Consider the following 55,661-nt stretch of genomic DNA (forward strand, 5'->3'; position numbering starts at 1 on the left):
GTAGGAGCAGCCTTGTGCTGCGAAGAGGTCGGTAACAGCAGCGCAGATTCACTGTGAAGTCACCGGCCTCTTCGCAGCACAAGGCTGCTCCTACCTGGATCGCGCAGGGCTAGAACAACGCTTATAGGCCTGGGTTACTCGGCCTTGAGGGTTTTCACACCTTCAGCGGTACCGAGGAGCAGCAAGTCCGCCGGGCGTGCCGCGAACAGGCCGTTGGTCACCACGCCGACGATCGCATTGATCTGCGCTTCGAGCTCGACCGGGTTGGTGATCTGCAGGTTGTACACGTCCAGGATCACGTTACCGTTGTCGGTCAGCACACCCTCGCGGTACACCGGGTCACCGCCCAGCTTGACCAGCTGGCGCGCCACGTGGCTGCGGGCCATCGGGATCACTTCGACGGGCAGCGGGAAGGCGCCCAGCACCGGTACCAGCTTGCTGGCATCGGCGATGCAGATGAAGGTCTTGGCCACGGCCGCGACGATCTTCTCGCGGGTCAGGGCCGCGCCACCGCCCTTGATCAGGTTCAGGTGCGCGTCGCTCTCGTCAGCACCGTCCACATAGAACTCCAGCTCGCTGACGCTGTTCAGCTCGTAGACCGGGATGCCATGACCTTTCAGACGCTGGGCGGTAGCCTCGGAGCTGGCGACTGCGCCATCGAAGGCGGTCTTGTGCTGAGCCAGGGCGTCGATGAAGAAGTTGGCGGTCGAACCGGTACCGACGCCGACGACGCTCTTTTCATCCAGCTTGGGCAGAATGAAGTCGACAGCGGCCTGGGCGACGGCCTGTTTGAGTTGGTCCTGGGTCATGCGGGCTCCGAGAGGGGCGGGGAGGTTTTCAAAGGGGCTGGGTTTCAAAGGGGCTTAGTATAGCGGCTTGCGCGGCTTTGCTGTGGTCGCCCGACGTAGCGCTGGGGTAGACTCGCAGCCCTTGTCCCGCGGCCAGTGATGCTTTCCCGATGCTCGAACAGTACGTCAAGAAGATCCTCACCTCGCGCGTCTATGACGTCGCCGTCGAAACGCCGCTGCAGAGCGCCGGGCAGCTGAGCAAACGCCTCGGCAACCAGATCTTGCTCAAGCGCGAAGACCTGCAGCCGGTGTTCTCGTTCAAGATTCGCGGGGCGTACAACAAGCTGGCGCAACTGACCCCAGAAGAGCTGGCCCGCGGCGTGGTCACCGCCTCGGCCGGCAACCATGCCCAGGGCCTGGCCCTGGCGGCGCGTGAGCTGGGGATCAAGGCAACCATCGTGATGCCCAAGACCACCCCGGAGATCAAGATCGAAGGCGTGCGTTCGCGGGGCGGCAAGGTGGTATTGCACGGCGACACCTTCCCCGAGGCGCTGGCCTACTCGCTCAAGCTGGTCGATGAGAAGGGCTTCGTCTACATCCACCCCTACGACGACCCGCACACCATCGCCGGGCAAGGCACGGTGGCCATGGAGATCCTGCGTCAGCATCCGGGCCGGCTGGACGCGATTTTCGTGCCGGTCGGCGGCGGCGGCCTGATCGCCGGCATCGCGGCCTACGTGAAATACCTGCGCCCGGAAATCAAAGTCATCGGCGTCGAGCCGGACGACTCCAACTGCCTGCAGGCCGCCATGGCCGCGGGTGAGCGCGTGGTGTTGCCGCAGGTCGGGCTGTTCGCCGACGGTGTGGCGGTGGCGCAGATTGGCCAGCACACCTTCGACATCTGTCGCCTGCACGTGGATGAAGTGATCACTGTCAGTACCGACGAGATCTGTGCAGCCATCAAGGATATCTACGACGATACCCGCTCGATCACCGAACCTGCTGGCGCGCTGGGGGTTGCCGGCATCAAGAAGTATGTCGAGCTGTATGGCGTGACCGGCCAGACCCTGGTCGCCATCGATTCGGGTGCCAACGTCAACTTCGATCGCCTGCGCCATGTGGCCGAGCGTGCCGAACTGGGTGAAAAACGCGAAGCCATCATCGCCGTCACCATCCCCGAGCGCCCGGGCAGCTTCAAGGCGTTCTGCGAGGCGATCGGCAAGCGCCAGATCACCGAATTCAACTACCGCAAGCACACCTCCGACGAGGCGCACATCTTCGTCGGCGTGCAGACCCACCCAGAGAACGACCCGCGTGCGGTGTTGGTGCAGCAACTGACCGAGCAGGGCTTCCCGGTTACCGACCTGACCGACAACGAACTGGCCAAGCTGCACATTCGTCACATGGTGGGTGGCCATTCGGCCGGCGCCAGTGATGAGATCGTGCTGCGCTTCGAGTTCCCCGAGCGGCCGGGTGCGTTGTTCAACTTCCTCAACAAGCTGGGCGGGCGCTGGAATATTTCGATGTTCCACTACCGCAACCACGGCGCCGCCGATGGGCGCGTGGTGGCGGGCTTGCAGGTACCGGAAGACGAGCGCCACCTGGTGCCAGCGGCGCTGGCCAAGATCGGTTACCCGTACTGGGACGAGACCGATAACCCGGCTTACCGGTTGTTTTTGGGTTGAGCGACTAAGCTTGGCTCATCGCGCATGGATATGAAGACATGGAACACCTGACGATGCTCAAGGCCTTGCACATCACCGCCACTGCGCTGCTGCTTCTGGGCGCGCTGGGCTTGGTGATCTGGACAGTTCGCGCCCGCCGGCTGGGCGATGCCGAGGCCTACGGCAAATTGCTGCGCCGGCCGCTGGTGTTCGTCTGGTTGGTCATGGGCGTGTGCCTGGTGAGCATGCCGGTCACTGGCTGGTGGCTGGTGCACCTGGTCGGCTGGCCACTGGGGCAGACCTGGGTGCTGGCATCCAGCGTCATCTATACGCTGGGTGCGTTTGCCGTGTGGTGGCTGCTGGTGCGCTTGAACCGGCTGCGCAAGGCGCAGGTGGTAGGGCTGCGCCTTACCTTGGCCTTGGCGGTGTTCAGCGGGGTTTGCTTCCTGTCCATTGCCGGCCTGATGGGTGCCAAGCCAGTCTGACGGCCTTGTGCTGTCCATGCCGGCCTCTTCGCGGGGCAAGCCCGCTCCCACAGGACTGCACAGCCCTCGGGCCTGATGCAATCCCTGTGGGAGCGGGTTTACCCGCGAAAGGGCCGGCACAGGACAACCTCAATCCCTCAGCGAAATCACCGGCCACCCACGCTGCTCGGCTTCCGCCCGCAGGTTCGGATCGGGGTCCACCGCCACCGCATGCGTCACCTGCTGCAGCAACGGCAGGTCATTCATCGAATCGCTGTAGAAATAGCTGTCTTCAAGGTCGTAGCCGTTTTCCAGCATCCAGCGCTGCAACCTCGTCACTTTCCCTTCACGGAAACACGCTATATCGGTACTACGCCCGGTGTAGCGGCCAGCTTCGGTCTCGCATTCGGTCGCCAGCAGGGTACGCACGCCCAAACGGCGGGCGATTGGCGCGGTCACGAAACGGTTGGTGGCGGTGATGATCACCAGTTTGTCGCCCGCCTCGCGGTGCTGCTGCAGCAACGCCAGGGCCTTGGGCAGGATGATCGGCTCGATGCAGTCCCGCATGAAATCGCGGTGCCACGCGTCGAGCTGGGCCATAGGCGTTGCCGCCAGAATCTCCATGGAAAAGGCCAGGTAGGCCTGCAAGTCCAGGGTGCCGTTCAGGTAGTGCTGGTAGAAGGCATCGTTGCGTTGTTTGTAGGCGACCGGGTCGAGGATGCCGCGCTCGCACAGATAGTCACCCCAGGCATGGTCGCTGTCGCCACCGAGGAGGGTATTGTCCAGGTCGAATAAAGCCAGGCGCATCGCGTTCACTCGCATCAGCTACAAGGTAGGCCCGCAGAATACGGAGTTTTCACCTCGCTGCACATAAGCTTGGCGGGCGCGTTGCTGCGCTCGCAGGCTTTGTGGAACAATGCGGTGACATGCGTTTGCGAGGTTGCTGCCGTGATCGACCCGGATGGTTTTCGCCCCAATGTCGGGATCATTCTCACGAATGATGCCGGGCAGGTGCTATGGGCTCGACGGATCAACCAGGATGCCTGGCAATTTCCCCAGGGTGGCATCAACCCTGACGAGACGCCGGAAGATGCCCTGTACCGCGAGCTGAACGAAGAAGTTGGCCTTGAACGCGACGATGTGGAAATTCTTGCCTGCACGCGTGGCTGGTTGCGTTATCGTTTACCCCAGCGTCTGGTGCGTACGCACAGCCAGCCGCTGTGCATTGGCCAGAAGCAGAAGTGGTTCCTGCTGCGTCTGGTAAGCAACGAACAAAGGGTGCGGATGGACCTGACGGGCAAGCCGGAGTTCGACGGCTGGCGCTGGGTCAGCTATTGGTACCCGCTGGGCCAGGTTGTGACATTCAAGCGCGAGGTCTACCGTCGCGCCCTGAAAGAGCTAGCACCGCGTCTTCTGACGCGCGACTGACGACGGAGTTCGACCCCGAGCCATGCTCAATACGCTGCGCAAGATCGTCCAGGAAGTGAACTCCGCCAAAGATCTCAAGACGGCGTTGGGGATCATTGTCTTGCGCGTCAAGGAGGCCATGGGCAGCCAGGTCTGCTCCGTCTACCTGCTTGACCCGGAAACCAACCGCTTCGTGCTGATGGCCACCGAGGGCCTGAACAAGCGTTCGATCGGCAAGGTCAGCATGGCCCCCAACGAGGGCCTGGTCGGCCTGGTCGGTACCCGGGAAGAGCCGCTGAACCTGGAAAACGCCGCCGATCACCCGCGTTATCGCTACTTTGCCGAAACCGGTGAAGAAAAGTTCGCCTCCTTCCTGGGTGCGCCGATCATTCACCACCGTCGGGTGGTCGGGGTGCTGGTCATCCAGCAGAAGGAACGCCGCCAGTTCGATGAGGGCGAAGAAGCCTTCCTGGTCACCATGAGTGCCCAGCTCGCCGGGGTTATCGCCCACGCCGAGGCGACCGGCTCGATTCGTGGCCTGGGCCGCCAGGGCAAGGGCATTCAGGAGGCTCGCTTCGTCGGCGTGCCGGGCTCGCCAGGCGCCGCCGTTGGTCGCGCAGTGGTGATGTTGCCGCCGGCCGACCTCGAAGTGGTGCCGGACAAGACTGTCGAAGACATCGACGCCGAACTCAAACTGTTCCAGAACGCCCTTGAAGGCGTGCGCGCCGACATGCGCAAGCTGTCGGCCAAGCTGGCCACCCAGCTGCGGCCCGAAGAGCGCGCGTTGTTTGACGTGTACCTGATGATGCTCGAAGACGCCGCTTTGGGCGGCGAGGTGACCGAGGTCATCAAGACCGGCCAGTGGGCCCAGGGCGCTTTGCGCCAAGTGGTCGGCGAGCACGTCAACCGCTTCGAGCTGATGGATGATGACTACCTGCGTGAGCGCGCTTCGGACGTCAAGGACCTTGGCCGCCGGCTGCTCGCCTACCTGCAGGAGGCTCGCTCGCAATCGCTGGTGTACGCCGACAATACCATCCTGGTCAGCGAAGAACTGACGCCAGCGATGCTGGGCGAAGTGCCGGAGGGCAAGCTGGTCGGCCTGGTGTCGGTATTGGGTTCGGGCAACTCCCACGTCGCGATCCTGGCCCGCGCCATGGGTATTCCGACGGTGATGGGCCTGGTCGACCTGCCGTATTCCAAGGTCGATGGCATCGAGCTGATCGTCGACGGCTACAAGGGCGAGGTGTTCACCAACCCCAGCGACGTGTTGCGCAAGCAGTACAGCGAAGTGGTCGAGGAGGAGCGCCAGCTGGCGCAAGGCCTGGATGCGCTGCGCGAGCTGCCCTGCGTCACCCCTGATGGCCACCGCATGCCGCTGTGGGTCAACACCGGCCTGCTGGCCGACGTCGCCCGTGCCCAGCAGCGTGGCGCCGAAGGGGTAGGCCTGTACCGCACCGAAGTGCCGTTCATGATCAACCAGCGCTTCCCCAGCGAGAAAGAGCAGCTGGCGATCTACCGCGAACAGCTGGCGGCCTTCCACCCGCTGCCAGTGACCATGCGTACCCTGGATATCGGCGGGGACAAGGCGCTGTCGTACTTCCCGATCAAGGAAGAAAACCCCTTCCTGGGTTGGCGCGGCATTCGCGTTACCCTCGACCACCCGGAAATCTTCCTGGTCCAGACCCGCGCCATGCTCAAGGCCAGCGAAGGTTTGAACAACCTGCGCATCCTGCTGCCGATGATTTCTGGCATTCACGAGCTGGAAGAGGCACTGCACCTGATCCACCGCGCGTGGGGCGAGGTGCGTGACGAAGGCACCGATGTGCCGATGCCGCCGGTTGGCGTGATGGTCGAGATCCCTGCGGCGGTGTACCAGACCAAAGAGCTGGCGCGGCAGGTGGACTTCCTGTCGGTCGGTTCCAACGACCTGACCCAGTACCTGCTGGCGGTCGACCGCAACAACCCGCGGGTCGCCGACCTGTACGATTACCTGCACCCGGCCGTGCTGCAAGCCTTGAACACGGTGGTGCGCGATGCCCATGGCGAGGGCAAGCCGGTCAGCATTTGCGGCGAGATGGCCGGTGACCCGGCGGCAGCGGTGCTGTTGATGGCGATGGGCTTCGACAGTTTGTCGATGAACGCGACCAACTTGCCCAAGGTGAAGTGGATGCTGCGCCAGATCAACATGAGCAAGGCCAAGGAGCTGCTGGCCGAAGCCATGAGCCATGACAACCCGCAGGTTATCCACAGCTCGCTGCAATTGGCGCTGAAGAACCTAGGGTTGGCGCGGATGATCGGGCCTGGGGCGAACAAGACCCTCTGATACCTGTACCGGCCGCTTCGCAGCACAAGGCTGCTCCTACAAGGGGATTGAGCTGAGCCCCAGATTATGGACGGGTGTTCAACATCAGGCGCGCCGTTCAATCCCTTGTAGGAGCAGCCTTGTGCTGCGAAGGGCTGCAAAGCAGCCCCTGGCCCTCAAGCCATAATCTCAACTTCTCCCAAATGCCCCCCAAACGGCCCGAAACTGCGCTCAACCAGCCGTCTTTTTCCCTGATCATCCACGATCAGCACAGTACTCGCCCGCGTCCCATAATTCTGGCTGGCAATAAACACACTCGACAGCAGCTTCTCGGTCGCCAACCCCACGCCCGTTTCCGGTAACTCGCTTTCGGCTGCCGGTTCACCATCGGCCAGCAACCCTAGCAAGCGCTGCGGGTCTGCTGACTCAAGCAACCCCTCCAGCCCGCTGCGCGCCTTCACCAGCTTCGGCCACGGCGTATCCAACCCGGCATTGGATAACCCATAGACCCCAGGCTCCAGCAAGCGCGGCGCGGCGTCTCGGGCGTGCAGAAAGCCTAACTGCGCCCCATCACCCACCAGCAAGTTGAACCCCGAATACTGGCGACTGCGGCTGGCCACCTGGTCAAGATAGGCTTCCACGCCAAGCTCACCCTGCAGAAACCCCGCCACCAGCTCCCCGCGCGAGCGCACGCCCAAGGCTTGCCCAGGGTCGCGGATGTTGGTCAGCGCCGCAAAGCGCCCCTGCGGCCCCACGCCCAGCCAGGTACCGCCAGCCTCCAGGTCACGCCCGGCATAGACGCCAGGGGCATCCTCCCAGGCGGTCAGGGCCTGCGTGGGCCGGGCATAGAACTCGTCGCGGTTGGCCGCCACGATCAGCGGCAGGGCATGCCCCGGCCGCCAGGCGAATACGATCAGGCACATCGGTTGGGCCTCTGTGTTTTTTGCCACTCTACCCACTGCGGCGGTGCTGATCCATCCTGTCACGAAGTTCACTAGAGCCTCAGGGCCGGCTTCCGTTACCATGCCGGATTGATTTTCTCAGGGGCAACGAATGGAGTTCGTACTCTATCTGCTGTTAGGTGCATGTGCCGGTGTGCTGGCCGGGCTGTTCGGCGTTGGTGGTGGCATCATCATCGTGCCGGTGCTGGTGTTCAGCTTCACCTTGCAGGGCTTCGACCCCTCGGTATTGACCCACCTGGCTGTCGGCACGTCGTTGGCAACCATCATCTTCACCTCGATCAACGCGGTGCTCGAACACCATCGCCGGGGTGCGGTGCAGTGGCCGATCTTCGCCTGGATGACCCTGGGCATCCTGATTGGCGCTGGTATCGGCGCCAAGACCGCCTCGTTGATCCAGGGCCCACTGCTGCAGAAGATCATCGGTGTGTTCGCCCTGATCATTGCTGCGCAAATGGCCCTGGACTTCAAACCCAAGGCCAGCCGCGGCATCCCTGGCAAGCCCGCGCTGACCGCAGCAGGTGGGGTGATTGGCTGGGCTTCGGCGATTTTCGGTATTGGTGGCGGCTCGCTGACCGTGCCGTTCCTGACGTGGCGCAGCCTGCCCATGCAGCAGGCGGTGGCAACGTCCTCGGCCTGTGGCCTGCCCATTGCCGTGGCCAGTGCCCTGAGCTTCATGTGGCTTGGCTGGCACGAAGAACACTTGCCGGCCCACAGCCTGGGCTACGTGTACCTGCCTGCGCTGGTCGGCATTGCCGTGACCAGCATGTTTTTCGCCCGCTTCGGCGCGCGCCTGGCGCACAAACTGTCGCCACGCCTGCTCAAGCGTTTGTTCGCCGCGCTGCTGTTCTGCGTCGGCCTCAGCTTTTTGATTTAGCTCGCTGATTTGAAACTAGAGGAATATCCATGCTGCCTTACCCGCAGATAGACCCCGTGGCCGTGGCCCTCGGGCCGCTGAAAATCCACTGGTACGGCCTGATGTACCTGGTCGGCATCGGCGGCGCCTGGCTGCTTGCCTCGCGTCGGCTGAACCGCTTCGACCCCACTTGGTCCCGTGAAAAGCTGTCCGACCTGGTGTTCTGGCTATCGATGGGGGTGATCGTCGGGGGCCGCCTGGGTTACGTGCTGTTTTACGACCTGCACGCCTACCTGGCGAACCCGACGCTGATCTTCGAGGTGTGGAAGGGCGGCATGTCGTTCCACGGCGGCTTCATCGGCGTGATGCTGGCGGCGGTATGGTTCGGCAAGCGCAACAACAAGTCGTTCTTCGAGCTGATGGACTTCGTCGCGCCAATGGTGCCGATCGGCCTGGGTGCCGGGCGTATCGGCAACTTCATCAATGCCGAGCTGTGGGGCAAGGCGACCGACGTGCCGTGGGCGATGGTGTTCCCACCGTTCAGCGACCCCGCCCAGCTGCCGCGCCACCCCTCGCAGCTGTATCAATTCGCCCTGGAAGGCGTGGCGCTGTTCCTGATCCTGTGGCTGTATTCGCGCAAGCCACGCCCGACCATGGCGGTATCCGGCATGTTCGCGCTGTTCTACGGGATCTTCCGCTTCATCGTCGAGTTCGTCCGCGTGCCGGATGCCCAGCTGGGCTACATTGCCTGGGGTTGGCTGACCATGGGTCAGATACTCTGCATCCCGATGATTCTGGCCGGCCTCGGATTGATCTGGTGGGCTTATAATCGCAAACCTACGGCGAAACCCGCCATCTGACCCCCAACGGCAGGGGTGATCCCTCTGCCGTTCTTGCTACAGGTAAGCCATGAAACAGTATCTGGACCTGGTCCGTGACGTCATCGAAAACGGCACCCTTCAGGAAAACCGTACCGGCATCCGCACCATCAGCCTGCCGGGCGCCATGCTGCGTTTCGACCTGCAGAAGGGCTTTCCGGCCATCACCACGCGCAAGCTGGCCTTCAAGTCGGCCATCGGCGAGATGGTCGGTTTTCTGCGGGGCGTGAAAAACGCGGGTGAATTCCGTGAGCTGGGCTGCAAGGTCTGGGACCAGAACGCCAACGAAAACGCCCAATGGCTGGCCAACCCGTTCCGCCAGGGGCATGACGACCTGGGCGAGATCTACGGCGTTCAGTGGCGCCAATGGCCGGGCTACAAACGCATCCCGCTGAGCAACCCGGCGGCCATCGAAATGGCCGAAAAACAGGGTTTCCGCAAGATTGCCCAGGACGAGGAAGACGGCCAGGCCTTTGTCATCCTGTACAAGGCCATCGACCAGGTGCGGCAGTGCCTGGACACCATCGCCAATGACCCGGGCAGCCGGCGCATCCTGTTCCATGGCTGGAACTGCGCCCAGTTGGATGAAATGGCCCTGCCGCCGTGCCACCTGCTGTACCAGTTCCACCCGAATGCCGAGACTCGCGAAATTTCCCTGACCCTGTACATTCGCTCCAACGACCTGGGCTTGGGCACGCCGTTCAACCTCACCGAGGGCGCGGCCTTGCTGTCGCTGTTCGGCCGCCTGACCGGCTACACCCCGCGCTGGTTCACGTATTTCATTGGCGATGCCCATGTGTACGAAAACCACCTGGACATGCTCAACGAGCAGCTCAAGCGCGAACCGCTCGAGGCGCCGAAGCTGGTGATCAGCGATCGCGTGCCGGCGTTTGCCGACACCGGCAAGTATGAGCCGGAGTGGCTGGAGAAGATCGAGCCGAGTGATTTCAGCCTGGAAGGGTATGAGCATCATGCGCCGATGACGGCGCCGATGGCGGTGTGATTTTCTAGATTGCCGGGGCTGCCTTGCGTCGCGATTAGGGCGCAAAGCGCCCCCAGCAATCTCAATGCCCGTGGCTTCGCCCCACATGCGAATGATCGCCTTCCGGTACAGATACCGCCCCGTTCACCTCCAGTTGCTGCAAGATCGCGCATTCACTCCCCGGCGCGCTGCACCTCTGTCGCAGCTCCACCAGCTGCTCCTGCAACGCCACCAAACCATCGATACGCGCCTGTACATGGACGATATGCTCGTCGATCAACGCATTGACGCTGCCGCACGACCCTTCGGGGCTGTCGCGCAGGCGTAGCAGGCTGCGGATTTCGTCCAGGGTCATGTCCAGGGTCCGGCAGTTGCGGATGAAGGTCAGCCGCTCGACGTGGGCCTGGGTGTAGAGCCGGTAGTTGCCGTCGCTGCGCGCCGGCTCCGGCAACAGTTGCTCGCGCTCGTAATAGCGGATGGTCTCCACGGCGCAATCGGTGGCTTTTGCCAGTTCTCCAATCTTCATCGCGAAATCTCCAGCGGATGGCTTGACCCTATAGTGGCTACAGGGTGTTCACTTGGCAACAGGCTCACTTTAAGGATGACCCAATGAACCAGCCTGCCAGCCCCCACCACAAGCATGACCACCACGCCCACAGTTGCTGCGGCAGCGCGGCCGCCCCGGCGTTGGTGCAGTTGAGCGAAAAAGCCAGCGGCGACGCACAGCTCAGCCGCTTCCGTATCGAGGCCATGGACTGCCCCACCGAGCAAACGCTGATCCAGGACAAGCTGGGCAAGCTGGCGGGCATCGAGCAATTGGAGTTCAACCTGATCAACCGCGTGCTTGGCGTGCGCCACACGCTGGCCGGTACCGCCGAGATCGAGCGGGCTATCGACAGCCTGGGCATGAAGGCCGAGCCCCTCATCGAAGGGGACGAGACCGCCGCGAACGCTGCCCCGCCCAGCAAGACCCGCTGGTGGCCGCTGGCGTTATCCGGTATCGCGGCCATCGCTGCCGAAATCGTGCATTTCACCGGGCTTGCACCTGAATGGCTGGTGGCGGCGCTGGCCTTGGCGGCGATCCTGGGTTGCGGCTTGGGCACCTACAAGAAGGGCTGGATTGCCCTGAAAAACCGCAACCTCAACATCAACGCGCTGATGAGCATTGCCGTGACTGGCGCTGTGCTGATCGGCCAGTGGCCGGAAGCGGCCATGGTGATGGTGTTGTTCACGGTCGCCGAGCTGATCGAAGCGCGCTCCCTGGACCGCGCTCGCAATGCCATCAGCGGCCTGATGCAGCTCACCCCTGATAGGGCGACAGTGCTGCAAGCCGATGGCCAGTGGCGTGAAGTGGAAGTGCGCGAGGTGGCCATCGGTGCCTTGGTGCGGGTACGGCCGGGCGAGCGCATCGGCCTGGATGGCGAAGTGACCAGTGGCCAATCCAGCGTCGATCAGGCGCCGATCACCGGTGAAAGCCTGCCAGTGGAAAAAGCCGTGGGCGACAAGCTGTTCGCCGGCACCATCAACCAGGCCGGTGCGCTGGAGTTTCGCGTCACTGCCGGCGCCGGGCAATCGACGCTGGCGCGCATCATCAAGGCCGTCGAAGAAGCCCAAGGTGCCCGGGCGCCGACCCAGCGTTTTGTCGACCGATTCTCGCGCATCTACACACCCGTGGTGTTCGCCGTGGCCTTGGCGGTGGCGGTCATCCCGCCGCTGTTCATGGCAGGCGCCTGGTTCGACTGGGTCTATCGCGCCTTGGTGCTGTTGGTGGTGGCCTGCCCGTGCGCCTTGGTCATTTCAACCCCGGTGACCATCGTCAGTGGCCTGGCTGCAGCCGCGCGCAAGGGCATCCTGATCAAGGGTGGGGTGTACCTGGAAGGCGGGCGCAAGCTGGACTTCCTGGCCCTCGACAAGACCGGCACCCTGACCCACGGCAAGCCAGTGCAGACCGATGCGAAGGCCTTGGACCCCCTGTTCGAAGGCCGGGCCCAGGCGTTGGCTGCCAGCTTGGCCGAGCGCTCGGACCACCCGGTTTCACGTGCCATCGCCCAATTCGGCAAGGCGCAAGGTTTGGCCTTGAGCGCAGTCGACGACTTCGCCGCATTGGCCGGTCGCGGTGTGCGGGGGGTGATCGAGGGTGAGCTTTACCACCTGGGCAATCACCGCCTGGTCGAGGAACTGGGCCTGTGCTCGCCTGAGTTGGAGGCGCAACTGGATGCGCTGGAGCGTCAAGGCAAAACCGTGGTCCTGCTGCTCGACCGCAGTGGCCCGCTGGCCCTGTTCGCCGTGGCCGACACGCTCAAGCAGAGCAGCCGCCAGGCGATTGCCGAATTGCATGAACTGGGTATCAAGACGGTCATGCTTACCGGCGACAATCCCCATACCGCCGAGGCCATCGCCGCCCAGGTCGGCATCGATCGCGCCGAAGGCAACCTGCTGCCGGCCGACAAGCTGAAGACCATCGAGGCCCTGTATGCCCAAGGCCATCGGGTGGGCATGGTTGGCGACGGTATCAACGATGCACCGGCCCTTGCCCGTGCCGAGATCGGCTTTGCCATGGCGGCCGCGGGCACCGACACGGCCATCGAGACGGCCGACGTGGCGTTGATGGACGACGACTTGCGCAAAATCCCGGCCTTCGTCAGGCTGTCGCGCCAAAGTGCGGCGATTCTCAGGCAGAACATCATTCTGGCCCTGGGCATCAAGGCGATATTCCTGGCGATCACCTTTGCCGGCATGGCGACCATGTGGATGGCGGTGTTCGCCGACATGGGCGTGAGCCTGCTGGTGGTGTTCAACGGCTTGCGCCTTTTGCGCAAATAGAGGACGTGCATGCTGAGTTCCGAGCTCAAAGCCTTCTACATGGTGGCCCGCCTGGGCAGCATCACCCTGGCGGCGAAGAAGCTCGGGCTCAGCCAACCCACCGTGACCACGCAGATCCGCAACCTGGAAAGCCAGTACGCAGTAGAGCTGTTCTACCGTGGCGGGCGGCGCCTGGTGTTGAGCGAGGAGGGTGTGCGCCTGCTGCCGAGGGTCAAGGCGCTGCTGCAGCAGGAGGCCGACATCGAGTTCGAACTGCGCAACAGTGGCCAGGCCCAGGGCAGCCTGCGCATTGCGGCCACCGCGCCTTACTACATCCTCGATCTGGTGAAGGTCTTCCGCGAGCGCCTGCCCCAGGTCGACGTTGCGGTGGAGATCGGCAACTCGCAGCAGGTGCTGGAAATGCTCGAGGACTACCGGGTCGATATCGCCGCTTCGTCGCAACTGGTGGAGGATGCCCGGTTGGTGCGCCGGGTATTGGGCACCGACCCGTTGGTGGTGGCCGTGCACCGCAACCATCCCTTGGCGCATCGTCAGGTGGTGTCCATCGACGTGGTGGCCGGGCATTGCCTGTTGATGCGCGAGCCGGGGTCGACCACGCGCAAGCTGACCGAGCAGATGCTGCAGGAGGCCGGTGTGAAGGCCGGCACGTTGCTGGAGATTGGTAGCCGTGAGTCGATTCGCGAAGCGGTCCTGCGCAACATTGGCATCAGTGTGATTGCCCGCCATGAAGTGCCGCACAACCCCGAATTACGGGTGCTGGCGCTGGAGGATGCGCCGGTGATGCATGAGTACCTGTATTGCCTGAAGGAGCGGCGCCAGGCGCGTTTGCCGGCGGCGTTTCTGGGGGTTGCGCAGGAAGTGGCCGGTTCACAGTTTTGAATCATCCCTTGTAGGAGCAGCCTTGTGCTGCGAAGAGGCCGGTGCACCCCATACATGTGCATCGCCGATCAGGGCCTCTTCGCAGCACAAGGCTGCTCCTACCAAGAACCGTTGTGGCAGGTGGGGCACTACAAAATCTGCCTATACCACTATCGCGCGCTTTTGCCTGAAAGCCACAGAACCGTCGCACAGCCTTCCTAGCATGGCCCCATCTCTTCGATGAGGCCTTGCCATGAACAACGCCACCCCAGGCGCACAGATGAAAGTGCGCAACATCCACAAACGCTTCGGCGCCTTTACAGCGCTCAACGATGTCTCCCTGGACATCGCCGCGGGCGAGCTGGTGTGCTTGCTCGGCCCGTCCGGGTGCGGCAAGACCACGCTGTTGCGCTGCATCGCCGGCCTCGAACGCCAGGACCGCGGTGAGTTGTATATCGGCGAGCGCGACGTCTCGGAGCTGCCACCCCAGGCCCGCGACTACGGCATTCTGTTCCAGTCTTACGCGCTGTTCCCCAACCTGACCGTCGAAGCCAACATCGCCTATGGCCTGACCGGCAGCGGCCGCGAACAGGCCCGCCAGCGGGTGGCCGAAATGCTCCAGTTGGTCGGCTTGTCCGGTAGCGAAAAAAAGTACCCCGGGCAGCTTTCCGGCGGCCAGCAGCAGCGCGTGGCCCTGGCCCGCGCGCTGGCGCCGGCGCCTTCGCTGCTGCTGCTCGACGAGCCGATGTCGGCGCTGGACGCCCGGGTTCGCGAGCACCTGTGCACCGAACTGCGCCAGCTGCAACGCCAGCTGGGTATCACCACCTTGATGGTTACCCACAACCAGGACGAGGCCATGCTGATGGCCGACCGCATTGCCGTGATGAACAACGGCCAGGTCGAGCAGTACGCCACGCCGCAGGCCATCTACGACCAGCCGGCTACGCCCTTCGTTGCCGAGTTCGTTGGCCAGGGTAACTGGCTGCCGTTCCAGCGCAGCGGTGACAGCCAGGCCCAGGTCGGCGGCATGAGCATGCGTTTGTCGCCTGGCTCGGCGCGGGCCAGCAGCGGCCGCTTGTTCTGCCGCCCCGAGGCGATCACGGTCAACCCGCCGGTGCATGAAGAAAACCTGTTTCCGGCCAAGGTCCGCGAGATCACCTTCCTCGGCAATCGCTGCCGCATGAGCTTCGAGTTCAAAGCCTTGCCGGGCCATGCCTTGCTGGCCGAACTGGCCCCCGAGGCCATGCCGCGGCTGGGTTCGCAGGACATCTGGGTGGCGCTGCCACCGCAGAGCCTGCAGGTGTTCGCCTAAGATGGCCGCGCCAATGTCCCTGCCGCTGAACCCGGCCAAGGCCACGTCGCGCCACGGCGTTGCCTTGGGTGACCGGCTGTTCGTCGTCGGTGGGAAGTGGTTGCTGTTGATGCTGCTGGTACTGGCGGTGCTGATGCCGCTGCTGGCGATCTTCTGGCGTGGCTTCAGCGGTGACGCCGGCCAGGGCGGCGGCCTGGCGGCTGCCCGGGCGCTGTTCGCCAGCGAGAACTTCCACTGGCTGCTCGGCAATAGCTTGTCGGTGGCGTTCACCGTCGCGGCCATCGTCATCCCACTGGCTTACCTGTTCGCCTATGCGTTGCAACGCACGCTGATCCCGGCCAAGGGCCTGTGGCGGGGCATCTCGTTGCTGCCCCTGCTGGCGCCGTCGATGCTGCCGGCGATCGCGCTGGTCTACCTGTTCGGTAACCAGGGCCTGCTGCGCGGGCTGCTGAGCGACAACATCTACGGTTTCTGGGGGATCGTGCTCGGCGAAGCCATTTACACCTTCCCGCATGCATTGATGATTCTACTGTCGGCCCTGTCGCTGGCCGATGCGCGCCTGTTCGACGCCGCCTCCAGCATGGGCGCTGGGCCTTGGCGGGCGTTCTCCAGCATTACCTGGCCCGCCACGCGCCAGGCAGTATTCGCCGCCTTTTGCCTGGTGTTTACCCTGACCATCACTGACTTCGGCGTCCCGGTTGTGGTCGGGGGGGATTATCAGGTGTTGGCCCTGGAAGCTTACAAGGCCGTGGTTGGCCAGCAGCAATTTGGCCGCGGCGCCCTGATCGGTATGGTCTTGCTGGTGCCGGCACTGCTGAGCTTTGCTGTCGATGCCTGGTTGCGTCGCCGCCAGGGCGAAGCCATGAGTGGGCGGGCGCAGGTGTTCGAGCCCAAGCCCTCGCACCGCCGTGATGCCTGCTTCCTGGCGGTCGTGTTGATGGTCTGCGCGGTGCTGTTGCTGGTGATCGGCATGGCCGTGTATTCGTCGCTGGTCACTTTCTGGCCCTACAACCTGTCACTGTCGCTCAAGCACTACCTGTTCGAGGACACCGCCGGCGGAGGCTGGCTGGCGTACCGCAATAGCGTGACCATGGCGATCGGCACGGCGCTGATCGGCAGCGTGGTGATTTTCTGCGGTGCCTACCTGATGGAAAAGACCCAGGGCCAACGCCTGCTCAACCAGTCGCTGCGCCTGCTCAGCTTCATCCCCATGGCGGTGCCGGGCCTCGTGCTGGGCCTGGGCTACGTGTTCTTCTTCAACCTCAACGGCAACCCCTTGCATGTGCTGTACGGCAGCATGGGCTTGTTGGTCATCTGCACCATTGCCCATTACCTGACCACTGCGCAGATGACCGCCACCACCGCACTGCGCCAGCTCGACGGCGAGTTCGAGGCCGCCGCATTGTCGCTCAAGGCGCCGCTGTATCGGCACTTCCTGCGGGTAACCGTGCCGATCTGCTTGCCGGCGCTGCTGGACATCATCCGCTACCTGTTCGTCTCGGCGATGACCACCGTGTCGGCGGCGATCTTCCTCTACAGCCCCGACACCATCCTCGCCGCCGTTGCCGTGTTGAACATGGACGATGCAGGCAACGTCGGCGGTGCCGCCGCCATGTCGACCCTGATTCTGCTGACCAGCGCCAGCGCCTCATTGCTGCTGGCTGCAGCCTCACGCGGCCTGTTGCGCCGCTCCCAAGCCTGGCGCCAACGCGCCGCGGCTGCCTGACCTGTAAGGAACCCCACCATGTTCAAGCACCTTGCACTTGCTGCTGCCGTTTCTGCCGTGTTCAGCCTGCAGGCTTCGGCCGCCGGCACTCAGCTGACGGTTTACACCGCGCTGGAAGCCGAACAGCTCAAGACCTACAAGCAGGCCTTCGAAAAGGCCAACCCAGACATCGAGATCAAGTGGGTGCGCGATTCCACGGGCATCATTACCGCCAAACTGCTGGCTGAAAAAGACCGCCCGCAAGCCGATGCGGTGTGGGGGTTGGCGGCCTCCAGCCTGGCCGTGCTTGACCAGCACGGCATGCTCGAAGCCTATGCGCCCAAGGACCTTGGCAAAATCTCGGCGAACTACCGCGACGCAGCCAACCCACCGGCTTGGGTGGGCATGGACGTCTGGGCCGCGACCATTTGCTTCAACACCATCGAGGCCGAGAAGCAGGGCCTGAGCAAGCCGGTCAGCTGGCAAGACCTGACCAAGCCCGAGTACAAGGGCAAGATCGTCATGCCCAACCCGGCCTCGTCCGGCACGGGCTTCCTGGATGTCAGCGCCTGGCTGCAGACTTTTGGCGAGCCTCAGGGCTGGGCCTACATGGACGCCTTGCACCAGAACATCGGCCAGTACGTTCACTCCGGCTCCAAGCCGTGCAAGCTGGCGGCGGCGGGCGAGTTCCCGATCGGTATCTCGTTCGAATACCCCGCTGTGCAGCTCAAGCGCCAAGGCGCGCCGCTGGACATCGTGCTGCCCAAGGAGGGCCTGGGCTGGGAGATCGAGGCGACGGCGGTGATCAAAGGCACGCCCAAGGCCGATGCGGCCAAGCGCTTGGCAGACTTTTCGGCCAGCCCTGCGGCGATGGCGTTGTACAAGGAGAACTTCGCGGTGCTTGCCGCGCCGGGTATTGCCAAGCCGCAGACCGAGTTGCCGGCTGATTATGAGCAGCGGTTGATCAAGAACGACTTTGCCTGGGCCTCGAAGCACCGTGACGAGATTCTGGCCGAGTGGCGCAAGCGGTATGACGGTAAGTCGGAGAAGGTGGTGCAGCAGTGAAGGGGGGCGGGGCTGGGGTTGGGTTTGGGGTTGAGAGGTGCATGCCTTGAGGGGTGTGGCGCCTGGCAGATCGAGCGCCGCCCGCGCGGCGCTTCGCAGCACAAGGCTGCTCCTACATCTGTTTCGGGCCAGTGAGGCCTGTGATATTGGCGCGCGACCGCCTCAGGAATAATTGGCCCGAAAAATGTGGGAGCAGCCTTGTGCTGCGATGCGCCGCGCGGGCGGCGCTCGGTCTCCCAGGCGCCGCCCCCCTAAAGGCGAACACCTACCAGCCCCCACACAAACTCAAATCTGCAACACCAAGGCCTCCAACTGCTCCTGCCGCTCCGCCTGATTCACCCGCGGCCCAGGGTTGAGCGTCGACCACTGCGGATGCGCCCGCGCCTTGACCAACGCCTCAGGCAACTTGCCCTCGCGCCAGGTCTTCTCGTCCAGCTCGCCCAGGCGAATGCTGTCTTGCGCGGCATGCCCGCGGTTATCCAGGGCCACCATCAACTGCTGCTGGCGCAACGCCAACAGCCGCAACACCGTATCGTCCACCGTCAGCTCACGCTGCCCTTTGAGCTTGCCCATCAACCGCGACCCGTAATTGCGTGCCGTCTGTAGCGCGCCGCCTGCGATCGCACCCGCCAAGGCCGCCGCGCCCAGGGTCAGGCCACCGACCAACAGATCGACCCCGGCCCCGGCCGCAGCGCCCGCCGCCACGCCACTGCCCAGGCGTACGCCCAGCAGCTTCAAGGTCTCGGGGTTGAACAGGTCATCGCCCCAACGACCGTCCAGCAACGGCAAATCACTGGCATGGGCGTCTTCGCGGCGGAAGGCATACAGCTTGAGCAGCGCTTCGACACAGCGCTGTTCGCGTTGCCGCACATCCTGGCGCAACGCTTCGATGGCCTTGGCTTCGGCGGCGGGCTCGGCCACCACGCTGCGCCGGCAGGCGGCGCAGTCGAGCAGCAGCTCGGCGATCAGGCGTTTACCGCTTTGATGGCGGGCTTGGCGTTGCGCCTGTTGGTCGTCGATCAGCCGTTGCAGGGCAGGGCGGGCGTCTTCCAGTAGCAAGGCCAGGCTTTCGTACAGGCGGCGCTCGCCGTCTTCCGGCGGGGCCACGCTGTCGAACCGTACCAAGGCGTGAAGGCCAAGCCGTGCAAGGGCTTCACGCCATTCGGGCTCGCGGTGCTGGCTGCTGGCGACGAAGTTGAGCACGGGTAGCAGCGGCTTGCCGCAACTGGCCAGCACCTCCAGTTCGTCGCGGTACTTGGCCAGCACCGGCTCGCGGGCGTCGATCACGTATAGGCCGGCATTGCTGGCCTGCAACTGGCGCAGCACCTTGGCTTCCTGCTCGAAGCGTTGGCGTGCCTCACTGCCCTGGAGGAAGCGTGCCAGCCGGGCCGGGCCGTCCAGGCGTTCACCCGGGCGCTCCAGCCGCTCGAGGTAGTCGAGCAGGGCAATGGCGTCTTCCAGGCCTGGGGTGTCATACAGCTCCAGCAGGGGCTCGCCGTCCACCGACAGGCGTGCGCCCTCCACATGGCGGGTGGTGCTGGGGCGATGGGACACCTCGCCAAAGCTCACGTCGCGGGTCAAGGTACGCAGCAGCGAAGTCTTGCCGACATTGGTGTGGCCGACCACGGCCAGTTTAAGCGGCTCAGTCATGGCCATGCTCCAACCAGGTCAAGGGCGAGGTGTCGGCGTGGGGCAGGCCGAGGCGGTCCAGCGCTTCGTGCCAATCGCCCAGGCGCTCGGCGTCCAGGGCCTGGCCTGGGGCCGCCTGCAGCAGCCAGATACGGGTGGCGCCGGCGTTGCGTGCCAGCTCGGCCAGCAACGCCAGGCTGCCGCGATCGGGCGAACGGCGTGGGTCGCAAGCGATAGCCAGGCGCGCCGGGGGGAAGCGGCTGAGTTGTTCGAGCAGCCGGTTGCGTGATTCACGGCTATCGAGCACGCCGGCATCGGTCACGCTTTTGGGCAGGGCGGGCGGCCAGGGGCGCTGGTCATCCAGCTCCAGGCCAACCAGCAAGGCACCGCTGCTGCCGCTTTCCAGTTGCCCGGCAGCGAAGTGGGGCAAGGTGTCGGGCGCGGCGTCCTGCACACCGATGCGCTCGCTGCGTGGCATAAGGCTTTCGCGCAATGCCGCGTAGCCTGGCAGGCTGAGGTCCAGCGCCAGGCGTGCGCGGCCTTGGCGCCAGCGCCACAGGCACAGTGCGGCCAAGAGCAGGCGTGGTAGCAGGCCATAGACCAGCACCACACCGAGCAACCAGCTGGCCCAGGCCTGGCGGGCCAGGTCCAGGGCCGGCAGCGTGTCGCCGCTGGCGCGGATCATGGCTTCGTCCGGCACGGCAAAGCCCAGCAGCGAAGGCAGGGCGCCGAGCGCCTGGGTCATGTGGATGAACGGCTCGGCGGCAAGCAGGGTGGTTTCCCAGACAAAGCCATAGCGCCGTGTGGCCAGCAACGCCAAGAGCATCGCCAACGCGGTCATCATCGCCAGCAGCCACAGCCCGTGCACCAGCACGCCAAGCAGCCAGCGATTCAGGCGCTGGCGCTGCAGCAGCACCAGCAACGCGGGCGCAAGGTGCGCGGCCTTGGCATCGCGGGCAAAGCGTTCGCTCAGCCACAACCAAAGCCGGCCCAGCCCAGCGCCGTGTTCGCCGCTCAGGCTGAAGCCGATCGCCCAGCTCAGCAGCATCACCAGGTTCAACCCCAGCAGGCTGCCCAGTGCCCAGAACACATTCACCGGGCGTTGGCCATCGCCCAGCGCCGCGAAGGCCAGGCCCGCGCCGCTGAAGGCGGCCATGATCAACAGGGCCAGCAGTGCCAGGCGCGCGCCCTGCTTCCAGTGGCGCAGGGCGGCTGTCATGCCGTCGCGTTCGGCCAGGAACAGGGCGCGCGTTTCAATACGGGTCGCCAGGTCGCCGCCGGCCTGGCGGGCGTGGCGGTTGGCTTCCTGGTCTTCCAGGGGGCCGGCATGTTCCTCGCGCAGGCGTACTGCTTCGGTGAGCCAGCGTTTGTCCAGTGGCGTCGGTCCAGTCACAAGGTCTTCCATTGCACAGGTCAGGGCAGAAGCATAACCCACGGCGGGTTTGCTATCCTCGCTGGCATGACTAGCACACTCCCCCTCAGCCTGATCGCGGCCCTCGCCGAGAACCGCGTGATCGGCATCGACAATTCCATGCCCTGGCACCTGCCGGGGGATTTCAAGTACTTCAAGGCCACGACCCTGGGCAAGCCGATCATCATGGGGCGCAAGACCTGGGACTCGCTGGGCCGGCCTTTGCCGGGGCGGCTGAATATCGTGGTCAGCCGCCAGCCGGGGCTGGCGCTGGCCGGTGCCGAGGTGTTCGCCTCGCTGGAAGCTGCGCTGGTGCGCGCCGAACAGTGGGCGCGTGAGCAGGGCGTCGATGAGCTGATGCTGATTGGCGGGGCGCAGCTGTATGGGCAGGCGCTGGAGAAGGGGCTGGTGAGCCGCATGTACCTGACCCGGGTCGAGCTGTCGCCTGAGGGCGATGCGTGGTTCCCGGCGTTCGACGAGGCGCAGTGGCGCCGGGTGAGCAGTGAGCCGCAAGCGCCTGAAGGGGCGGGGCCGGCGTATCACTTCGATGTCTGGGACAAGGTTTGAGATTGTTGGGGGGCGCTCGCGCCCCATCGCGACGCAAGGCCGCTCCTACAAAAAGACCGCGTCTTCTGTGCAGGGGCGGCCTTGGCGTATCAGCTATGACTCAGCGTTGCATGCTGGTCATCTGCTAACACGTCCTGGTCAGTCTCTTTCAACAGCTGGCTGGTCACCACCCCGGCCGTCATCGAGCCATTCACGTTCAGTGCCGTGCGGCCCATGTCGATTAACGGCTCCACCGAAATCAGCAGTGCTACCAGCTCAACCGGCAAGCCCATGGCCGGCAGCACGATCAGCGCGGCGAAGGTCGCACCACCGCCTACTCCGGCTACCCCGGCCGAGCTCAGGGTGACGATGGCGACCAGGGTCGCGATCCACAGCGGGTCGAAGGTGTCGATGCCCACTGCCGGGGCAACCATCACGGCCAGCATGGCCGGGTACAGGCCGGCGCAACCGTTCTGACCAATTGTCGTGCCGAACGAGGCGCTGAAGCTGGCGATGGACTGCGGCACACCCAGGCGACGGGTTTGCGCTTCGATGTTCAGCGGGATGCTCGCGGCGCTGGAGCGGCTGGTGAAGGCGAAGGTCAGCACTGGCCACACCTTGCGGAAGAAGCGCAGCGGGCTGACGCCGGTCGCCGCCAGGATGACGGCATGCACCACGAACATCAGCCCCAGGCCGATGTACGAAACGACGACGAAGCTGCCCAGCTTGAGGATGTCGTCCAGGTTGGAGCTGGCGACCACTTTGGTCATCAAGGCTAGCACACCATAAGGGGTGAGCTTCATCACCACGCGCACCAGGCGCATGACCCAGGCTTGCAGGGTGTCGATGGCCGACAGGGCGCGCGCGCCTTTCTCGGCGTCGTCCTTGATCAGTTGCAGGGCGGCCAGGCCGACGAACACGGCGAAGATCACCACGCTGATGATCGAGGTTGGCTTGGCCCGCGCCAGGTCGCCTACCGGGTTGCTGGGGATGAACGACAGCAGCAGTTGCGGGATGTTGAGGTCGGCGACCTTGCCCGCGTAGTCGCTGTGGATCGCTTGCAGCCGCGCGCTTTCCTGCACGCCAGCCACCAGGCCATCGGCGGTCAGGCCGAACAGGTTGGTCAAGACGATGCCGATCAATGCGGCGATGGCAGTGGTGAGCAGCAAGGTGCCGATGCTCAGCACGCTGATGCGGCCAAGCGAGGAAGCATTGTGCAAGCGTGCCACGGCGCTGAGGATCGAGGCGAAGATCAGCGGCATGACGATCATCTGCAGCAAGCCGACATAGCCGTTGCCGACCAGGTCGAGCCAGGCGATGGTGGCTTTCAATACCGGGTGGCCAGCGCCATAGATCGTGTGCAGGACCAGGCCGAACACCACGCCCAGCACCAGGCCCAGCAAGACCTTCTTGGCCAGGCTCCAGTCGGTGCGGCGAGTTTGTGCCAGGCCCAGCAGCAAGGCCAGGAACGCCAGCAGGTTGAGAGACAGCGGCAGGTTCATTGAAGCTCCAACAAAAAACAGAAGAGGCATCGCCTCTGTGAGCGATTGCGAACGGAAATGCTAACAGCCTGAAAACAAACGAATTTATACCCAAATGGAATGTGCATAGTCGTTTATGGAATAACGGAATGTCGCAGATAGCAATGAACAGGGCGTTTCAAGCTGCTTCAACGTCGTTGTCAGGGCTTGCTGGGCCGGTAGGTTGGACTAGCGTTTCCCGGTCATTTCAGGAGATTCGCACATGAAGTTCGCTCCGAAAGCCCTCGCCCTGGGTCTGTCCCTGCTGTTCGGGGCCCAAACCTGGGCCACCGAACTCAAGCATTGGCCTGCCGAGGCCGCCAAACAGCTCGACAACATGATCGCCGCCAATGCCAACAAAGGTAACTACGCGGTGTTCGACATGGACAACACCAGCTACCGCTACGACCTTGAAGAGGCGCTGCTGCCGTTCATGGAGAACCAGGGGCTGCTGAGCCGCGACAAGCTCGACCCTTCGTTGAAGCTGATCCCCTTCAAAGACACGGCCGAGCACAAGGAAAGCCTGTTCAGTTACTACTACCGCCTGTGCGAAATCGACGACATGGTCTGCTACCCCTGGGTGGCGCAGGTGTTCTCGGGCTTCACCCTGAAGGAACTGAAGGCCCAGGTCGACGCCTTGATGGCTTCCGGCAAACCCGTGCCCAGCACGTATTTCGAGGGTGACCAGGTCAAGGCCATCGAGGTGCAGCCGCCCAAGGTCTTTGCCGGCCAGGCCGAGCTGTTCAACAAACTGATGGAAAACGGCATCGAGGTGTATGTCATTTCTGCCGCGTCCGAAGAACTGGTGCGCATGGTCGCGTCCGACCCCAAGTACGGCTACAACGTCAAACCGCAGAACGTGATTGGCGTCAGCCTGCTACTGAAGGACCGCAGCAACGGCCAGCTGACCACGGCGCGCAAGCAGATCAGCGCCGGCAGCTATGACCCCAAGGCCAACGAAGGCCTGGAACTGACGCCTTACCTGTGGACCCCGGCGACTTGGATGGCGGGCAAGCAGGCGGCGATCCTCACCTACATCGACGAGTGGAAGCGGCCGGTGCTGGTGGGCGGCGATACGCCAACCAGCGATGGCTACATGCAGTTCCACGGGGTGGACGTGGGCAAGGGGGGCATCCACCTGTGGATAAACCGCAAGGCCAAATACATGGACCAGCTCAACGGTATGATCGCCAAGCACGCGGCCGCGCAGGCCAAGGAAGGGCTGCCGGTGACGGCGGACAAGAACTGGGTGATCGTCACGCCTGAGCAGATCCAGTAACCCGGTGCAGGTCAGCCGCTTCGGCCGACAATGAGCGTTCTGGCTTGTTGTTGGTCGAAGTTCTGCGCCAGCATGGCCACGGCTTCCATGGCGCTTGAGCGCACGCTGGCGCCCTCGGCGCCAAGCGTCTGTTCGGCCACGATGCTGTGCACCTGGTTGATCCCGACGAAGCGGAACCACGCATCGAGGAAGGGTTTTTCCAGGCCGAACGCCTGATCAGGCGTCTGGGAGTCGGGGCCATAACCCAGCCCGCGGGTGTAGATGGCCACCGCCCGGCGCCCACCCAGCATGCCGTTCAACCCCTGTTCATCGAAGGTGAACAACACGCCCTTGTGCGAAATGGCGTCGATCAAGTGCTTGAGTTTGTAGGGGATGCCGAAATTCCACAGCGGGACGCTGAACACCACTGTATCTGCCCGGTGGAAGCGTTTGGCGAGGGTTTTGATCTGTGCCCAGGCGGCGTTTTGCGCGGGGGAAAGCGGCGCATCGACAAGCCCGGCGTACTTGGCCGCCAGCAGGTCGCCATCCACTTCGGGCAGCTCGCATTCCCAAGGGTCCAGGCGGTCAACCTCCACGGTTTTGCGCTCGGCCAACGCGGCCAGGAACACTTCGGCAATTTGAGCGGAAACCGAGCGTTCGCCTCTCGGCGATGCACACACATAAAGAACACGTTCAACCACGGGGCTACTCCTGTCAGCGTCGATGGCATTTCCCCTGGCGAGGCATGGCACAGGGGGAGCGCAGAGTCTGATTGAGGGCGATTCATTATAGAAATCACGTATGCTCGCCTCATTAAGTTCAATAGGTGATGAATCCGTGTTCGATAGCGTCCTTCTGCGTAGCTTGCTGGCCGTTGCCGACAGCGGGGGCTTCACGCGTGCTGCCGAGCGGCTGCACCTCACGCAATCGGCAATCAGCGCGCATATTCGGCGGCTCGAGAGCGAAGCCGGGCACAAGCTGCTGGAGCGCACCACGCGCTCGGTCAGCCTGACCCCAGCAGGCACGCGGCTGGCAGGCTATGCCCGCACCATCCTGGCACTGCATGACGATGCCCGCGCGAGCCTTGGCGTCGGCAGGCGGGTTTGCGGCACGGTGTCCGTGGGGTTGAGCGAGGAGATGGTCAAAGCCCCGATCATCGATTGCCTGCGTCGGTTTTCCGTGGCGCACCCCGATGCCGAGGTTGCCCTGCAGGTCGGCTTGACCGGCGAGTTGCTCGCGCTCATGCACGCGGGTGGGCTGGATATCGTGCTGGGGAGCCGCTGCGGCGGTGATGAGCGTGGCGAGGTGCTCTGGTCCGAGCCGTTGGTCTGGGCGAGAGGGCCGCTGGCGCTGGCCACCGATGATGCGACCTCACCTGTACCTTTGGCGGTGTTTTCCGATCAATGCCCCTACCGTGCGGCGGCCATCGAAGCGTTGGCGCGTGCAGGGCGACAATGGCGGATCGTTTGCCAGAGCCCAAGTGCCGGGGGGCTGATGACTGCCGTAAGCGGCGGGCTTGGGGTAACCCCGGTCACCCGCTCATGCGCACTGGCCGCAGGCCTGCAGGAAGTGACGACTCTGCCCGCACTGCCTCACGCGCAGTTCATGCTGACCTCGACGGCGAAGCCAAAGCGCTCGGCGGCATTGCTGCTGGCGCAGTTGCGCCACTGCGCTTCGCGTGGGGAAGATAGTTGAAAGCGCTGGGGCCGCTCGGCAGCCCCAATACACTCATCAGAGCCTTACAGCCCGTCGAGCATCGCTTTGTTACGCACCGCACCTTTGTCGGCACTGGTCGCCAGCAGGGCGTAGGCCTTGAGCGCGGTGGTCACTTTGCGCGGACGCACTTCGGCTGGCTTCCAGCCTTTCTTGTCCTGCTCGACACGGCGCTCGGCCAGCTCTTCGTCGCTGACCAGCAGGTTGATCGAACGGTTGGGGATGTCGATCAACACCTTGTCGCCGTCGCGCACCAGGCCAATGGCGCCGCCTGCAGCGGCTTCCGGCGAGGCGTGGCCGATCGACAGGCCCGAGGTACCGCCCGAGAAGCGGCCGTCGGTGAGCAGGGCGCAGGCCTTGCCCAGGCCTTTGGATTTCAAGTACGAGGTCGGGTAGAGCATCTCTTGCATGCCCGGGCCGCCCTTCGGGCCTTCGTAACGGATGATGACGATGTCACCGGCCTTCACTTCGTCGGCGAGGATGCCGCGCACGGCGCTGTCCTGGCTTTCGAAGATCTTCGCGCTGCCTTCGAACACATGGATCGACTCGTCGACACCGGCGGTCTTCACCACACAACCGTCGAGGGCGATGTTGCCGTACAGCACCGCCAGGCCACCCTCTTGCGAGTAGGCGTGTTCGAAGCTGCGGATGCAGCCGTTTTCACGGTCGTCGTCGAGGGTTTCCCAACGGGTCGACTGGCTGAACGCGGTTTGGGTCGGGATGCCCGCCGGGCCGGCTTTGAAGAAGGTGTGCACCGCTTCGTCGTCGGTCTGGGTGATGTCCCACTTGGCGATGGCTTCTTCCATGCTGCGGCTGTGCACGGTCGGCAGGTCGGTGTGCAGCAGGCCGCCACGGGCGAGCGAGCCGAGGATACTGAAGATGCCGCCGGCGCGGTGCACGTCTTCCATGTGGTACTTCTGGATGTTCGGCGCCACCTTGCACAGCTGCGGCACTGTGCGCGACAAGCGGTCGATGTCCCGCAGGTCGAACGCCACCTCGCCTTCCTGGGCCGCGGCCAGCAGGTGCAGGATGGTGTTGGTCGAACCGCCCATGGCGATGTCCAGCATCATGGCGTTTTCGAACGCCTTGAAGTTGGCGATGCTGCGCGGCAGGACCGACTCGTCGTTCTCGCCGTAGTAGCGCTTGCACAGCTCGACGATGGTGCGGCCGGCAGTGAGGAACAGCTGCTCGCGGTCGGAGTGGGTGGCCAGGGTCGAGCCGTTGCCCGGCAGGGCCAGGCCCAGGGCTTCGGTCAGGCAGTTCATCGAGTTGGCGGTGAACATGCCAGAGCACGAACCGCAGGTCGGGCAGGCGCTGCGCTCGTATTCGGCAACCTTCTCGTCGGAGGCCGTGGAGTCAGCCGCGATGACCATCGCGTCGACCAGGTCCAGGCCGTGGCTGGCCAGCTTGGTCTTGCCGGCTTCCATCGGGCCGCCGGAGACGAAGATCACCGGGATGTTCAGGCGCAGGGCGGCCATCAGCATGCCGGGGGTGATCTTGTCGCAGTTGGAGATGCACACAATGGCGTCGGCACAGTGGGCGTTGACCATGTACTCCACGGCGTCGGCGATGATCTCGCGGCTTGGCAGCGAATACAGCATGCCGTCGTGGCCCATGGCGATGCCGTCGTCGACCGCGATGGTGTTGAATTCCTTGGCCACGCCACCGGCGCGCTCGATCTCACGGGCAACCAGCTGGCCCAGGTCCTTCAGGTGCACGTGGCCCGGGACGAACTGGGTGAACGAGTTGGCGATGGCGATGATCGGTTTCTTGAAATCTTCGTCCTTCATCCCGGTGGCGCGCCACAGGGCTCGGGCGCCAGCCATGTTGCGGCCTTGGGTGGAAGTCTTGGAACGATAATCAGGCATGAAGCACTCCTGGCGGCTTAATCAGGTCACAAAAAGGGGAGTGAGCTTCTCTTGTCCTATGCGCCTTAGGCCGGTTGCCACTGGCACGGATGGGGCCGAAGACACCACGGGATCGCCGCGTGCTCGACCAGAGCTCATAAACCCGCCGGGGATGACTGGCGATGAATAGGCCGATTCTACACCGCTGGCGCTGTGAGGGAATGGCGATGTGTCTGGGCGGTGGCTTTCGCCTCATGACCGGTCGCTTGTAGGACGCTTCCGAAACGCCGGTTCAGGGGCTGACCTGCCCGCCCAAGCTGACTATGATCCGCCCGCCGCATGTGCGGCTTCACGAGATACACCCTCAATGGACCTTCCCAGTTTCAGTTCATACCGAACTCGCAAATTGGCACTGAGCGCGTCGTCGCCAGGGCTTCCGAAGGCTTGAGCCCGTGTGGCTGAGGTGTGCGGGTGCCTGCGTCGGCGCCTGGAGAACCTCATGCAGCACACCTCCGATACGCTCGTTTCACCCCTTGACCTGCGCCAGGCCGCCCAGGCCCGTCGTGACGACCTGCTTCACCCGCAAGGCTACCCCGAAGGCACGGCCGGTTACCTGATGACCAGTGAGTACTCGTGCCTGGATGCCGGCCTCAGCGCCAGCCACGCCATCGACATGCTGCGCCGCGAGGCCGCCGATGCCGAAACCATCTACCAGTCCTATGTGCTCGACGGGCAGCGCAACCTGCTCGGGACCTTGTCCTTGCGCGAGTTGATCCTCGCGGCGCCTGAGGCGCTGATTGATCACATCATGGTGCACAAGGTCATTTGCGTCTGTACCACGACCCGTCAGGAAGACGTGGCCCGCTTGATCCGCGAGCACGACCTGCTGGCTGTGCCGGTGCTGGACGAAGCCGGGCGGCTGGTGGGCCTGGTGACCTGCGACGATGCACTTGATGTGGTGGTCGATGAGGCCACCGAGGACTTCCACAAAGGCGCCTCCATCACCAACCACGTGGGCAACCTGCGCGACGCCACCGTCAGCCTGCTGTACCGCAAACGGGTGCTGTGGCTGGTGTTGCTGGTCTTCGGCAACCTGTTCTCGGGGGCGGGGATTGCGGCGTTCGAGGAAACCATTGCCGCGCACATCGTGCTGGTGTTCTTCCTGCCGCTGCTGGTGGACAGCGGGGGCAATGCCGGCGCGCAGTCGGCGACCTTGATGGTGCGGGGCCTGGCGACGGGCGAAGTGTACATGCGTGATTGGCTGCGCATGCTCGGGCGCGAGTGCGGGGTTGCGCTGGCGCTGGGGGCGACCATGGCCGTGGCGGTGGCATCGCTGGGCGCGCTGCGCGGTGGGATGGACATTGCCCTGATCGTTGCCAGCAGCATGCTGGTGATCGTGTTGCTGGGTAGCCTGATCGGCATGAGCCTGCCGTTCATGTTCACCAAGCTGAAGCTCGACCCGGCGACGGCCAGTGGCCCGCTGGTGACCTCGATTGCCGATGCGGCGGGGGTGCTGGTGTACTTTGGGATCGCGTCGTACGTGCTGGATATCTGACAGAGCGCATCCCTTAGAGCCCAAGCTCGACCCCTGTGGGAGCGGGTTTACCCGCGAATGCGAGGGTGAATGCACCGACGCTTTCGCGGGTAAACCCGCTCCCACAGGGGGTGGAGGTAATGCACGCTTCAGTGATTGCCCAATCAGCTGTTAGGCAGCAACCGGCAGGTAATGCTCTTGATGTAGCGGGTTTCGGCAATGGCCGGGTGCACCGGGTGGTCCGGGCCTTGGCCGCCGCGCTCGAGCAGTTGCATGTTGCGGTCCAGGTGGCGGGCGCTGGTCAGCAGGATGTTGTTCAGGTCATCCTCGGGCAGGTGCATCGAGCACGAGGCGCTGACCAGAATGCCGTCCTTGTTGAGCATGCGCATGGCCTGTTCGTTGAGGCGACGGTAGGCCGCTTCGCCGTTTTTCAGGTCTTTCTTGCGCTTGATGAAGGCGGGTGGGTCGGCAATGATCACGTCGAAGCGTTCTTCGGCGGCCTTCAGCTCGCGCAGCGCTTCAAATACGTCACCTTCGATGCAGGTCAGCTTCTCGCTGATGCCGTTGAGCGCGGCATTGCGCTCGACGCCGTCCAGGGCAAAAGCCGACGCATCGACACAGAACACTTCGCTGGCGCCAAACGCGCCGGCTTGCACACCCCAGCCACCGATGTAGCTGAACAGGTCGAGCACGCGCTTGCCTTTGACGTAGGGCGCCAGGCGTGCGCGGTTCATGCGGTGGTCGTAGAACCAGCCGGTCTTCTGGCCTTCACGTACCGGTGCTTCGAACTTGACGCCGTTTTCTTCCAGCGGGACCCAGTCCGGCACTTCGCCGTAGACGGTTTCGACGTAGCGCTGCAGGCCTTCGGCATCACGCGCGGCGGAATCGTTCTTGAACAAGATGCCGCTTGGCTTGAGCACTTGCACCAGGGCGGCGATCACGTCGTCCTTGTGCAGTTCCATGGTGGCCGACGCCAACTGGACCACGAGGATGTCGAAGAAACGGTCGACCACCAGGCCTGGCAGCAGGTCGGAGTCGCCGTAGACCAGGCGGTAGCACGGCTTGTCGAACAGGCGCTCACGCAGCGACAGCGCGACGTTGAGGCGGTGTACCAGCAGCGACTTGTCCAGCGGCAGCTTGATGTCGCGCGACAGCAGGCGCGCGCAGATCAGGTTGTTCGGGCTCAGCGCCACGATGCCCAGCGGCTTGCCGTTGGCAGCCTCGAGGATCGCTTGCTGGCCGGCCTGAAAGCCTTGCAGCGGGGTCGCGGCGACGTCGACTTCATTGCTGTAGACCCACAGGTGGCCGGCGCGCAGGCGGCGGTCGGCATTGGCTTTGAGGCGTAGGCTGGGCAGGGACATGACGTCGCTCCGGGAAAAAAGAGCGGGAGTATACCGTGTTGGCCTTCGCTTCGGGGTCAGGCGCGACAAAGTGCTGGCCAGGGCTAAAGCCAGCCGATCCGGTGTTAGAATTCGCCGTCCTCAACGAGTGTGTACGCATGTCCCAAGAACTCAGCGCCGAACAGATCCAGCAAGCCTTGCAAGGCATCACCATCCCGCCGCAACCGCAGATCATGGTCGACCTGCAGTTCGAGCAGTACATGCCCGACCCAGACCTGGAAACCATCGCCAAGCTGATTTCCCAGGACCCGGGCTTGTCCGGCGCGTTGCTCAAGTTGGTCAACTCCCCACATTTCGGCCTCTCCAACAAGATCGGCTCGATCCAGCGCGCGGTGAACCTGCTGGGCAGCCGTTCGATCATCAACCTGATCAACGCCCAGTCGATCAAAGGTGAAATGAGCGACGAGACCATCGTCACCCTGAACCGCTTCTGGGACACCGCGCAGGATGTGGCCATGACCTGCCTGACCTTGGCCAAGCGCACCGGCATGCAGACGGCTGACGAGGCCTACACCCTCGGGCTGTTCCATGATTGCGGTGTGCCGCTGATGCTCAAGCGCTTCCCCAACTACATGGACGTGCTGGAAGAGGCCTATGCCAAGGCCAGCGGCGAAACGCGGGTGGTCGATACGGAAAACCGCGCGTTCAACACCAACCACTCGGTGGTGGGGTACTTCACCGCCAAGTCCTGGCGCCTGCCCGAGCACCTCACGGCGGCCATCGCCAACCACCACAACGCCTTGGCCGTGTTCCGCGACGAGTCTTCGCGCAATACCCAGAGCCAGCTGAAGAACCTGCTGGCGGTGCTGAAGATGGCCGAGCACATCTGCGCGTCCTACCGGGTGCTGGGCAGCCAGAGCGTCGACCACGAATGGGAAGTGGTCGGGCCACTGGTGCTCGACTACATTGGCTTGTCGGACTACGACTTCGAAAACCTCAAACAGAATATTCGAGAGCTGGGCGGGCACTGACACATGCCGGAACTACCCGAAGTAGAAACCACCCGGCGCGGCATTGCGCCTCATCTGGAAGGCCAGCGGGTCAGCCGGGTGGTGGTGCGTGACCGGCGCCTGCGCTGGCCGATCCCTGAAGACTTGGATGTGCGCTTGTCGGGGCAGCGTATCGTCAGCGTAGAGCGTCGGGCCAAGTACCTGTTGATCAATGCCGAGGTCGGTACGTTGATCAGCCATTTGGGCATGTCGGGCAATTTGCGCCTGGTCGAGCTCGGCCTGCCGGCGGCCAAGCACGAGCACGTGGATATCGAGCTGGAGTCGGGGCTGATGCTGCGCTACACCGACCCGCGCCGTTTCGGCGCCATGCTCTGGAGCCTCGACCCGCTCAACCACGAACTGCTGCTGCGTCTGGGGCCAGAACCGTTGACCGACCTGTTCGATGGCGAGCGTTTGTTCCAGCTTTCCCGTGGGCGCTCGATGGCGGTCAAGCCGTTCATCATGGATAACGCCATCGTCGTGGGGGTGGGCAACATCTACGCCACCGAAGCGTTGTTTGCTGCGGGCATCGACCCACGCCGCGAGGCGGGCGGTATTTCGCGGGCGCGGTACCTGAAGCTGGCCATCGAGATCAAACGCGTGCTGGCAGCGGCCATCGAGCAGGGCGGCACGACCTTGCGTGATTTCATCGGCGGGGATGGGCAGCCGGGCTACTTCCAGCAGGAACTGTTCGTCTACGGGCGGGGCGGGATGCCGTGCAAACTGTGTGGCACGACCTTGCGCGAGGTGAAGCTAGGCCAGCGGGCAAGCGTGTTTTGCCCACGCTGCCAGCGCTGAAGTGTTTCGCTGTACCTTGTAGGAGCGGCCTTGCGTCGCGATGGGGCGCGAAGCGGCCCCAGGTTTTCAGCGTCGCAGCATAAATTGCCGGGGCCGCTTTGCGGCCCTTTCGCGACACAAGGCCGCTCCTACAGAGGGGCGCGTAAGTGCAGGTGGGCTTAGGCCTTGCCCGTAATCAGGCGGTACTTGGCCATCAGCTGCTCTTCGGTCTCTGGGTGCGCTTCATCCAGGGGGATGCAGTCGACCGGGCAGACCTGCTGGCACTGTGGCTCGTCGTAATGACCCACGCACTGGGTGCACAGGTTAGGGTCGATCACGTAGATCTCTTCGCCTTGGGAGATGGCCTCGTTCGGGCACTCGGGTTCGCAGACGTCGCAGTTGATGCAATCGTCGGTGATGATCAGGGACATGGGGACTCCGGCCGGGGCTCTCAGCCCGGGCATGTTCAACGCTGTGGGCACAATTGTGCCGCATTCGCGCCCGCAGTGCACGCGGGCGCGATGATCAGGCGTGCAGGCTTACTTCTTGAACCGTTCGGTCAGCGCCTCAGCCACTATGGGGTGGACGAATTTGCTGATATCACCCCCCAATGCCGCGATTTCCCGGACCAACGTCGAGGAAATGAACGAATAACGCTCCGACGGCGTCAGGAACAGGCTCTCGACATCGGGTGCCAGTTGCCGGTTCATGTTCGCCAGCTGGAACTCGTACTCGAAGTCGGAGACCGCGCGCAGGCCACGCAGGAAGACGTTGGCGCCCTGTTCCTTGGCAAAATGCGCCAACAGGGAAGAGAAGCCGATGACTTCGACATTGGGCAGGTGCTTGGTGACCTCACGGGCCAGCGCAACCCGTTGTTCCAGCGGGAACAGGGGATTTTTCTTCGGGCTGGCCGCCACCGCGATAATCACATGGTCGAAGAGCCGCGAGGCGCGCTCGACCAAGTCGCCATGGCCTTTGGTAATGGGGTCGAAAGTACCCGGGTACAACACTCGGTTCATCGCGTCATCCTGGCTGGAGTGCGTTGGGGAGTCGGATGGTAGCGCAGCGATAGCGCCCGGCCAAGTCATGCGGCCGGCTGATGGCACTATAGACAGTGGGTGCATTCGTTGTCATGCGTTGTGTGCCAGGCGGGCGATCAGGGCCTCGGTGAGCTTGGCGCTGATGGCGTACACCGACAATTGCGGGTTGGCGCCGATGCTGGTGGGGAACAGCGAGCCGTCGTGAATCGACAGGTTTTCCAGCTGATGGTGCTGGCCCAGGCTGTTGCACACCGCGTGTCGCGGGTCTTCACCCAGGGCACAGCCGCCCATCACGTGGGCGCTGCCCAAGCGTGTGCGGAACGGCGCCAGTGGCAGGCCGTCGATCATCGTCAGGGCTTCGCCAAGGTTGTTGGTGTAACGGGCATCACTGTGCACCGGCAACACCTGCTCGGCCCCGGCGGCAAACTGGATCTGCGCCATGCTGCGGTAGGCGCGGCGCAAACCGTCGCGCAGGTAGTCATTGACCGGGTAATCCAGCACGGGCGAGCCATCGCCACGCAGCTCAACCGTGCCACCCTGGCTTTCTGGGTGGAAGCCATCGCGCAGCAACGCCAGCATCACGTGGGTATGCGGCAGCTCGGCCATGCGCTGGGCATTTTCGCTGCCATGCCCGCCCAGCAGGGTGCTGGCCAGGGCCGGGTGCAGCGGAGGCACTTCCAGTTTGTAGCCGACCGGGCCGCCGCTGCCGCCCAGCCATTGGAAGTGATCGCTGTAGATGGACTGCGGAGCACCGTAATAGGGGTCGATGCGCGCCTTGAACCGTGCCGCGCTGAAGTTGACCAGGTGCAGGAAGGTGCGTTTGCCCAGGCGGGCGTGTGGGTCGGGAGCGTTGGAGCGCAGCAGCAGGGCTGGGCTGTTGATACCGCCCCCGGCGAGGATGTAGTGGCGGGCGCGCACGCTGATCTGCCGGCCGGTGGGGTTTATCCCTTGGGCATCCAGGGCTGTGCACTGCAACTGGGTAATGCGCTCGCCGTTGTGCTCGAAGCGCTCGGCACGCGCAAGATAGAGCAGCTCGCCGCCCTGGTCGAGGGTGGCTGGAATAGTCGTCACCAGCATCGATTGCTTGGCGTTGACCGGGCAGCCCATGCCGCAATAGCCAAGGTTCCAGCAACCCCGCACGTTGCGCGGGATTACCGCCCAGCGATAGCCGAGTTGTTCGCAGCCACGGCGCAGGACCTCGTTGTTGGCGTTGGGTGGCAAGGCCCAAGGGCTGATGCCCAGCTGCTGTTCGATGCGCTCGAACCAGGGGCCTAGCGCCTCGTTGTCCAAGCCATTGACCTGGTGCTCCCGGGCCCAATGGGCCAGGGTCTGTGGCGGCGTGCGAAAGCTCGAGGTCCAATTCACCAGCGTGGTGCCGCCCACGGCGCGGCCCTGCAGAATGGTGATGGCGCCGTCCTTGCTCATGCGGCCGAGGCCTTCCTGGTAGAGGCTGGCGTAGGCCTCGCTCTCCAGCAGGTGGAAGTCGCTGCTGGTCTTCAGGGGGCCTTCTTCGATTAGCAGCACCTTGAACCCCGCGGCGCTGAGCAACTGCGCGCTGGTGGCGCCGCCAGCGCCGCTGCCGATTACGGCGACATCGGCCTGCAGGGCCAGGTCATGCGTCAGGCGCGAGCCGTCGTGGGTGATCCAGCCGCGTTCGAGGCCTTGGCGAAACGGGTCGATTACAGGCATTGGCAAGGCTCTTGTGGTCGTCAGATCTTCGGTGGCCCTGGGTAGCCGCAGGCGGCCCAGGCTTCCGGCCGTTCATACCAGGCCATCTGCAGCAATTGCAGCAACGAGGCGTGGCCCATGCGCAGCAGGTTCAGCGAACTGTCCTGCCAGCGTTGCAGAAACGCGTTGATCTGCTCGCTGCTGGCCTGCTGCCAGGCGCCCCACACGCCAGTCAGCGGGCCACGGGTCAGCGGCAGGCTGAGCACGTCGAACAGTTGCCGGGTGAGCTTGAGCATTTCTGGCGACAGCGCCGCCAGTTTGTGATCGAGGCTGTGCAGCACCAGCGCCTCGACGGCCTGGGTGCCGGCCAGTACCACCGGGATCAGCGCGCTCAACAGGGGCAGATCGTCATCACGCAGCACCTTGTAACCGGGCGCGGCCGACTGTGCCGTGCAGCCGACCAGGCTGGTGGTGGCGAGGAAGGCGCTGGCGCCCAGGCTGAAGCGGAGCAAGTCGCGACGCTGCATGGGCTTGGGCTCAGCGAATGAACAGCTTGTAGACCAGGCGCTGCAAGGCCTTGCCATACGGTGGGTAAATCAGGCGTGCAGCGTTCAGGCGCTGTTTGGCCAGCACGGCCTTGGCCTTGCTGAAGGTCAGAAAACCCTCGTGGCCGTGGTAGTGGCCCATGCCGGAAGGCCCGATGCCGCCAAAGGGCAGGTCGTCCTGAGCCACATGCAGCAGGGTGTCGTTCAGGCACACGCCGCCGGAGTGGCTGTGACGCAGCACGTGTTCCTGTTCGCTGCGGTCGTAGCCGAAGTAGTAAAGAGCCAGTGGGCGAGGGCGCTGGTTGATGTAGGCCAATGCCTGGTCGAGGCTGTCGTAGGGCACCAGCGGCAGCAGCGGGCCGAAGATTTCGTCCTGCATCACTTGCATCTCGTCGTTCACGTGCAGCAGCAGGTGAGGGGGCAGGCGTCGGCCCTGGCGCGGCTCGCCTGGGTACAGGTCGAGCACCTGGGCGCCTTGGTCGCGGGCGTCGTCCAGCAGGTGCTGCAGGCGCTGCAACTGCCGCGGGTTGATGATGGCGGTGTAGTCGGGGTTGTCGGCGATACGCGGGAACAGGCGGTGGACGGCGGACTGGTAAGCGTCACTGAAGGCCCCCAGCCGCTCGCGCGGTACCAGCACGTAATCGGGGGCCACGCAGGTTTGGCCGGCGTTCAGGGTTTTGCCGAAGGCGATGCGCTCGGCCGCGCTGTCCAGGGGCACGCTGGCCGAGACGATGGCCGGGGATTTGCCGCCCAGCTCCAGGGTGACCGGGGTCAGGTTGTGCGCCGCGGCCAGCATCACCTGGCGGCCGACGCTGGTTGCACCGGTGAACAGCAGGTGATCGAACGGCAGGCGGGCAAAGGCCTGGGCAACCTCGACCTCACCCAACACCACGCTGACCAGGTCTTCGGGGAACACGCGCGCCAGCAACTGCTGGAGGGCCAGGGCGCTGGCGGGCGTTGCTTCGCTGAGCTTGAGCATGACCCGGTTGCCTGCGGCCAGGGCACAGGTCAGCGGGCCAATGGCGAGAAACAGCGGGTAGTTCCACGGCACGATGATGCCGACCACGCCCAGCGGTTGATAGCGCACCTGCGCGCTGGCGGGCTGGAAGGCCAGGCCGACGCGGCGCCTGCTGGCGCGCATCCAGCGTCGCAGGTGCTTTTCGGCGTGGCGCAGGCCCTGGACCGAGGGCAGCAATTCAGCCAACAAGGTTTCATCGGCGCTGCGCCCGTCAAAGTCTTGATCGATGGCTTCGATCAGCTGCGTTTGCTCGGCCAGCAGTGCCTCGCGCAGGCTCCTCAGCCATTGCCGGCGCTGGGCTGCCGGGGGTGCGGGGTTACCCGCAAAGGCCAGGCGTTGGGCGGCGAACCTCGCCGTCAGGTCGAGGTCGGAATGCACAGGAGGCACGTCAACGGGCGAGGTCATATCGGCTCGAATCCGGGCAGGAAATCCCTAGAGCCTATACTCTAATCCGAACGATCGTGCGAATTTTTCGTTGGCGTCGAGCGGTGTATTCCACACCGGATACGCCTTAAGATGGCCCTTTGATCAAGGCCCGCAGACTGGGAGCTGAGCATGGCCCCGCGCATGAAGACCCGAGAGCGCATCGTGCAGAACAGCCTGGAGCTGTTCAACCAGCAGGGCGAACGTAGCGTCAGTACCAACCACATTGCCGCGCACATGGAAATTTCGCCCGGCAACCTGTATTACCACTTCCCCAACAAGCAGGCGATCATCGCCCTGTTGTTCAGCCAGTACGAAGAGCTGGTGGACAGCTTTTTGCGCCCGCCTCAAGGGCGTTGCGCCACCGTGGAAGACAAACGTTTCTACCTCAAGGCCCTGCTCGCGGCGATGTGGAACTACCGCTTCCTGCACCGCGACCTGGAGCACTTGCTGGACAGCGACCCCGAGCTGGCCGCCCGTTACCGGCGGTTTTCCGAGCGCTGCCTGCGTCAGGGCCAAGCGATTTACCGTGGCTTCGTCGACGCCGGGATCCTGGCCATGGCGCCGGCGCAGATCGAGTCGCTGACCATCAACGCCTGGATCGTCCTGACCTCGTGGGTGCGCTTTCTCAGCACCACGCGCGAGCATTCCGCGCACCTGGGTGAAGAAGCCTTCAAGCGGGGCGTCTATCAGGTATTGGTGCTGGAGCTCGGCTTTGTCACCGCAGATGCCCGCAGCGCCGTGGACGCGCTGTGCCAGGAATTCCACGTACCCTTCAACCAGGCCTTGGAACTGTAAACCAGGGCCCGAGTGCTATCGATCAGGAGATTGTCATGCCCCTTGCGCAATTGATCACCCCGGAAGCGTTGGCCGAGCGTCTGGGCTCGCCCGATTTGGTGATCCTCGACTGCCGCTTTGCCCTCGAGGATGTGGATTATGGCCAACGCAGCTATGCCGAGGGGCATATTGCCGGGGCGCACTTCGCAGACCTGGAGCGCGACCTCAGCGGCCCGATAAGCAAGGGGCGTACGGGGCGCCACCCTTTACCCGATGCGGCGCGGCTGGTCGAGCGTCTGCGTGAGTGGGGCGTGGACAATGACAGCGAGGTGGTGCTGTACGACGACGGCCCGGGTGCGTTTGCTGCTCGCGCCTGGTGGTTGCTGGCCTGGTTGGGCAAGCGCAGCGGCGTGTCGATTCTCGATGGCGGGCTCAAGGCATGGCATGCGGCGCACCTGCCGCTGAGCCTGGACCCACCGCTCAAGCGCGAAGGGACCTTCAAGGGCGAACCTGACAGCAAGCTGCTGATCGATGCCGCGCACCTGGCCAAGCACCTGGGCGATGCCGAGCTGACGCTGATCGACGCCCGCGCGCTGCCGCGCTTCCGGGGTGAAGTCGAACCGATCGACCCGGTCGCCGGGCACATCCCTGGCGCGCAGTGCGCGGCGTTCACCGACAACCTGGGGGCTGACGGGCGTTTCCTGCCGGCCGAAGCGCTCAAGCAACGGTTCGCAGAAAAACTGGCCGGGCGCTCGCCGGAGCACCTGGTGGCCTACTGTGGGTCGGGCGTGACCGCTTGCCACAACCTGTTTGCCTTGGCACTGGCGGGCTATCCGCTGGGGCGGCTGTATGCGGGGTCGTGGAGCGAATGGATCAACAACCCGGCGCACGGGGTGGCTACCGGGGATTGACCCGGGCCGCCGCTAAGCGCCTTCTACCAGCCACTGCGGAATCCGCCGCTCCAGGTAATACCCCGGGTTGCGCAGGCTGCCATCGACAAAGCCCACATGGCCGCCGCGGTTGTGCAGTTCAAAGTGCGTCTGCGGCGCCAGTTCGCTGGCCAGGGGCAAGCTGTGGCTGGAGACGAACGGGTCGTCGCTGGCGTGGATGATCAGGGTTGGGGTGCGATTCTCACCCAGGAAGAAGCGGCTCGATGAGCGCCGGTAGTAGTCGTGTGCATCGTTGAACCCGTTCAGCGGCGCGGTGACCTTGCCGTCGAAGTCCCAGAAGGTACGCAGGTTGGTCAGCGGCCCCAGCCGTTGCAGCGCCGCCAGCCGCTCATGCTGGCCCTTCTCATGAAAATGCCGCTGCTTCAGTTGCACATAGGCCAGCATCTCGCGCATGAAGTGCGCCTGGTAGACCTTCGAAAAGCCTTGGCCGATGCGGTCGGCACACTGGTCCAGACGAAACGGCACCGAGACCGCGACCGCCGCTTCCAGCTGGCTGGCCGGTCCGCTTTCGCCCAGGTACTTGAGCAACACATTGCCACCCAACGAATAACCCACCGCGTAAAGCGGTGCCAATGGGCGCTGGGCGCGCAGGTGGGCGACGATTTCTGCCAGGTCTTCGCTGGCGCCGGAGTGGTAGCTGCGCGGCAGCAGGTTCGGTTCGCCCGAGCAACCGCGCCAGTTCACCGCCACACTGGCCCAGCCGCGGCCCTGCAGGGCTTGCTGCAAGCCTTTGACATAGGGCGAGTGGGAGGAACCGGTGAGGCCATGCAGCACCAGCACCAACGGTGCATCCGGTTGGTGCGGGCCGTGCCAGTCGAGGTCGATGAAATCGCCATCGGCCAGCCACAGCCGCTCGCGGTCGCGTTGCAGTTCGGGCAGCTTGCGCCAGAGCGGCCCCCACAGGGTTTGCAGATGGGGGTTGGACAGGCCGACGGCCGGGCGGAACGTGGCAGTGAAACTGGGCATGCTGGGCAACTCGTGATGTGCCTGCCTAGAGTGCCATGAAACGCTGCCGCTGTACCTGCGCTATTGGTCGGAGGCCGGTAGCGGTTGCTGATCGACAACCGGGCCGACACTGACCAGCAGCCTGCGCGTCAGGTCTAACCTGCGTTGCATGACTTCGCGGACCGCCTCCGGGGTCAGCGTGGCCAAGCGCTCGTTATACGTGTTCAGGTGATCGGCAGGTTGGCGTTGCTGGGTGGTTTCGGTCAGCAGCTCAGCCAGGCGCTTGTTCTGCGCAACCGTACGCAACAACTGGCCTGCCAGCTGTTGGCAGGCCAGTTGCAACTCGGCCTCGGTCGGCCCATGCATCACCAAGTCGCGTAGCAAAGCCTCTACCAGGGCTTGCGAGCTTTTCACGTAGGGTGGGGCAATCTCCCACTCGATCGCGAAGAGCCCTCCAACGCGCTTGGGCACCAGCTGGCTGTAGATGTCGTAGGTCAAGCCTTGGTGTTTGCGCAGCGCTTTCATCAAGCGGGAGTCGGACCCCACACTCAGCACCTCGCAGGCCAACTTCAGGGCAAGGTACTCAGGGTCGTTGGCCGGTACGTCGACGGGCAGCGCAAGAAGAACCGCGTTGCCTGCCCCGGCTTGCTCAATGTTGATTGTGGCGCCCGATGTCAGCGGTGCAGCTGGCAGCTCAACCGCAGCCCAGCCTTGGGGCAGTGCCTGGCTGATACGCTGCGCCATGGCCTGCGCCTCGATGCGGGACAGATCCCCGACCACGACCATTTCCAGGTTGGTGGCGGAGTAGGCGCGTCGGTGAAACGCTTTCAGGTCAGCAGGCGTGACTGCGTCGAGCACTTGCGCAGTGCTGCTTTGTGGCTGGCCGTAGGGGTGACCGCTGAAGAGGTGGCGATAGGCTTCGCTGCGTGCTCTGAGCACTGGTTGCCTGGCGCGGGCAGCGTCATGCAGCACCAGCTGGCGTTTGACCTTCTCCAGGGCTGGGGCGGGAAAGGCCGGTTGTGCGACGAGGCTGGTGAACAGCTCGATGGCAGGGTCAAGCAGTGCCCGGGTACTGACAGTGCGCAGGCTCAGGGTGGCGTGATCGTGACGTATCTGCTTTTCAACCACCGCACCGAGCCGCTCGATACGCTGCGCATGTTCGGCGGCATTGAAGCGCAGGCTGCCCTCGTCGAGCATGTACAGCGTCAAGGCCGCCAGGCTGGGTGGGTCAACCGAAGCAGTACCGGCGTTAAAGCGCAGCACCACATCGACGATAGGCAAGCCGCGGGCTTCGACGAACGTGACGCCTGTTCCGGCGTCGGTTCTCCAGGTGTGTACCTCGGTGCGGATGGCCTCGCGCTGTTGCAGGTCCAGCCCTTGGGCGGAGAGTAGGCCGCCGTAGATGCCATGTGCCGCCGGAGGGGGCGATATCCTGTCATTCATGGGCGCGCTCCTTGTTATGCATGTAGGTGATCGCTGTGCGAGGCGCTGTCAGGTAGGCGACGGCGGCCTGGTGCACCTGTTCGGCCGTCACGGCTTCGAGGGTGGCTCGTTCATCATCCAGCGCGATGGGGTCCAGCCCGCAGGCCGCCTGCCTGCCGATGGCATGTGCTTGCTCAGCGATGGCGTCCCGGGCAAACAGTTGCCTGGCGAGGAGGCGTGCCTTGGCCCGCTGAAGCGCCTCGATGCTGGGCGGCTGCTGACGAAAGCGTTCGATTTCAGCCAACAGCCTGTCGGCCGCAGCCTCGGGCGTGACGTGCGCGCTACAGAAGGCGTAGAGCGTCAGCAGGCTGTCGCCGCGCCGATACGGCTCGTAAGTTGCCTTCAGGCCTTGCAGCACCTGTTCGTCTATCACCAGCAGGCGGCGGAGGGTGGCGGCGTGGCCTTCGCTGAGGAGATCGGGCAGCAGCCGCAACGCATGGGCTTGCGCGTTGGACGTGGCGGTGCGTTGGCTGGGCAGGTTGAAACTGAGGATCACGCCAGGCCTCAGGCCTTGCAGGTGCACTGTTTGAGCGCGGCGCGTCAGTTCGGCATCCTCGACGGGCGTTTGACGGGGTGGCAGGCGATGGGCGGGGATCACGGCAAAGTGCCGCGCCACCAGTGCCTGCAGTGGCTGCAGCCCGATATCGCCGACGACTGACAAGGTCGCGTTGTTTGGGTGATACCAGGTCTGGTACCAGGTGCGGGCCGCTGCGGGCGTCATGGCGTGGAGATCGGCGGGGTGGCCGATCACCGGCGTTGCGTAGCGGCTGTTGCCGTGGGCTAGCAACTGGTGCTGCTCCATGGCGAGGGCCAAGGGGTTGTTGTCGATATCGACGCGCCGCTCGGCCATGACCACCGCCAGTTCGCGGGCAAAGGGTGCATCGCTGAGCGTGGCAGTGGCCATGGTGTCGGCCATGGCTTCCAGTGCAATCTCCAGCCGGCTGACGGGCAAGGTCAGTGGAAAATATGTGGCGTCTTCTAGCGTGAACGCATTCGGGTCACCGCCGAGGCGGGTCATCAGCGTCGAATATTGCCCGCTGGCCAGCTTGCTGCTGCCCTCGAACAGCAGATGCTCCAGGACATGGGACAGGCCGCTGTGGCCGTCAGGCTCGTCGATGGAGCCTACGTGGTACCACAGCTGCACGCTGACCAGCGGGGCGCGACGGTCTTCGCGCAGGTAGACGCGCAGGCCATTGGCGAGGGCAAAGGACTGTACCGACGGTGTCGGCTTTGGCGGTTCGGTCATGGTTGAAGTGCTCCAGCAAGAAACGAAGGAGCAGCTTCAGTCAGGGGGCCGGTTGCTGTGCGGTAGCTAAATACGCCAACGCTTTACGCTGACAATGTACGCCGGCCTGATGTCAGGTGATCAGCCCCGCTGCCAGAGCGCGTAATGCACCTGGCCGGTCTTTTTCTCCCGGTGCAGGCGCCAGTTGCCCGGCAGTTGCAAGGCCGAGGGTGCGGTCTCGCTCTCGGTGTAGATCCACGCCTGTTCCCGCAGCCACTGGTTCTGTTCCAGCAGGTTGCAGGTGTTGGCCAGCAGGTCCTGGTGGAACGGTGGGTCGAGGAACACCACGTCGAACTGCTGCTTGGCCGGGTTCTGCAGGTAGCGCAGCGCGTCGGTTTGCAGAATTTGCCCGCGAGGGCAGCGCAGCAGCTCGAGGTTGTCCTTGAGGTTGCTGATGGCGGCGGGGTTGCTGTCCAGTGCCACGGCGTCTTCGGCACCGCGCGACAAGGCTTCCAGCACCAGCGCGCCGCTGCCGGTGAACGCGTCCAGCACGCGGGCGCCTTCGATGTAGGGCGCGAGCCAGTTGAACACGGTTTCGCGTACGCGATCAGGCGTTGGCCGCAGGCCGTCGCCTTCAGGCACCGCCAGGCGGCGGCTGCGCCACTCGCCGGCGATGATGCGCAGGTGGCCCTGGCCCTTGCTGTGGCCCGGTTGAGGGCGGGCGGGAGGGGTGGATCTTGGCATTAGTGCTCCGGTACGCCGAGCGGTTGCTCGGAAGGCTTGTCAGTGGGGGCTGGCAGCGGTTTTTGCGGCACCTTGGGGCCCGCGGTGACGATCACTAGTTTATCGGCTGACAGGTGTTTGTTCATGGCGGCCTTGACCTGCTCGACGGTGAGCGCCTGGGACTGCTGCATGAAGTCCTCCAGCCAGGTAAGCGGCAGGTTGTAGAAGCCAATGGCCCCCAGTTGGCCGACGATACTGGCGTTGCTGGCATTGGACAGCGGGAAGCTGCCGGCCAGCTCGCGCTTGGCATCGTCCAGCTCTTGCTGGGTCGGGCCGCTCTTGAGGTAATCGGCCAGGATGTCCTGGACCAGCTTGAGGGTGCCTTCGCTGAGTTCGGCGCGGGTTTGCAGGTTGATCATGAACGGGCCACGTACCTGCATCGGGCTGAACACCGAGTAGACGCCGTAAGTGAGCCCGCGTTTTTCACGCACTTCGCTCATCAGGCGGGTGCCGAACGCACCACCGCCGAGGATCTGGTTGCCCAGCGACAGGGCCGGCCAGTCCGGGTCCTGGCGGTCGATACCCAGCTCGGCCAGCATCAGGTGGGTCTGCTTGGACGGGAAGTCGATGTGGGTCAGGCCCGCCTTGGGGTCGGTCGGTTGTGCTGGTGCAGCCAGCGCCGGGCCTTTCGGCAGACCGGCGGATACCTGGGCGGCAATGGCTTCGGCTTCGGCGCGGCTGAGGTCGCCGACCAGGGCGATGACCGCGTTGCCGGCCGAGTAGGCCTTGGCGTGGAAGGCGCGCAACTGTGCCAGGGTGATGCCGTTGATGCTCTCGGCGCTGCCGTCGCTCGGGTGGGCGTACGGGTGGTCGCCGTACAGCTTGCCGAACAGGGCCTTGCCCGCGAGCTTGCCGGGGTTCTGCTTGTCGTATTCGAAGCCGGCCAGCATCTGGTTCTTGATGCGCTTGAGGGCGTCCTCGGGGAAGGTCGGCTTGCCTGCCACTTCAGCGAACAGTTTGAGCGCCGGTTCGCGCTTGTCCTTGGTGCTCAGGCTGCGCAGCGATGCCACGGCCATGTCGCGGTACGAGCCGTTGCCGAAGTCTGCGCCCAGGCCCTCGAAGCCTTCGGCAATGGCGGTCACGTCCTTGCCGGCCACGCCCTCGTTGAGCATGGCGTTGGTCAAGGCGGCCAGGCCTGGCGTGCCGCCGTCCTGGCTGCTACCGGCGGCGAAGGTGACGCGCAGGTCGAACATCGGCAGTTCGCGGGCTTCGACGAACAGTACCCGGGCGCCTTCGGCGGTGTTCCAGTGCTGGATGTTCAGCTGACGTCGGCTGGGGGCTTTGCCGTCCAGCTCGGCCAGCGACTGCAGGGTATTGGCCGGGCGGGCCGCGGTGCTGTCAGCCTTGGCCGCGTTGTCGGCCAGGGCCGGGGCCGTCAATACCGCCGCCAGCGCCAGGGCGCGGATGCCCGTGGCCAGCAGGGTGTGGCGTGGTGCGCTGCGATCACTCATGAGCGGACTCCTCGGGCAATACATGGGCAACGCTCAGGCGTTCGCGGGTGAAATAGGTGCGCGCAGCGTTCTGGATGTCTTGCGGGGTCACGCGCTTGAGCTCGTCCAGCTCGCTGTCGATCAGCTTCCAGGACAGGCCCACGGTCTCCAGCTGGCCGATGGTGGTGGCCTGGCTGCTGATGGAGTCGCGGTCGTAGACCAGGCCGGCGATCACCTGGGCGCGCACGCGTTCGAGTTCTTCGGCGCTGGGTGGCGTGGTCTTGAGCTCTTCCAGCAACTGCCAGATGCCCTTTTCCACGTCTTCCATGGTTTTTTGCTTCTGCACGTTCGGCGTGGCCGAGATCAGGAACAGGCTGTCGCCACGGGTAAAGGCGTTGTAGCTGGACGACGCACCGGCCACCAGTTCCTGGCCGCGCTCCAGGCGGGCTGGCATCCGTGCGCTGTAGCCGCCATCGAGCAGGGCCGAGATCAGGCGCAGGGCATGCACCGTGCGCGGGTCCTTGGCGGTCGGCAGGCCAGGTACGTTAAAGCCGTAGATCAGGCTCGGCAACTGGGTGCGCACGTGTAAGGTCAACTGGCGTTGGCCGGGCTCGGCCAGCTCAAGCGGCAGCTTGGCGGGCGGCACCGCACGCTTGGGAATGCCGGCGAAGTACTTTTGCGCCAGGCCCTTGACCTCATCGACGGTGACATCGCCGACCACCACCAGGGTGGCATTGTTGGGCGCATACCAGGATTCGTACCAATGGCGCAGCTCTTCGACCTTCATGCGGTCGAGGTCGGCCATCCAGCCAATGGTCGGGGTGTGGTAGCCACTGGCCGGGTAGGCCATCGCGCGGAACAGCTCGAACGCCTTGGCATTGGGCTGATCGTCGGTGCGCAGGCGGCGCTCCTCTTTGATCACTTCTATTTCGCGGCTGAACTCGTCGGCGGGCAGGCGCAGGCTGGCCAGGCGATCGGCCTCCAGCTCAAGGGCCACCGGCAGGCGGTCGCGGGCCAGCACCTGGTAATAGGCCGTGTAGTCGTCGCTGGTGAAGGCGTTCTCTTCCGCACCCAGGTCGCGCAGGATGCGCGAGGCCTCGCCGGGGCCGACTTTGGCGCTACCCTTGAACATCATGTGTTCAAGCGCGTGGGACAGGCCGGTCTGGCCTGGGGTCTCGTAGCTGGAGCCCACCTTGTACCAGATCTGCGAGACCACCACCGGCGCGCGGTGGTCTTCGCGCACGACCACCTTGAGGCCGTTGTCGAGGATGAATTCGTGGGTCGGTTGCACATCGGCGGCGAAGGCCGCGAGCGGCAGGCAGAGCGTGCCGAGCAACAGGCCAGCGGCGCGGCGGGCTAGAGCATTCATACGGTGTTTAACCTGTTCGGCGGCCCGCAGGGTTTAGCGTCGGCGGGCCAGGAGGTGCTAGGATACTGATCCGGTTGCCTGGCGACCATGCCTGTCGCCGTTCTGGCCCACAGGACACTAAGACAAAACGTTGCGCATGAACCAGCCGGCTTCAAGATAGTCTGTTCTGCGTATAGAGAATTCCCGATGCGTCATTGCTGGCGCATCGCTACCCTGAGATAGCCGTCCTCCATGTTTGGTTCCAACGACGACAAAAAAGCGCCGGCCGAGTCTGGCGAAAAGAAAGGCCTGTTCAGCTGGTTTCGCAAGAAGCCGCAGCAACCTGTCGCCGAACAGCCGCAAACCCCCGAGCCACAGGCTGAAGAGCCGGTAGCAGCGCAGCCTGCCGTCGAGCAGCCTGCTGTGGCGCCGGTCGAGCCGGTGGCCGCAGAAGCCCCTGTTGCGCCCGAGCCGCCTCAACCTGTACCGGCCCTGGCTGACCCTGAGCCTTCTCAGCCTGCCCAGCCCCCTGTGGCGGCGAGCATGCCCGCGAACGCGCAAGCCAGTGCGCCGCAGGTCGAACCCCAAGCGCCGGTGGTAACTGCCCCCGAAGCCCCGGTAATTCGTGCCGTCGAGCCGCCTGTCAGCAATCTGGTATTGCCAGTTGCCGAAGAGCCTGTGGCCCTGGTGCCGGACCTTGAGCCCACGGCCCCGCCTGCAATTCCTGAGCGACCAGCGGTCGAGCCAGCAGCGCCGGTGGCAGCCGCACCCCAGCCAGCGCCGGTGGTTGCCGAGCCCGCCCCGGTCGCGGTTCCAGCTCCAGCTGCAGAAACTCCAGTAGCTCCAGCTCCAGCTCCAGCTCCAGCCCCGGTCGAACCCGAGCCCGTTGCCGCGCCGGTCGCCACTGAACAGTCCAAACCCGGCTTCTTCGCCCGCCTCAAGCAGGGCCTGTCCAAGACCAGCGCCAGTATCGGCGAAGGCATGGCCAGCCTGTTCCTGGGCAAAAAAGTCATCGATGACGACCTGCTCGACGAGATCGAGACCCGCCTGCTGACCGCCGACGTTGGCGTGGAAGCGACTTCGGCCATCGTCCAGAACCTGACCCAGAAGGTCGCCCGCAAGCAGTTGGCCGATGCCGATGCGCTGTACAAGTCGCTGCAGGAAGAACTGGCTGCGCTGCTGCGTCCGGTCGAGCAGCCGTTGAAGATCCAGGCGCAAAACAAGCCCTACGTGATCCTGGTGGTCGGCGTGAACGGCGCCGGCAAGACCACCACCATTGGCAAGCTGGCCAAGAAGCTGCAGCTGGAAGGCAAGAAGGTCATGCTGGCTGCGGGCGACACCTTCCGCGCCGCGGCGGTCGAGCAGTTGCAGGTTTGGGGTGAGCGTAACCAGATCCCGGTAATCGCCCAGCACACCGGTGCCGACTCGGCCTCGGTGATCTTCGACGCCGTGCAGGCCGCCAAGGCCCGTGGCGTCGACGTGCTGATCGCTGATACCGCCGGCCGTCTGCACACCAAAGACAACCTGATGGAAGAGCTGAAGAAGGTGCGCCGAGTGATCGGCAAGCTCGACGCCGAGGCGCCGCACGAGGTGCTGCTGGTGCTCGACGCCGGCACCGGCCAAAACGCCATCAGCCAGGCCAAGTACTTCAACCAGAGCGTCGAACTGACCGGCCTGGCCCTGACCAAGCTGGACGGCACCGCCAAGGGTGGCGTTATCTTCGCCCTGGCCAAGCAGTTCAGCATTCCGATCCGTTTCATCGGTGTGGGTGAAGGTATCGACGACCTGCGCACCTTCGAAGCCGAGCCGTTCGTCAAAGCGCTGTTCGCCGAGCGAGAGCATCCATGATCCGATTCGAACAGGTTGCCAAGCGCTATCCCAATGGCCATGTAGGCTTGCATGAGCTGAGTTTCCGGGCGCGCCGGGGCGAATTCCTGTTCGTCACCGGGCACTCGGGTGCCGGTAAGAGCACCTTGCTGCGCCTGCTTCTGGCCATGGAGCGCCCGACCAGCGGCAAGCTGCTGCTGGCAGGGCAGGACCTGGGCCAGATCAGCAATGCGCAGATCCCGTTCCTGCGCCGGCAGATCGGTGTGGTGTTCCAGAACCACCAGTTGCTGTTCGACCGCACGGTGTTCAACAACATCGCCTTGCCGCTGCAGATCCTCGGCCTGTCCAAGGCCGAGATCACCAAACGCGTCGACTCGGCCTTGGAGCGTGTCTCGCTGGCCGACAAAGGCGAACTGTTCCCGGCCGATTTGTCCACGGGGCAGCAACAACGGGTCGGTATCGCACGTGCCATCGTCCATCAGCCGGCCCTGTTGCTGGCCGACGAACCCACCGGCAACCTTGACCCGCGCCTGGCCGCAGAGATCATGGGCGTGTTCGAAGACATCAACCGCCTGGGCACCACGGTATTGATCGCCAGCCACGACCTGGCACTGATCGCGCGCATGCGGCATCGCATGCTGACCCTGCAGCGCGGCCGTCTGATCGGCGATGGGGAGGCCGGGCAATGAGCACTACACGTACGCCGAAGGTTTCCGAACGGGTTGCGCCGAAACCCGCCGACCCGCAACCGGCGAAGAAAAAGCGCGACGACGATGACGGCCCAGATTTCCGCACACTGCTGCACGCCTGGCTGGAAAGCCATCGCGCGAGCATGGCCGACAGCTTGCGTCGCCTCGGCAAGCAGCCGATCGGCAGCTTCTTCACCTGCCTGGTAATGGCAGTGGCGTTGAGCATGCCCATGGGCCTGTCGTTGCTGCTGAAGAACGTCGAAAAGCTCGGCGGCTCCTGGCAGCGCGCCGCGCAGATTTCGCTGTACCTCAAGCTCGACGCTGGCAGCAAGGAAGGTGAAGCGCTGCGCGACGAGATCAAGCACATGCCTGGGGTGGCCGACGCGCTGTATGTCAGCCGCGATCAAGCGCTGGAAGAGTTCCAGCAGCAGTCCGGCCTGGGTGAGGCGTTGCGCGAGCTCCCCGAGAACCCGCTGCCTGGCGTGGTGGTGGTGACCCCGACCGAGGTCGACAAGCCAGCACTTGAAGCCTTGCGTCAGCGCCTGTCGGAGCTGCCAAAGGTCGAAGTGGCACAGCTGGACCTGGTCTGGGTCGAGCGCCTGGCGGCAATCCTGAAGCTGGGCGATCGCTTTGTCTTCGGCCTGGCTGTCATGCTGATTTCTGCGCTGCTGTTAGTAATCGGTAACACAATTCGTCTACATATTGAAAACCGCCGTACCGAGATCGAAGTGATCAAGCTGGTCGGTGGCACCGATAGCTATGTACGCCGGCCGTTCCTGTACATGGGCGCCTTGTATGGCCTGGGCGCGGGGCTGTTGGCCTGGGGTATCCTGGCATTCGGCCTGAACTGGCTGAACCAGGCGGTCGTCGGGCTCTCCGGGCTGTATGGCAGTGACTTCGCCCTGGGTGGGGTGCCGGCGTCCGATGGTCTGTCGCTCTTGATCGGAGCGGTACTGTTGGGGTATATCGGTGCATGGATCGCGGTCGCTCGCCATTTGAACGAGCTGGCGCCACGATAGTTTTTCCCGTGCCAGCATTGACTTTATTACCGTTTTGGGAACTTGTTTACCGGTTTCCGGTCAATGTTGGCAGTGCCCACAAGGCGCGAGTCTAGTAAGTCGGAGGTTCTTGAATGACCACATCGTTGCAACCTGCCTATGCCCTGGTGCCCGGTGCAAACCTGGAAGCCTATGTGCACACGGTCAACAGCATCCCGCTGCTGACGGTCGAGCAGGAGCGTGATCTGGCCGAGCGTCTCTATTACGAGCAGGATCTTGAGGCCGCTCGGCAAATGGTGATGGCCCACCTGCGTTTCGTCGTACATATCGCCCGTAGCTATGCAGGCTACGGCCTGGCCCAGGCTGACCTGATCCAGGAAGGCAACGTCGGCCTGATGAAGGCCGTCAAACGCTTCAACCCAGAGATGGGCGTGCGCCTGGTGTCCTTTGCCGTGCACTGGATCAAGGCCGAAATCCACGAATTCATCCTGCGCAACTGGCGCATCGTCAAGGTGGCGACCACCAAGGCCCAGCGCAAACTGTTCTTCAATCTGCGCAGCCAGAAGAAGCGTCTGGCCTGGCTGAACAACGATGAAGTTCATCGTGTGGCAGAGAGCCTGGGCGTCGAACCGCGCGAAGTGCGCGAGATGGAAAGCCGCCTGAGTGGTCAGGACATGGCCTTTGACCCAGCGGCGGAAGCCGATGATGACAGCGCGTTCCAGTCGCCTGCGCATTACCTGGAAGACCACCGCTACGACCCGGCCGTACAACTTGAGGATGCCGACTGGAGCGACAACTCCACCAGCAACCTGCATGAAGCGCTGCAAGGCCTGGACGAGCGCAGCCGTGACATTCTCTACCAGCGCTGGTTGGCGGAAGAGAAGGCGACGTTGCATGAGTTGGCGGACAAGTACAGCGTGTCGGCTGAGCGTATTCGTCAGCTGGAAAAGAATGCGATGAACAAGGTCAAGGCGTTGATCACGGTGTGATTCACGCTTGGCTGTATCAAAAAGCCGCTGGCCTGAAGAGGGTTGGCGGCTTTTTTGTTTGTGTTGGCTTTGCGGGCCCTTTCGCAGCACAAGGCTGCTCCTACAGGTATAGCGCCGGACCTGTAGGCGCAGCCTTGTGCTGCGAAAGGGCCCGTAAAGCCCGTCGATGATTCAAAGCCTGCGCGAAGCTTCCAGCTGCATCAGGTAGCTAGGCCCACCCAACTGGCTCATCTGCCGCCGAATCCACCCGGCCCGACTGGCCACATAGGCGCTGGGGCGGCTGGCGCTCCACCTTATCGGGCTGGGCAATACCGCAGCCAGTTGCGCGGCCTGCTGCCGATTGAGCCGGCTGGCGTCGACCCCGAAGTGGTAGCGCGCCGCCGCCTGGGCGCCAAACACGCCATTGCCCCATTCAGCGCTGTTCAGGTAGACCTCGAGGATGCGCTCCTTCGACCAGAACAGCTCGATCAGCGCCGTGAACCAGGCTTCCAGGCCCTTGCGGAACCAACTGCGGCCCGACCACAGGAACAAGTTCTTGGCCACCTGCTGGGTCAGCGTGCTGGCCCCGCGAATGTTGCCGCCGCGTTCATTGTAGGCCAGCGCTGCCTGAATGGCCGGGATGTCAAAACCCCAATGGGTGGCGAACTTCTGGTCTTCACCGGCAATGACCGCGACCTTGAGCTCATCGGAGATGTTCTCCCACGGTTCCCAGTCGCGCTGCAGGTCGATGGGCTCGCCATTCAGCCAGGACTCGACCTTGCGCTCGGCCATCAACGCCGTGCCGGGGGGCGGCACCCAGCGAAACACCAGCACCAATACGATACTGCCGGCAGCGAACCAGAGCAGGGCGCGAGTGAGGCGGCGGATAAGGGATGGCAGCATGTCGATGGCTTGGCCGGGCGGGTGGAACGGGCCATTATACAGACCCGATACAAGGAGTCGTCCCATGCTTCGCAGCTTCCTCATGCTTGCCGCCTTTTTCGGCTTTACCGGTGTGGCCCTGGGCGCTTTCGCCGCGCATGGGCTGAAAAACCGCCTGACGCCAGACTACCTGGCCATCTTCCACACCGGCGTGACCTACCAGCTGGTGCATGCCTTGGCGATTTTCGGTGTCGCCGTGCTGGCAGCGCATTTGCCGGGGCGCCTGGTGGGCTGGGCCGGCGGTCTGTTCGCGCTGGGTATCCTGCTGTTCTCCGGTAGCCTGTACCTGCTGACCCTGACAGGCGTGAGCAAGCTCGGCATCATCACGCCCTTTGGCGGCCTGTGCTTCCTCGCAGGGTGGCTGTGCCTGGGCCTGGCAGCCTGGCGGCTGGGCTGACCGAGTGGTCCACAATCGCGACTAATGGCGTGCACCGGCCTTGGGTAAACGGGGTGTTCGGCGCTAGAATGCGTGCCCCAAAGCACAATGGTGGCCGTGCGCATGCGCATTCAACTGAACGGTGAACCTTACGAACTGCCCGCTGGCGAAAGCGTCGCGGCCCTGCTGACGCGCCTGGACCTCACCGGGCGCCGTGTAGCAGTGGAACTCAACCTGGATATCGTGCCGCGTAGCCAGCACGACAGCACTGCGCTGAACGAAGGCGACCAGGTTGAAGTGGTCCACGCCATCGGCGGCGGCTGATAGCGGCTCGGCGGTTCACACGCAAGCCCAGTAACCTTTTCCCGAGGAACAACGATGAGCAACGTTCGTAGCGACAAGCCCTTTACCCTGGCCGGGCGCACTTTCCAGTCGCGCCTGCTGGTCGGCACCGGCAAATACCGTGACATGGAAGAAACCCGCCTGGCCATCGAGGCCTCGGGTGCCGAGATCGTCACCGTCGCTGTGCGCCGTACCAACATCGGTCAGAACCCGGGCGAGCCGAACCTGCTCGACGTGCTGCCACCCGACCGTTACACCATCTTGCCGAACACTGCGGGCTGCTACGACGCTGTCGAAGCCGTGCGCACTTGCCGCCTGGCCCGTGAACTGCTGGATGGCCACAACCTGGTCAAGCTGGAAGTGCTGGCCGACCAGAAAACCTTGTTCCCCAACGTGATCGAAACCCTCAAGGCCGCCGAAGTGTTGGTCAAGGATGGTTTCGACGTGATGGTCTACACCAGCGACGACCCGATCATCGCCCGTCAGCTGGCCGAAGCGGGCTGTATTGCGGTCATGCCACTGGCTGGCCTGATCGGTACCGGCCTGGGCATCTGCAACCCCTACAACCTGCAGATCATCCTCGAAGAATCCAAGGTGCCGGTGCTGGTCGATGCCGGCGTGGGTACTGCCTCCGACGCCACCATCGCCATGGAGATGGGCTGCGAGGCAGTGCTGATGAACTCGGCCATCGCCCATGCCCAGCAACCGGTGTTGATGGCTGAAGCCATGAAGCACGCCATCGTGGCCGGTCGCCTGGCCTACCTGGCCGGCCGCATGCCGAAGAAACTCTATGCCAGCGCCTCTTCGCCGCTGGATGGTCTGATCAAGTAAGAGCTCCTGATGACTGAATCGCAAGAAACGCCGATCACCGCCGAAGGCGAAGAGCGCCCACACCGCCGTATCAAGAGCTTCGTGATGCGCGCCGGGCGCATGACCGAAGGTCAGCAACGCGGCCTGGACCAGGGTGGCCCCCTGTTCATCCTGCCCCTGGCCGACAGCCCGGTGGACTACGACCAGGTGTTCGGCCGTTCGGCGCCGCGCACCCTGGAGATCGGTTTCGGCATGGGCCACTCCCTGCTGGAGATGGCCGCTGCCGCGCCTGAGCAGGATTTCATCGGTGTCGAAGTGCACCGTCCGGGCGTTGGCGCGCTGCTCAATGGCGTGCTGACCCAAGGGCTGAAGAACCTGCGGGTGTATGACTGCGATGCCATCGAAGTGCTCAACCGCTGCGTGGCCGACAACAGCCTCGACCGTTTGATGCTGTTCTTCCCAGACCCTTGGCACAAGGCGCGCCATCACAAGCGCCGCATCGTGCAGCTGGAATTCGCAGAGCTGGTACGCCGCAAGCTCAAGCCGGGTGGCGTGTTCCACATGGCGACCGACTGGGAACCGTATGCCGAGTACATGCTGGAAGTGATGAGCGCTGCGCCCGGTTACCGTAACCAGGCGGCGGATGGCGCGTATGTGCCACGTCCGCAAGAGCGGCCGATCACCAAGTTCGAGCGCCGTGGTGAGCGCTTGGGGCATGGGGTTTGGGATTTGAAGTTCGAGAAGGTGGATTGATTGGGCGCTTGAGCCTTTCGAGCTCAGCCTGCTGAAATGACCAACAAAAAAACCGCCTGAGAAGGGCGGTTTTTTTATTGAAGCGATCAGACTGAGGATCCTTCGCTTCGGGCTTTCACTGAAAGACCCGTACTCATCCGGATCTTGTTTGTACTCAAGACCGCGAGGGATTCTGTGGGAGCGGGTTTACCCGCGAAGAATGCGCCGCGGTATATGGCACGGGCTTCGCCCGTGTTCGCGGGTAAACCCGCTCCCACAGGGAAAGTGAAATGCTGTAGTCGTGCCTTACCCCCGCCGATCAGCCACCACGCCGATCAACACCAGCACCACCAGCAGCACCGGTGCCAACGCATAATTATTGAACTGGCCCAGCCCCTTCACCACCCACGGCGTGGCATAGATCAGCGCTGCGCCGCTGCCGATCATCACCAGCAGGGCCATGAACGGCACGCGCAGGGCGCCGGCCAGGCTGCCCAGGCGTTGTTCCACCGTGGCTTTGATATCGGTGCCGAACAGCACCAGCAGGCAGCCTACCAAGGCCAGCGAAATCTCCGACAGGTTGCTGCGGCTCCAGCGGGAAGCCGTTGCAAGCAGATCAAGTACCAGGTCCATGGGTCATCCTTAGGTCAAGAAATACTGCAGCAGGTCATTGAGGAACAACTGGCCGCGCGGCGTGGCCACCAATCGATCCGGTTCGACCTGCAAAAGGCCCTTTTGTTCGGCCGCGCGACGGGCCTCGGCCAGTTGCGCCAGCGGCAGGCCGGTGCGCTGGGTGAACAGTTCGGCTTCGACGCCATCGGTCAGGCGCAAGGCGTTCATCAGGAACTCGAAGGGCAGCTCGTCCGCCGGCAGCCGCTTTTCGCCAGCCTTGAACGGTTTGGCCAGGTTCAGGTAGTCCTTGGGCAGGCGGGTTTTCCAGGTGCGCAGGATGCGCCCGTCAGCGAAGGTCAGCTTGCCGTGGGCACCCGCGCCGATGCCGATGAAATCACCGAAGCGCCAGTAATTGAGGTTGTGCTTGGCAGCACGGCCTGGCTGGGCATAGGCCGACACTTCGTACTGGCGGTAGCCGTGCTCGGCCATCAGGCTTTGGCCGGCCTCCTGGATATCCCACAGGATGTCGTCTTCGGGCAGCTCGGGCGGCTGGTTCCAGAACACCGTGTTCGGCTCTACGGTCAGCTGGTACCACGACAAGTGGGTCGGCCCTAGGGCGATGGCCTGGCGCACGTCACCCAGCGCGTCGTCCAGCGACTGGTCGGGCAGGCCGTGCATCAAGTCCATGTTGAAGTTGTCGAACCCGGCGGCGCGCGCCATGTCGGCGGCACGGATCGCTTCGTCACCATTGTGGATGCGCCCGAGCGCCTCCAGCTTGGCGGGCTGGAAGCTCTGCACGCCGATGGACAGGCGATTGATGCCCGTCTGCCGGTACGCCTTGAACTTCTCTTGCTCGAACGTACCGGGATTGGCCTCCAGGGTGATCTCGATGTCCGGCGCGAACGGGATGCGTTGTTCAACGCCACGCAGCAGCCGCCCAAGGGCGTTGGCACTGAACAGGCTCGGCGTACCGCCACCGAAGAAGATCGAGCTGATCGGGCGGCCTTGTACGGCTGCCAGCTCTTGATCGAGGTCGGTCAGCAG

General features: G+C 64.1%; 52 protein-coding genes (1 of these 52 running past the window's edge). 28 read left to right on the top strand and 24 right to left on the bottom strand.

Annotated elements, in window-relative coordinates; genetic code table 11:
* Positions 1–134 precede the first annotated feature (134 nt).
* The gene (rpiA, locus tag OO306_RS14930; protein ID WP_027592289.1) at positions 135–809 is read right to left on the bottom strand and encodes a ribose-5-phosphate isomerase RpiA; all 675 of its coding nucleotides are present in this window, start codon (positions 807–809) and stop codon (positions 135–137) included.
* Between the two features lie 149 nt (positions 810–958).
* Here rpiA and ilvA point away from each other — a divergent pair, with 149 nt between their 5' ends.
* Entirely contained in the window at positions 959–2,473 is a 1,515-nt protein-coding gene (gene ilvA, locus OO306_RS14935) for a threonine ammonia-lyase, biosynthetic (protein ID WP_027592290.1), read from the top strand.
* A gap of 38 nt (positions 2,474–2,511) precedes the next feature.
* Entirely contained in the window at positions 2,512–2,937 is a 426-nt protein-coding gene (locus OO306_RS14940) for a DUF2269 family protein (protein WP_265969210.1), read from the top strand.
* Between the two features lie 129 nt (positions 2,938–3,066).
* Here the strand turns inward: OO306_RS14940 and OO306_RS14945 are convergent, their stop codons facing one another.
* The gene (locus OO306_RS14945; protein WP_265969211.1) at positions 3,067–3,723 is read right to left on the bottom strand and encodes an HAD family phosphatase; all 657 of its coding nucleotides are present in this window, start codon (positions 3,721–3,723) and stop codon (positions 3,067–3,069) included.
* A 141-nt stretch (positions 3,724–3,864) separates the two neighbouring features.
* Between OO306_RS14945 and OO306_RS14950 the strand changes: the two genes are divergently transcribed.
* Entirely contained in the window at positions 3,865–4,344 is a 480-nt protein-coding gene (locus OO306_RS14950) for an RNA pyrophosphohydrolase (protein WP_003249017.1), read from the top strand.
* A gap of 22 nt (positions 4,345–4,366) precedes the next feature.
* On the top strand, positions 4,367–6,646 hold the full coding sequence (gene ptsP / locus OO306_RS14955; protein WP_099455649.1) for a phosphoenolpyruvate--protein phosphotransferase: 2,280 nt from the start codon (positions 4,367–4,369) through the stop codon (positions 6,644–6,646).
* 155 nt (positions 6,647–6,801) lie between these two features.
* Here the strand turns inward: ptsP and OO306_RS14960 are convergent, their stop codons facing one another.
* Positions 6,802–7,548: an NRDE family protein gene (locus OO306_RS14960; protein ID WP_265969212.1), complete on the bottom strand. Its 747-nt coding sequence runs from the start codon at positions 7,546–7,548 to the stop codon at positions 6,802–6,804.
* Positions 7,549–7,678: 130 nt separating this feature from the next.
* Here OO306_RS14960 and OO306_RS14965 point away from each other — a divergent pair, with 130 nt between their 5' ends.
* From OO306_RS14965 to OO306_RS14975, 3 genes are read left to right on the top strand one after another with little or no spacing between them, the layout of a single operon-like run.
* Positions 7,679–8,461, top strand: a complete 783-nt coding sequence (locus OO306_RS14965; protein ID WP_099430715.1) for a sulfite exporter TauE/SafE family protein — start codon at positions 7,679–7,681, stop codon at positions 8,459–8,461.
* 29 nt (positions 8,462–8,490) lie between these two features.
* Positions 8,491–9,300, top strand: coding sequence for a prolipoprotein diacylglyceryl transferase (lgt, locus tag OO306_RS14970; RefSeq protein ID WP_027592296.1), 810 nt, complete (start codon positions 8,491–8,493; stop codon positions 9,298–9,300).
* 49 nt (positions 9,301–9,349) lie between these two features.
* Positions 9,350–10,321 carry a thymidylate synthase gene (locus OO306_RS14975; protein ID WP_099455647.1) on the top strand — a complete coding sequence of 324 codons (972 nt, stop codon included), beginning with the start codon at positions 9,350–9,352 and terminating at the stop codon, positions 10,319–10,321.
* Positions 10,322–10,382: 61 nt separating this feature from the next.
* On the opposite strand, the gene cadR is transcribed toward OO306_RS14975, so the two are convergent.
* Positions 10,383–10,826, bottom strand: coding sequence for a cadmium resistance transcriptional regulator CadR (cadR, locus tag OO306_RS14980; protein WP_265969213.1), 444 nt, complete (start codon positions 10,824–10,826; stop codon positions 10,383–10,385).
* Between the two features lie 83 nt (positions 10,827–10,909).
* On the opposite strand from cadR, the gene OO306_RS14985 reads away from it, so the two are divergent.
* From OO306_RS14985 to OO306_RS15005, 5 genes are all read left to right on the top strand, one after another.
* On the top strand, positions 10,910–13,123 hold the full coding sequence (locus OO306_RS14985) for a heavy metal translocating P-type ATPase (RefSeq protein WP_265969214.1): 2,214 nt from the start codon (positions 10,910–10,912) through the stop codon (positions 13,121–13,123).
* A gap of 9 nt (positions 13,124–13,132) precedes the next feature.
* The gene (locus OO306_RS14990; protein ID WP_027592300.1) at positions 13,133–14,002 is read left to right on the top strand and encodes a LysR family transcriptional regulator; all 870 of its coding nucleotides are present in this window, start codon (positions 13,133–13,135) and stop codon (positions 14,000–14,002) included.
* 232 nt (positions 14,003–14,234) lie between these two features.
* Positions 14,235–15,293, top strand: a complete 1,059-nt coding sequence (locus tag OO306_RS14995; RefSeq protein ID WP_085272221.1) for a putative 2-aminoethylphosphonate ABC transporter ATP-binding protein — start codon at positions 14,235–14,237, stop codon at positions 15,291–15,293.
* Between the two features lies 1 nt (position 15,294).
* Positions 15,295–17,019 carry a putative 2-aminoethylphosphonate ABC transporter permease subunit gene (locus tag OO306_RS15000; RefSeq protein WP_265969215.1) on the top strand — a complete coding sequence of 575 codons (1,725 nt, stop codon included), beginning with the start codon at positions 15,295–15,297 and terminating at the stop codon, positions 17,017–17,019.
* 18 nt (positions 17,020–17,037) lie between these two features.
* Positions 17,038–18,063: a putative 2-aminoethylphosphonate ABC transporter substrate-binding protein gene (locus OO306_RS15005; protein WP_265969216.1), complete on the top strand. Its 1,026-nt coding sequence runs from the start codon at positions 17,038–17,040 to the stop codon at positions 18,061–18,063.
* 285 nt (positions 18,064–18,348) lie between these two features.
* Here the strand turns inward: OO306_RS15005 and OO306_RS15010 are convergent, their stop codons facing one another.
* The gene (locus OO306_RS15010; protein ID WP_265969217.1) at positions 18,349–19,713 is read right to left on the bottom strand and encodes a GTPase/DUF3482 domain-containing protein; all 1,365 of its coding nucleotides are present in this window, start codon (positions 19,711–19,713) and stop codon (positions 18,349–18,351) included.
* Positions 19,706–21,097 carry a DUF2868 domain-containing protein gene (locus OO306_RS15015; protein ID WP_265969218.1) on the bottom strand — a complete coding sequence of 464 codons (1,392 nt, stop codon included), beginning with the start codon at positions 21,095–21,097 and terminating at the stop codon, positions 19,706–19,708. Before OO306_RS15015 ends, OO306_RS15010 begins: the two co-directional genes overlap by 8 nt.
* A 54-nt stretch (positions 21,098–21,151) precedes the next feature.
* Between OO306_RS15015 and OO306_RS15020 the strand changes: the two genes are divergently transcribed.
* Positions 21,152–21,670, top strand: coding sequence for a dihydrofolate reductase (locus OO306_RS15020; RefSeq protein WP_027592306.1), 519 nt, complete (start codon positions 21,152–21,154; stop codon positions 21,668–21,670).
* Between the two features lie 89 nt (positions 21,671–21,759).
* Here OO306_RS15020 and OO306_RS15025 read toward each other — a convergent pair whose 3' ends face one another.
* Positions 21,760–23,151 carry an L-cystine transporter gene (locus tag OO306_RS15025; protein WP_027592307.1) on the bottom strand — a complete coding sequence of 464 codons (1,392 nt, stop codon included), beginning with the start codon at positions 23,149–23,151 and terminating at the stop codon, positions 21,760–21,762.
* 241 nt (positions 23,152–23,392) lie between these two features.
* On the opposite strand from OO306_RS15025, the gene OO306_RS15030 reads away from it, so the two are divergent.
* Entirely contained in the window at positions 23,393–24,448 is a 1,056-nt protein-coding gene (locus OO306_RS15030) for a haloacid dehalogenase-like hydrolase (RefSeq protein WP_265969219.1), read from the top strand.
* Positions 24,449–24,459: 11 nt separating this feature from the next.
* Here the strand turns inward: OO306_RS15030 and OO306_RS15035 are convergent, their stop codons facing one another.
* A complete protein-coding gene (locus tag OO306_RS15035) occupies positions 24,460–25,128 on the bottom strand; it encodes an FMN-dependent NADH-azoreductase (RefSeq protein WP_027592309.1) in 669 nt (222 codons plus the stop codon).
* 136 nt (positions 25,129–25,264) lie between these two features.
* On the opposite strand from OO306_RS15035, the gene OO306_RS15040 reads away from it, so the two are divergent.
* Complete coding sequence (locus OO306_RS15040; RefSeq protein WP_265969220.1) at positions 25,265–26,122, top strand: LysR family transcriptional regulator; 858 nt, start codon at positions 25,265–25,267, stop codon at positions 26,120–26,122.
* 44 nt (positions 26,123–26,166) lie between these two features.
* Here OO306_RS15040 and ilvD read toward each other — a convergent pair whose 3' ends face one another.
* On the bottom strand, positions 26,167–28,008 hold the full coding sequence (ilvD, locus tag OO306_RS15045; protein ID WP_238217633.1) for a dihydroxy-acid dehydratase: 1,842 nt from the start codon (positions 28,006–28,008) through the stop codon (positions 26,167–26,169).
* A gap of 478 nt (positions 28,009–28,486) precedes the next feature.
* Between ilvD and mgtE the strand changes: the two genes are divergently transcribed.
* On the top strand, positions 28,487–29,542 hold the full coding sequence (gene mgtE, locus OO306_RS15050; protein ID WP_265969221.1) for a magnesium transporter: 1,056 nt from the start codon (positions 28,487–28,489) through the stop codon (positions 29,540–29,542).
* A gap of 143 nt (positions 29,543–29,685) precedes the next feature.
* Here the strand turns inward: mgtE and OO306_RS15055 are convergent, their stop codons facing one another.
* Positions 29,686–30,882, bottom strand: a complete 1,197-nt coding sequence (locus tag OO306_RS15055) for a class I SAM-dependent rRNA methyltransferase (RefSeq protein ID WP_027592312.1) — start codon at positions 30,880–30,882, stop codon at positions 29,686–29,688.
* Between the two features lie 191 nt (positions 30,883–31,073).
* Here OO306_RS15055 and OO306_RS15060 point away from each other — a divergent pair, with 191 nt between their 5' ends.
* Together OO306_RS15060 and mutM are read left to right on the top strand one after the other, a co-directional pair.
* On the top strand, positions 31,074–31,892 hold the full coding sequence (locus OO306_RS15060) for an HDOD domain-containing protein (protein WP_172960437.1): 819 nt from the start codon (positions 31,074–31,076) through the stop codon (positions 31,890–31,892).
* Between the two features lie 3 nt (positions 31,893–31,895).
* Positions 31,896–32,708, top strand: coding sequence for a bifunctional DNA-formamidopyrimidine glycosylase/DNA-(apurinic or apyrimidinic site) lyase (mutM, locus tag OO306_RS15065; protein ID WP_027592314.1), 813 nt, complete (start codon positions 31,896–31,898; stop codon positions 32,706–32,708).
* A gap of 158 nt (positions 32,709–32,866) precedes the next feature.
* On the opposite strand, the gene OO306_RS15070 is transcribed toward mutM, so the two are convergent.
* The 5 genes from OO306_RS15070 to OO306_RS15090 all read right to left on the bottom strand — a co-directional run bounded on the left by OO306_RS15070 (position 32,867) and on the right by OO306_RS15090 (position 37,363).
* The gene (locus OO306_RS15070) at positions 32,867–33,118 is read right to left on the bottom strand and encodes a YfhL family 4Fe-4S dicluster ferredoxin (protein WP_027592315.1); all 252 of its coding nucleotides are present in this window, start codon (positions 33,116–33,118) and stop codon (positions 32,867–32,869) included.
* A 108-nt stretch (positions 33,119–33,226) separates the two neighbouring features.
* Positions 33,227–33,706 carry a pantetheine-phosphate adenylyltransferase gene (gene coaD / locus OO306_RS15075; protein ID WP_016393341.1) on the bottom strand — a complete coding sequence of 160 codons (480 nt, stop codon included), beginning with the start codon at positions 33,704–33,706 and terminating at the stop codon, positions 33,227–33,229.
* 111 nt (positions 33,707–33,817) lie between these two features.
* Positions 33,818–35,416, bottom strand: coding sequence for a GMC family oxidoreductase (locus OO306_RS15080; protein ID WP_265969222.1), 1,599 nt, complete (start codon positions 35,414–35,416; stop codon positions 33,818–33,820).
* A 20-nt stretch (positions 35,417–35,436) separates the two neighbouring features.
* Entirely contained in the window at positions 35,437–35,922 is a 486-nt protein-coding gene (locus OO306_RS15085) for a twin-arginine translocation pathway signal protein (RefSeq protein WP_085272233.1), read from the bottom strand.
* A 10-nt stretch (positions 35,923–35,932) separates the two neighbouring features.
* Positions 35,933–37,363: a coniferyl aldehyde dehydrogenase gene (locus tag OO306_RS15090; RefSeq protein ID WP_265969223.1), complete on the bottom strand. Its 1,431-nt coding sequence runs from the start codon at positions 37,361–37,363 to the stop codon at positions 35,933–35,935.
* Between the two features lie 150 nt (positions 37,364–37,513).
* Here OO306_RS15090 and OO306_RS15095 point away from each other — a divergent pair, with 150 nt between their 5' ends.
* Positions 37,514–38,179 (top strand): TetR/AcrR family transcriptional regulator, encoded by a 666-nt coding sequence (locus OO306_RS15095; protein WP_027592319.1) that lies wholly within the window; start codon positions 37,514–37,516, stop codon positions 38,177–38,179.
* Positions 38,180–38,214: 35 nt separating this feature from the next.
* The gene (locus OO306_RS15100) at positions 38,215–39,069 is read left to right on the top strand and encodes a sulfurtransferase (RefSeq protein ID WP_265969225.1); all 855 of its coding nucleotides are present in this window, start codon (positions 38,215–38,217) and stop codon (positions 39,067–39,069) included.
* 12 nt (positions 39,070–39,081) lie between these two features.
* On the opposite strand, the gene OO306_RS15105 is transcribed toward OO306_RS15100, so the two are convergent.
* From OO306_RS15105 to OO306_RS15130, 6 genes are all read right to left on the bottom strand, one after another.
* Positions 39,082–40,074, bottom strand: coding sequence for a hydrolase (locus OO306_RS15105; RefSeq protein ID WP_027592321.1), 993 nt, complete (start codon positions 40,072–40,074; stop codon positions 39,082–39,084).
* A gap of 60 nt (positions 40,075–40,134) precedes the next feature.
* Positions 40,135–41,496 carry a pitrilysin family protein gene (locus OO306_RS15110; RefSeq protein WP_265969227.1) on the bottom strand — a complete coding sequence of 454 codons (1,362 nt, stop codon included), beginning with the start codon at positions 41,494–41,496 and terminating at the stop codon, positions 40,135–40,137.
* Positions 41,489–42,781, bottom strand: coding sequence for a pitrilysin family protein (locus OO306_RS15115; RefSeq protein WP_265969229.1), 1,293 nt, complete (start codon positions 42,779–42,781; stop codon positions 41,489–41,491). The genes OO306_RS15110 and OO306_RS15115 overlap by 8 nt, the downstream gene beginning before the upstream one ends.
* Positions 42,782–42,901: 120 nt before the next feature.
* Positions 42,902–43,504 (bottom strand): 16S rRNA (guanine(966)-N(2))-methyltransferase RsmD, encoded by a 603-nt coding sequence (rsmD, locus tag OO306_RS15120; RefSeq protein WP_027592324.1) that lies wholly within the window; start codon positions 43,502–43,504, stop codon positions 42,902–42,904.
* Positions 43,504–44,994 carry a pitrilysin family protein gene (locus OO306_RS15125; protein ID WP_265969231.1) on the bottom strand — a complete coding sequence of 497 codons (1,491 nt, stop codon included), beginning with the start codon at positions 44,992–44,994 and terminating at the stop codon, positions 43,504–43,506. The genes rsmD and OO306_RS15125 overlap by 1 nt, the downstream gene beginning before the upstream one ends.
* Positions 44,987–46,342: a pitrilysin family protein gene (locus OO306_RS15130; protein WP_186683357.1), complete on the bottom strand. Its 1,356-nt coding sequence runs from the start codon at positions 46,340–46,342 to the stop codon at positions 44,987–44,989. The genes OO306_RS15125 and OO306_RS15130 overlap by 8 nt, the downstream gene beginning before the upstream one ends.
* A 231-nt stretch (positions 46,343–46,573) precedes the next feature.
* Here OO306_RS15130 and ftsY point away from each other — a divergent pair, with 231 nt between their 5' ends.
* From ftsY to rpoH, 4 genes are all read left to right on the top strand, one after another.
* Positions 46,574–48,169: a signal recognition particle-docking protein FtsY gene (gene ftsY / locus OO306_RS15135; protein ID WP_265969234.1), complete on the top strand. Its 1,596-nt coding sequence runs from the start codon at positions 46,574–46,576 to the stop codon at positions 48,167–48,169.
* Positions 48,166–48,837: a cell division ATP-binding protein FtsE gene (gene ftsE / locus OO306_RS15140; RefSeq protein ID WP_027592328.1), complete on the top strand. Its 672-nt coding sequence runs from the start codon at positions 48,166–48,168 to the stop codon at positions 48,835–48,837. Before ftsY ends, ftsE begins: the two co-directional genes overlap by 4 nt.
* Positions 48,834–49,856 carry a permease-like cell division protein FtsX gene (gene ftsX, locus OO306_RS15145; RefSeq protein WP_085272240.1) on the top strand — a complete coding sequence of 341 codons (1,023 nt, stop codon included), beginning with the start codon at positions 48,834–48,836 and terminating at the stop codon, positions 49,854–49,856. The genes ftsE and ftsX overlap by 4 nt, the downstream gene beginning before the upstream one ends.
* 113 nt (positions 49,857–49,969) lie before the next feature.
* A complete protein-coding gene (gene rpoH, locus OO306_RS15150) occupies positions 49,970–50,824 on the top strand; it encodes an RNA polymerase sigma factor RpoH (RefSeq protein ID WP_023378197.1) in 855 nt (284 codons plus the stop codon).
* A gap of 171 nt (positions 50,825–50,995) precedes the next feature.
* On the opposite strand, the gene mtgA is transcribed toward rpoH, so the two are convergent.
* Positions 50,996–51,706 carry a monofunctional biosynthetic peptidoglycan transglycosylase gene (mtgA, locus tag OO306_RS15155; protein WP_265969254.1) on the bottom strand — a complete coding sequence of 237 codons (711 nt, stop codon included), beginning with the start codon at positions 51,704–51,706 and terminating at the stop codon, positions 50,996–50,998.
* A gap of 64 nt (positions 51,707–51,770) precedes the next feature.
* Here mtgA and OO306_RS15160 point away from each other — a divergent pair, with 64 nt between their 5' ends.
* From OO306_RS15160 to trmB, 4 genes are all read left to right on the top strand, one after another.
* On the top strand, positions 51,771–52,142 hold the full coding sequence (locus tag OO306_RS15160; RefSeq protein WP_027592331.1) for a DUF423 domain-containing protein: 372 nt from the start codon (positions 51,771–51,773) through the stop codon (positions 52,140–52,142).
* Between the two features lie 102 nt (positions 52,143–52,244).
* Complete coding sequence (gene thiS, locus OO306_RS15165) at positions 52,245–52,445, top strand: sulfur carrier protein ThiS (RefSeq protein WP_033693942.1); 201 nt, start codon at positions 52,245–52,247, stop codon at positions 52,443–52,445.
* 54 nt (positions 52,446–52,499) lie between these two features.
* Positions 52,500–53,294: a thiazole synthase gene (locus OO306_RS15170; RefSeq protein WP_027592333.1), complete on the top strand. Its 795-nt coding sequence runs from the start codon at positions 52,500–52,502 to the stop codon at positions 53,292–53,294.
* A gap of 9 nt (positions 53,295–53,303) precedes the next feature.
* A complete protein-coding gene (gene trmB / locus OO306_RS15175; RefSeq protein WP_027592334.1) occupies positions 53,304–54,026 on the top strand; it encodes a tRNA (guanosine(46)-N7)-methyltransferase TrmB in 723 nt (240 codons plus the stop codon).
* Positions 54,027–54,311: 285 nt separating this feature from the next.
* On the opposite strand, the gene OO306_RS15180 is transcribed toward trmB, so the two are convergent.
* Both OO306_RS15180 and hemW read right to left on the bottom strand, forming a co-directional pair.
* The gene (locus OO306_RS15180; RefSeq protein WP_027592335.1) at positions 54,312–54,638 is read right to left on the bottom strand and encodes a DUF3392 family protein; all 327 of its coding nucleotides are present in this window, start codon (positions 54,636–54,638) and stop codon (positions 54,312–54,314) included.
* 9 nt (positions 54,639–54,647) lie between these two features.
* On the bottom strand, positions 54,648–55,661 hold the 3' portion of the coding sequence (gene hemW / locus OO306_RS15185; protein WP_099430692.1) for a radical SAM family heme chaperone HemW. Its footprint extends 174 nt past the window's final position; only the last 1,014 of its 1,188 coding nucleotides appear in the window; its start codon lies beyond the right edge, outside the window — the gene reads right to left on this strand; its stop codon occupies positions 54,648–54,650.

Origin of the sequence: Pseudomonas sp. DCB_AW (assembly GCF_026240895.1) — a bacterium.
Taxonomy (GTDB): Bacteria; Pseudomonadota; Gammaproteobacteria; order Pseudomonadales; family Pseudomonadaceae; genus Aquipseudomonas; species Aquipseudomonas kermanshahensis.

Bases quoted from the DNA above. Each gene is read 5' to 3' on its own strand.
- OO306_RS14985 (WP_265969214.1), top strand. From the start codon at position 10,910: ATGAACCAGCCTGCCAGCCCCCACCACAAGCATGACCACCACGCCCAC.
- OO306_RS15080 (WP_265969222.1), bottom strand. From the start codon at position 35,416: ATGCCTGTAATCGACCCGTTTCGCCAAGGCCTCGAACGCGGCTGGATC.
- OO306_RS15105 (WP_027592321.1), bottom strand. From the start codon at position 40,074: ATGCCCAGTTTCACTGCCACGTTCCGCCCGGCCGTCGGCCTGTCCAAC.
- OO306_RS15005 (WP_265969216.1), top strand. From the start codon at position 17,038: ATGTTCAAGCACCTTGCACTTGCTGCTGCCGTTTCTGCCGTGTTCAGC.
- ftsY (WP_265969234.1), top strand. From the start codon at position 46,574: ATGTTTGGTTCCAACGACGACAAAAAAGCGCCGGCCGAGTCTGGCGAA.
- rpoH (WP_023378197.1), top strand. From the start codon at position 49,970: ATGACCACATCGTTGCAACCTGCCTATGCCCTGGTGCCCGGTGCAAAC.
- trmB (WP_027592334.1), top strand. From the start codon at position 53,304: ATGACTGAATCGCAAGAAACGCCGATCACCGCCGAAGGCGAAGAGCGC.
- OO306_RS15110 (WP_265969227.1), bottom strand. From the start codon at position 41,496: ATGAATGACAGGATATCGCCCCCTCCGGCGGCACATGGCATCTACGGC.
- OO306_RS15030 (WP_265969219.1), top strand. From the start codon at position 23,393: ATGAAGTTCGCTCCGAAAGCCCTCGCCCTGGGTCTGTCCCTGCTGTTC.
- OO306_RS15125 (WP_265969231.1), bottom strand. From the start codon at position 44,994: ATGAGTGATCGCAGCGCACCACGCCACACCCTGCTGGCCACGGGCATC.
- OO306_RS15170 (WP_027592333.1), top strand. From the start codon at position 52,500: ATGAGCAACGTTCGTAGCGACAAGCCCTTTACCCTGGCCGGGCGCACT.
- rsmD (WP_027592324.1), bottom strand. From the start codon at position 43,504: ATGCCAAGATCCACCCCTCCCGCCCGCCCTCAACCGGGCCACAGCAAG.
- OO306_RS15025 (WP_027592307.1), bottom strand. From the start codon at position 23,151: ATGAACCTGCCGCTGTCTCTCAACCTGCTGGCGTTCCTGGCCTTGCTG.
- OO306_RS15055 (WP_027592312.1), bottom strand. From the start codon at position 30,882: ATGTCCCTGCCCAGCCTACGCCTCAAAGCCAATGCCGACCGCCGCCTG.
- rpiA (WP_027592289.1), bottom strand. From the start codon at position 809: ATGACCCAGGACCAACTCAAACAGGCCGTCGCCCAGGCCGCTGTCGAC.
- cadR (WP_265969213.1), bottom strand. From the start codon at position 10,826: ATGAAGATTGGAGAACTGGCAAAAGCCACCGATTGCGCCGTGGAGACC.
- mutM (WP_027592314.1), top strand. From the start codon at position 31,896: ATGCCGGAACTACCCGAAGTAGAAACCACCCGGCGCGGCATTGCGCCT.
- OO306_RS15000 (WP_265969215.1), top strand. From the start codon at position 15,295: ATGGCCGCGCCAATGTCCCTGCCGCTGAACCCGGCCAAGGCCACGTCG.
- OO306_RS15010 (WP_265969217.1), bottom strand. From the start codon at position 19,713: ATGACTGAGCCGCTTAAACTGGCCGTGGTCGGCCACACCAATGTCGGC.
- OO306_RS14990 (WP_027592300.1), top strand. From the start codon at position 13,133: ATGCTGAGTTCCGAGCTCAAAGCCTTCTACATGGTGGCCCGCCTGGGC.
- OO306_RS15070 (WP_027592315.1), bottom strand. From the start codon at position 33,118: ATGTCCCTGATCATCACCGACGATTGCATCAACTGCGACGTCTGCGAA.
- mtgA (WP_265969254.1), bottom strand. From the start codon at position 51,706: ATGCTGCCATCCCTTATCCGCCGCCTCACTCGCGCCCTGCTCTGGTTC.
- OO306_RS14945 (WP_265969211.1), bottom strand. From the start codon at position 3,723: ATGCGCCTGGCTTTATTCGACCTGGACAATACCCTCCTCGGTGGCGAC.
- OO306_RS15130 (WP_186683357.1), bottom strand. From the start codon at position 46,342: ATGAATGCTCTAGCCCGCCGCGCCGCTGGCCTGTTGCTCGGCACGCTC.
- OO306_RS14995 (WP_085272221.1), top strand. From the start codon at position 14,235: ATGAACAACGCCACCCCAGGCGCACAGATGAAAGTGCGCAACATCCAC.
- OO306_RS15090 (WP_265969223.1), bottom strand. From the start codon at position 37,363: ATGACCTCGCCCGTTGACGTGCCTCCTGTGCATTCCGACCTCGACCTG.
- OO306_RS14960 (WP_265969212.1), bottom strand. From the start codon at position 7,548: ATGTGCCTGATCGTATTCGCCTGGCGGCCGGGGCATGCCCTGCCGCTG.
- OO306_RS15015 (WP_265969218.1), bottom strand. From the start codon at position 21,097: ATGGAAGACCTTGTGACTGGACCGACGCCACTGGACAAACGCTGGCTC.
- OO306_RS14975 (WP_099455647.1), top strand. From the start codon at position 9,350: ATGAAACAGTATCTGGACCTGGTCCGTGACGTCATCGAAAACGGCACC.
- OO306_RS15180 (WP_027592335.1), bottom strand. From the start codon at position 54,638: ATGGACCTGGTACTTGATCTGCTTGCAACGGCTTCCCGCTGGAGCCGC.
- thiS (WP_033693942.1), top strand. From the start codon at position 52,245: ATGCGCATTCAACTGAACGGTGAACCTTACGAACTGCCCGCTGGCGAA.
- lgt (WP_027592296.1), top strand. From the start codon at position 8,491: ATGCTGCCTTACCCGCAGATAGACCCCGTGGCCGTGGCCCTCGGGCCG.
- OO306_RS15115 (WP_265969229.1), bottom strand. From the start codon at position 42,781: ATGACCGAACCGCCAAAGCCGACACCGTCGGTACAGTCCTTTGCCCTC.
- OO306_RS15100 (WP_265969225.1), top strand. From the start codon at position 38,215: ATGCCCCTTGCGCAATTGATCACCCCGGAAGCGTTGGCCGAGCGTCTG.
- ftsX (WP_085272240.1), top strand. From the start codon at position 48,834: ATGAGCACTACACGTACGCCGAAGGTTTCCGAACGGGTTGCGCCGAAA.
- OO306_RS15085 (WP_085272233.1), bottom strand. From the start codon at position 35,922: ATGCAGCGTCGCGACTTGCTCCGCTTCAGCCTGGGCGCCAGCGCCTTC.
- mgtE (WP_265969221.1), top strand. From the start codon at position 28,487: ATGCAGCACACCTCCGATACGCTCGTTTCACCCCTTGACCTGCGCCAG.
- ftsE (WP_027592328.1), top strand. From the start codon at position 48,166: ATGATCCGATTCGAACAGGTTGCCAAGCGCTATCCCAATGGCCATGTA.
- OO306_RS14940 (WP_265969210.1), top strand. From the start codon at position 2,512: ATGGAACACCTGACGATGCTCAAGGCCTTGCACATCACCGCCACTGCG.
- OO306_RS15160 (WP_027592331.1), top strand. From the start codon at position 51,771: ATGCTTCGCAGCTTCCTCATGCTTGCCGCCTTTTTCGGCTTTACCGGT.
- OO306_RS14965 (WP_099430715.1), top strand. From the start codon at position 7,679: ATGGAGTTCGTACTCTATCTGCTGTTAGGTGCATGTGCCGGTGTGCTG.
- coaD (WP_016393341.1), bottom strand. From the start codon at position 33,706: ATGAACCGAGTGTTGTACCCGGGTACTTTCGACCCCATTACCAAAGGC.
- OO306_RS15020 (WP_027592306.1), top strand. From the start codon at position 21,152: ATGACTAGCACACTCCCCCTCAGCCTGATCGCGGCCCTCGCCGAGAAC.
- ilvA (WP_027592290.1), top strand. From the start codon at position 959: ATGCTCGAACAGTACGTCAAGAAGATCCTCACCTCGCGCGTCTATGAC.
- OO306_RS15095 (WP_027592319.1), top strand. From the start codon at position 37,514: ATGGCCCCGCGCATGAAGACCCGAGAGCGCATCGTGCAGAACAGCCTG.
- ptsP (WP_099455649.1), top strand. From the start codon at position 4,367: ATGCTCAATACGCTGCGCAAGATCGTCCAGGAAGTGAACTCCGCCAAA.
- ilvD (WP_238217633.1), bottom strand. From the start codon at position 28,008: ATGCCTGATTATCGTTCCAAGACTTCCACCCAAGGCCGCAACATGGCT.